Origin of the sequence: Pseudonocardia hierapolitana, assembly GCF_007994075.1 — a bacterium.
Classification (GTDB): Bacteria; Actinomycetota; Actinomycetes; order Mycobacteriales; family Pseudonocardiaceae; genus Pseudonocardia; species Pseudonocardia hierapolitana.
This window is the reverse complement of record NZ_VIWU01000001.1, coordinates 453,021-508,989: the sequence shown is the minus strand read 5'-3', so window position 1 is coordinate 508,989 and position 55,969 is coordinate 453,021. Positions and strand designations below refer to the sequence as shown.

At 73.6% G+C, this 55,969-nt stretch carries 58 protein-coding genes (2 of these 58 only partly in view); 46 read left to right on the top strand and 12 right to left on the bottom strand.

From position 1 onward, the window contains the following. The 3 genes in view from FHX44_RS02465 to FHX44_RS02455 are tightly spaced (at most 58 nt apart) and all read left to right on the top strand, a layout consistent with a single transcriptional unit that may run on beyond the window. Positions 1-1,103, top strand: partial view of an MFS transporter gene (locus tag FHX44_RS02465; protein WP_147253959.1) — the 3' portion only. Its footprint begins 301 nt before the window's first position; the window shows 1,103 of its 1,404 coding nt (coding positions 302-1,404); its start codon lies off the left edge, out of view; it ends in the stop codon at positions 1,101-1,103. A gap of 58 nt (positions 1,104-1,161) precedes the next feature. Then, complete coding sequence (locus tag FHX44_RS02460; protein ID WP_147253958.1) at positions 1,162-1,482, top strand: PadR family transcriptional regulator; 321 nt, start codon at positions 1,162-1,164, stop codon at positions 1,480-1,482. Further along, positions 1,479-2,666, top strand: coding sequence for an HAAS signaling domain-containing protein (locus tag FHX44_RS02455; protein WP_147253957.1), 1,188 nt, complete (start codon positions 1,479-1,481; stop codon positions 2,664-2,666). Before FHX44_RS02460 ends, FHX44_RS02455 begins: the two co-directional genes overlap by 4 nt. Before the next feature lie 66 nt (positions 2,667-2,732). Here FHX44_RS02455 and FHX44_RS02450 read toward each other — a convergent pair whose 3' ends face one another. Then, a complete protein-coding gene (locus FHX44_RS02450; protein WP_147253956.1) occupies positions 2,733-3,383 on the bottom strand; it encodes a CAP domain-containing protein in 651 nt (216 codons plus the stop codon). Between the two features lie 54 nt (positions 3,384-3,437). Here FHX44_RS02450 and FHX44_RS02445 point away from each other — a divergent pair, with 54 nt between their 5' ends. The 7 genes from FHX44_RS02445 to FHX44_RS02415 all read left to right on the top strand — a co-directional run bounded on the left by FHX44_RS02445 (position 3,438) and on the right by FHX44_RS02415 (position 13,850). After that, a complete protein-coding gene (locus tag FHX44_RS02445) occupies positions 3,438-3,728 on the top strand; it encodes an acylphosphatase (protein ID WP_147253955.1) in 291 nt (96 codons plus the stop codon). A 44-nt stretch (positions 3,729-3,772) separates the two neighbouring features. Next, positions 3,773-7,357, top strand: a complete 3,585-nt coding sequence (gene smc, locus FHX44_RS02440; protein WP_147253954.1) for a chromosome segregation protein SMC — start codon at positions 3,773-3,775, stop codon at positions 7,355-7,357. Positions 7,358-7,427: 70 nt separating this feature from the next. Then, a complete protein-coding gene (gene ftsY, locus FHX44_RS02435; protein WP_147253953.1) occupies positions 7,428-8,816 on the top strand; it encodes a signal recognition particle-docking protein FtsY in 1,389 nt (462 codons plus the stop codon). A 141-nt stretch (positions 8,817-8,957) separates the two neighbouring features. Further along, complete coding sequence (locus tag FHX44_RS02430) at positions 8,958-10,340, top strand: ammonium transporter (protein ID WP_147253952.1); 1,383 nt, start codon at positions 8,958-8,960, stop codon at positions 10,338-10,340. A gap of 3 nt (positions 10,341-10,343) precedes the next feature. Further along, positions 10,344-10,682, top strand: coding sequence for a P-II family nitrogen regulator (locus tag FHX44_RS02425; RefSeq protein WP_147253951.1), 339 nt, complete (start codon positions 10,344-10,346; stop codon positions 10,680-10,682). Positions 10,683-10,782: 100 nt separating this feature from the next. Then, positions 10,783-13,134 (top strand): [protein-PII] uridylyltransferase, encoded by a 2,352-nt coding sequence (locus FHX44_RS02420; RefSeq protein WP_246170170.1) that lies wholly within the window; start codon positions 10,783-10,785, stop codon positions 13,132-13,134. A gap of 104 nt (positions 13,135-13,238) precedes the next feature. Next, a complete protein-coding gene (locus FHX44_RS02415) occupies positions 13,239-13,850 on the top strand; it encodes an AAA family ATPase (RefSeq protein ID WP_147253950.1) in 612 nt (203 codons plus the stop codon). On the opposite strand, the gene FHX44_RS02410 is transcribed toward FHX44_RS02415, so the two are convergent. After that, a complete protein-coding gene (locus tag FHX44_RS02410; protein WP_147253949.1) occupies positions 13,807-14,559 on the bottom strand; it encodes an SDR family oxidoreductase in 753 nt (250 codons plus the stop codon). The two genes, FHX44_RS02415 and FHX44_RS02410, sit on opposite strands and share 44 nt — an antisense overlap. Positions 14,560-14,662: 103 nt before the next feature. Between FHX44_RS02410 and FHX44_RS02405 the strand changes: the two genes are divergently transcribed. From FHX44_RS02405 to rimM, 7 genes are all read left to right on the top strand, one after another. Further along, on the top strand, positions 14,663-15,481 hold the full coding sequence (locus tag FHX44_RS02405; RefSeq protein ID WP_147253948.1) for a helix-turn-helix transcriptional regulator: 819 nt from the start codon (positions 14,663-14,665) through the stop codon (positions 15,479-15,481). Positions 15,482-15,491: 10 nt separating this feature from the next. Beyond that, positions 15,492-17,027 carry a signal recognition particle protein gene (gene ffh, locus FHX44_RS02400; RefSeq protein WP_147253947.1) on the top strand — a complete coding sequence of 512 codons (1,536 nt, stop codon included), beginning with the start codon at positions 15,492-15,494 and terminating at the stop codon, positions 17,025-17,027. 76 nt (positions 17,028-17,103) lie between these two features. Next, positions 17,104-18,180 (top strand): amidohydrolase family protein, encoded by a 1,077-nt coding sequence (locus FHX44_RS02395; RefSeq protein ID WP_212612297.1) that lies wholly within the window; start codon positions 17,104-17,106, stop codon positions 18,178-18,180. A gap of 409 nt (positions 18,181-18,589) precedes the next feature. After that, complete coding sequence (locus tag FHX44_RS43045; RefSeq protein WP_246170169.1) at positions 18,590-19,864, top strand: CPBP family intramembrane glutamic endopeptidase; 1,275 nt, start codon at positions 18,590-18,592, stop codon at positions 19,862-19,864. A gap of 162 nt (positions 19,865-20,026) precedes the next feature. Beyond that, positions 20,027-20,467 (top strand): 30S ribosomal protein S16, encoded by a 441-nt coding sequence (gene rpsP, locus FHX44_RS02385; RefSeq protein ID WP_147253946.1) that lies wholly within the window; start codon positions 20,027-20,029, stop codon positions 20,465-20,467. Further along, the gene (locus FHX44_RS02380) at positions 20,464-20,703 is read left to right on the top strand and encodes an RNA-binding protein (protein ID WP_147253945.1); all 240 of its coding nucleotides are present in this window, start codon (positions 20,464-20,466) and stop codon (positions 20,701-20,703) included. Before rpsP ends, FHX44_RS02380 begins: the two co-directional genes overlap by 4 nt. After that, positions 20,681-21,217, top strand: coding sequence for a ribosome maturation factor RimM (gene rimM, locus FHX44_RS02375; protein WP_147253944.1), 537 nt, complete (start codon positions 20,681-20,683; stop codon positions 21,215-21,217). The genes FHX44_RS02380 and rimM overlap by 23 nt, the downstream gene beginning before the upstream one ends. A gap of 215 nt (positions 21,218-21,432) precedes the next feature. Here rimM and FHX44_RS02370 read toward each other — a convergent pair whose 3' ends face one another. Further along, the gene (locus FHX44_RS02370) at positions 21,433-22,917 is read right to left on the bottom strand and encodes an FAD-dependent monooxygenase (RefSeq protein WP_212612296.1); all 1,485 of its coding nucleotides are present in this window, start codon (positions 22,915-22,917) and stop codon (positions 21,433-21,435) included. Between the two features lie 34 nt (positions 22,918-22,951). Here FHX44_RS02370 and FHX44_RS02365 point away from each other — a divergent pair, with 34 nt between their 5' ends. Then, the gene (locus FHX44_RS02365) at positions 22,952-23,653 is read left to right on the top strand and encodes a TetR/AcrR family transcriptional regulator C-terminal domain-containing protein (RefSeq protein ID WP_246170168.1); all 702 of its coding nucleotides are present in this window, start codon (positions 22,952-22,954) and stop codon (positions 23,651-23,653) included. Here the strand turns inward: FHX44_RS02365 and FHX44_RS02360 are convergent. Beyond that, positions 23,637-25,007 (bottom strand): FAD-binding oxidoreductase, encoded by a 1,371-nt coding sequence (locus FHX44_RS02360; RefSeq protein ID WP_147253941.1) that lies wholly within the window; start codon positions 25,005-25,007, stop codon positions 23,637-23,639. The genes FHX44_RS02365 and FHX44_RS02360 overlap by 17 nt on opposite strands. 139 nt (positions 25,008-25,146) lie before the next feature. Here FHX44_RS02360 and FHX44_RS02355 point away from each other — a divergent pair, with 139 nt between their 5' ends. From FHX44_RS02355 to FHX44_RS02300, 12 genes are all read left to right on the top strand, one after another. Continuing rightward, positions 25,147-25,362: a helix-turn-helix domain-containing protein gene (locus FHX44_RS02355; RefSeq protein WP_142098854.1), complete on the top strand. Its 216-nt coding sequence runs from the start codon at positions 25,147-25,149 to the stop codon at positions 25,360-25,362. A 9-nt stretch (positions 25,363-25,371) separates the two neighbouring features. Continuing rightward, on the top strand, positions 25,372-25,944 hold the full coding sequence (locus FHX44_RS44010) for a Clp protease N-terminal domain-containing protein (RefSeq protein WP_147253940.1): 573 nt from the start codon (positions 25,372-25,374) through the stop codon (positions 25,942-25,944). A gap of 34 nt (positions 25,945-25,978) precedes the next feature. Further along, positions 25,979-26,731 (top strand): tRNA (guanosine(37)-N1)-methyltransferase TrmD, encoded by a 753-nt coding sequence (gene trmD / locus FHX44_RS02345; protein WP_147253939.1) that lies wholly within the window; start codon positions 25,979-25,981, stop codon positions 26,729-26,731. 133 nt (positions 26,732-26,864) lie between these two features. Beyond that, positions 26,865-27,224, top strand: coding sequence for a 50S ribosomal protein L19 (rplS, locus tag FHX44_RS02340; protein WP_147253938.1), 360 nt, complete (start codon positions 26,865-26,867; stop codon positions 27,222-27,224). A gap of 324 nt (positions 27,225-27,548) precedes the next feature. Continuing rightward, complete coding sequence (gene lepB / locus FHX44_RS02335; protein ID WP_425469177.1) at positions 27,549-28,538, top strand: signal peptidase I; 990 nt, start codon at positions 27,549-27,551, stop codon at positions 28,536-28,538. A gap of 93 nt (positions 28,539-28,631) precedes the next feature. Beyond that, positions 28,632-29,456: a ribonuclease HII gene (locus FHX44_RS02330; RefSeq protein ID WP_147260873.1), complete on the top strand. Its 825-nt coding sequence runs from the start codon at positions 28,632-28,634 to the stop codon at positions 29,454-29,456. Beyond that, positions 29,453-29,776: a DUF2469 domain-containing protein gene (locus FHX44_RS02325; RefSeq protein WP_147253937.1), complete on the top strand. Its 324-nt coding sequence runs from the start codon at positions 29,453-29,455 to the stop codon at positions 29,774-29,776. Before FHX44_RS02330 ends, FHX44_RS02325 begins: the two co-directional genes overlap by 4 nt. Positions 29,777-29,893: 117 nt before the next feature. Then, entirely contained in the window at positions 29,894-30,250 is a 357-nt protein-coding gene (locus FHX44_RS02320) for a YraN family protein (protein ID WP_147253936.1), read from the top strand. Then, positions 30,250-31,755 carry a YifB family Mg chelatase-like AAA ATPase gene (locus FHX44_RS02315; protein ID WP_147253935.1) on the top strand — a complete coding sequence of 502 codons (1,506 nt, stop codon included), beginning with the start codon at positions 30,250-30,252 and terminating at the stop codon, positions 31,753-31,755. The genes FHX44_RS02320 and FHX44_RS02315 overlap by 1 nt, the downstream gene beginning before the upstream one ends. Further along, positions 31,752-32,894, top strand: coding sequence for a DNA-processing protein DprA (dprA, locus tag FHX44_RS02310; RefSeq protein ID WP_147253934.1), 1,143 nt, complete (start codon positions 31,752-31,754; stop codon positions 32,892-32,894). Before FHX44_RS02315 ends, dprA begins: the two co-directional genes overlap by 4 nt. 287 nt (positions 32,895-33,181) lie before the next feature. After that, positions 33,182-34,096: a tyrosine recombinase XerC gene (locus FHX44_RS02305; protein ID WP_147253933.1), complete on the top strand. Its 915-nt coding sequence runs from the start codon at positions 33,182-33,184 to the stop codon at positions 34,094-34,096. After that, the gene (locus FHX44_RS02300) at positions 34,071-34,916 is read left to right on the top strand and encodes a FliA/WhiG family RNA polymerase sigma factor (protein ID WP_147253932.1); all 846 of its coding nucleotides are present in this window, start codon (positions 34,071-34,073) and stop codon (positions 34,914-34,916) included. The genes FHX44_RS02305 and FHX44_RS02300 overlap by 26 nt, the downstream gene beginning before the upstream one ends. Here the strand turns inward: FHX44_RS02300 and FHX44_RS02295 are convergent. Next, on the bottom strand, positions 34,834-35,850 hold the full coding sequence (locus FHX44_RS02295) for a M23 family metallopeptidase (RefSeq protein ID WP_246170167.1): 1,017 nt from the start codon (positions 35,848-35,850) through the stop codon (positions 34,834-34,836). The genes FHX44_RS02300 and FHX44_RS02295 overlap by 83 nt on opposite strands. A 322-nt stretch (positions 35,851-36,172) precedes the next feature. Here FHX44_RS02295 and rpsB point away from each other — a divergent pair, with 322 nt between their 5' ends. From rpsB to FHX44_RS02265, 6 genes are read left to right on the top strand one after another with little or no spacing between them, the layout of a single operon-like run. After that, positions 36,173-37,075 (top strand): 30S ribosomal protein S2, encoded by a 903-nt coding sequence (rpsB, locus tag FHX44_RS02290; protein WP_147253931.1) that lies wholly within the window; start codon positions 36,173-36,175, stop codon positions 37,073-37,075. Positions 37,076-37,116: 41 nt separating this feature from the next. Continuing rightward, on the top strand, positions 37,117-37,932 hold the full coding sequence (gene tsf, locus FHX44_RS02285) for a translation elongation factor Ts (protein WP_147253930.1): 816 nt from the start codon (positions 37,117-37,119) through the stop codon (positions 37,930-37,932). Positions 37,933-37,961: 29 nt separating this feature from the next. Continuing rightward, the gene (gene pyrH / locus FHX44_RS02280) at positions 37,962-38,750 is read left to right on the top strand and encodes a UMP kinase (RefSeq protein WP_147253929.1); all 789 of its coding nucleotides are present in this window, start codon (positions 37,962-37,964) and stop codon (positions 38,748-38,750) included. Next, entirely contained in the window at positions 38,747-39,304 is a 558-nt protein-coding gene (frr, locus tag FHX44_RS02275; RefSeq protein ID WP_147253928.1) for a ribosome recycling factor, read from the top strand. Before pyrH ends, frr begins: the two co-directional genes overlap by 4 nt. A 32-nt stretch (positions 39,305-39,336) precedes the next feature. Continuing rightward, positions 39,337-40,167, top strand: a complete 831-nt coding sequence (locus FHX44_RS02270) for a phosphatidate cytidylyltransferase (protein WP_147260871.1) — start codon at positions 39,337-39,339, stop codon at positions 40,165-40,167. 50 nt (positions 40,168-40,217) lie between these two features. Further along, the gene (locus tag FHX44_RS02265) at positions 40,218-40,907 is read left to right on the top strand and encodes a class I SAM-dependent methyltransferase (RefSeq protein WP_147260870.1); all 690 of its coding nucleotides are present in this window, start codon (positions 40,218-40,220) and stop codon (positions 40,905-40,907) included. 109 nt (positions 40,908-41,016) lie between these two features. On the opposite strand, the gene FHX44_RS02260 is transcribed toward FHX44_RS02265, so the two are convergent. From FHX44_RS02260 to FHX44_RS02250, 3 genes are all read right to left on the bottom strand, one after another. After that, positions 41,017-41,982 (bottom strand): alpha/beta hydrolase, encoded by a 966-nt coding sequence (locus FHX44_RS02260; protein WP_147253927.1) that lies wholly within the window; start codon positions 41,980-41,982, stop codon positions 41,017-41,019. Positions 41,983-42,052: 70 nt separating this feature from the next. Then, positions 42,053-42,877 (bottom strand): alpha/beta hydrolase, encoded by an 825-nt coding sequence (locus FHX44_RS02255; protein WP_170308740.1) that lies wholly within the window; start codon positions 42,875-42,877, stop codon positions 42,053-42,055. A gap of 37 nt (positions 42,878-42,914) precedes the next feature. After that, entirely contained in the window at positions 42,915-43,448 is a 534-nt protein-coding gene (locus tag FHX44_RS02250; protein WP_147253925.1) for a DUF308 domain-containing protein, read from the bottom strand. 354 nt (positions 43,449-43,802) lie between these two features. On the opposite strand from FHX44_RS02250, the gene FHX44_RS02245 reads away from it, so the two are divergent. The 3 genes from FHX44_RS02245 (at position 43,803) to FHX44_RS43025 (ending at position 47,208) form a co-directional block, all read left to right on the top strand. Beyond that, entirely contained in the window at positions 43,803-44,408 is a 606-nt protein-coding gene (locus FHX44_RS02245) for a VOC family protein (RefSeq protein WP_147253924.1), read from the top strand. Between the two features lie 78 nt (positions 44,409-44,486). Then, positions 44,487-46,658, top strand: coding sequence for an ATP-binding protein (locus tag FHX44_RS02240; RefSeq protein WP_246170166.1), 2,172 nt, complete (start codon positions 44,487-44,489; stop codon positions 46,656-46,658). 172 nt (positions 46,659-46,830) lie between these two features. After that, a complete protein-coding gene (locus tag FHX44_RS43025; protein WP_246170165.1) occupies positions 46,831-47,208 on the top strand; it encodes a helix-turn-helix transcriptional regulator in 378 nt (125 codons plus the stop codon). Between the two features lie 22 nt (positions 47,209-47,230). On the opposite strand, the gene FHX44_RS02235 is transcribed toward FHX44_RS43025, so the two are convergent. After that, a complete protein-coding gene (locus tag FHX44_RS02235; protein ID WP_147253923.1) occupies positions 47,231-48,172 on the bottom strand; it encodes an alpha/beta hydrolase in 942 nt (313 codons plus the stop codon). Positions 48,173-48,307: 135 nt separating this feature from the next. Between FHX44_RS02235 and FHX44_RS02230 the strand changes: the two genes are divergently transcribed. The 5 genes from FHX44_RS02230 to rlmN all read left to right on the top strand — a co-directional run bounded on the left by FHX44_RS02230 (position 48,308) and on the right by rlmN (position 52,718). Beyond that, positions 48,308-49,198: a helix-turn-helix transcriptional regulator gene (locus FHX44_RS02230; protein WP_147253922.1), complete on the top strand. Its 891-nt coding sequence runs from the start codon at positions 48,308-48,310 to the stop codon at positions 49,196-49,198. 194 nt (positions 49,199-49,392) lie between these two features. Next, positions 49,393-49,923, top strand: a complete 531-nt coding sequence (locus FHX44_RS02225) for a hypothetical protein (protein WP_147253921.1) — start codon at positions 49,393-49,395, stop codon at positions 49,921-49,923. A gap of 76 nt (positions 49,924-49,999) precedes the next feature. Beyond that, positions 50,000-51,118, top strand: a complete 1,119-nt coding sequence (locus FHX44_RS02220) for a hypothetical protein (protein WP_147253920.1) — start codon at positions 50,000-50,002, stop codon at positions 51,116-51,118. A 24-nt stretch (positions 51,119-51,142) separates the two neighbouring features. After that, positions 51,143-51,589, top strand: coding sequence for a DUF4440 domain-containing protein (locus FHX44_RS02215; protein ID WP_147253919.1), 447 nt, complete (start codon positions 51,143-51,145; stop codon positions 51,587-51,589). A 22-nt stretch (positions 51,590-51,611) separates the two neighbouring features. Beyond that, positions 51,612-52,718 carry a dual-specificity RNA methyltransferase RlmN gene (gene rlmN / locus FHX44_RS02210; RefSeq protein ID WP_147253918.1) on the top strand — a complete coding sequence of 369 codons (1,107 nt, stop codon included), beginning with the start codon at positions 51,612-51,614 and terminating at the stop codon, positions 52,716-52,718. Between the two features lie 27 nt (positions 52,719-52,745). On the opposite strand, the gene FHX44_RS02205 is transcribed toward rlmN, so the two are convergent. Both FHX44_RS02205 and FHX44_RS02200 read right to left on the bottom strand, forming a co-directional pair. Further along, positions 52,746-53,084 carry a MarR family winged helix-turn-helix transcriptional regulator gene (locus tag FHX44_RS02205; RefSeq protein ID WP_246170164.1) on the bottom strand — a complete coding sequence of 113 codons (339 nt, stop codon included), beginning with the start codon at positions 53,082-53,084 and terminating at the stop codon, positions 52,746-52,748. A 95-nt stretch (positions 53,085-53,179) separates the two neighbouring features. Continuing rightward, entirely contained in the window at positions 53,180-53,461 is a 282-nt protein-coding gene (locus FHX44_RS02200; protein ID WP_246170163.1) for a hypothetical protein, read from the bottom strand. A 249-nt stretch (positions 53,462-53,710) separates the two neighbouring features. Here FHX44_RS02200 and FHX44_RS02195 point away from each other — a divergent pair, with 249 nt between their 5' ends. Then, complete coding sequence (locus tag FHX44_RS02195) at positions 53,711-54,607, top strand: SDR family oxidoreductase (protein WP_147253915.1); 897 nt, start codon at positions 53,711-53,713, stop codon at positions 54,605-54,607. Here FHX44_RS02195 and FHX44_RS02190 read toward each other — a convergent pair. Continuing rightward, positions 54,600-55,667 (bottom strand): ATP-dependent DNA ligase, encoded by a 1,068-nt coding sequence (locus tag FHX44_RS02190; RefSeq protein WP_147253914.1) that lies wholly within the window; start codon positions 55,665-55,667, stop codon positions 54,600-54,602. The two genes, FHX44_RS02195 and FHX44_RS02190, sit on opposite strands and share 8 nt — an antisense overlap. Before the next feature lie 50 nt (positions 55,668-55,717). On the opposite strand from FHX44_RS02190, the gene FHX44_RS02185 reads away from it, so the two are divergent. Continuing rightward, positions 55,718-55,969, top strand: the 5' portion of a protein-coding gene (locus tag FHX44_RS02185) for a MarR family winged helix-turn-helix transcriptional regulator (RefSeq protein ID WP_147253913.1). The gene runs 276 nt beyond the window's last position; only the first 252 of its 528 coding nucleotides appear in the window; it begins with the start codon at positions 55,718-55,720; the stop codon falls past the right edge of the window.

The window sequence follows — 55,969 nt, the reverse complement described above, 5'->3', positions numbered from 1 at the left end:
CGGCCGGGGTCCTCGTCGCCGCCCGGCTCATGCAGGGGCTCGCCGCGGCCGCGGTGCTGCCGCAGGTGCTGTCGATCATCCGGACCGGCTACGGCGGAGGGGAGCGCGACCGCGCGGTCGGCTGGTACGGCGCCACGATCGGTCTCGGCGTCGTCTGTGGCCCGGCGGTCGGCGGCCTCCTCGTCGCCGCGGACGTCGCGGGCATGGGGTGGCGATCGGCGTTCCTGGTGAACCTGCCGCTCGGGGCGCTCGTCGTGGCCTGCGCGGCCCTGACCGTGCAGGAGTCGCGTGCGGAGGGCGTCCGCCACCTGGACCTGCTCGGTGCCCTCCTCGGCGCGGCCGCGCTACTGGCGGTCCTCGTGCCGGTGAGCCAGGGCCGGGAGAACGGCTGGCCGTCGTGGGCCGTCGCGTCCCTCGCCGCAGCGCCGGTCCTGCTCGCCGCGTTCCTCCTGCACGAGCGACGGCACCGCGCGCCCGTTCTCCCGCGGCACCTGTTCGCCGAGCGCCGGTTCTCGGCGGGGATCGTCGTCGTGCTCCTGCTGTACGCGGCCGGGGCCGGGGCGCCGTTGGTCTTCGTCCTGACCCACTACGTGCAGGACGGGCTCGGCCGGTCGCCGCTGGAGGCGGGGCTCGCGTTCGCGCCGCTGGGCATCGGGTTCGCGCTGGCATCCGCCGCTGCCCCACGGCTGTCCCGATGGGGTGCTGCCGTCCCGGCCGCGGGTGCCGCGGTGGTCGCCTGCGCGCTGGGCGTCGTCGTGCTCGTCGCCGTCGCCGCGCCGGTCGAGCGGCAGACGGCGTTCCTCGCCGTTGCCCTGCTGATGGCAGGGATCGGCCAGGGGCTGGCGGTGAACCCGGTGATTGCGCTGGTCCTGGCGGTCGCCCCGGACTCCGCTGCCGGTGCGTCGTCAGGGCTGTTGCTCACCACCACCCAGGTGGGCAACGTGCTGGGCGTGACCGGGGTCGGTGGCGTCTTCCTCGCATTGCTCCCGCCGGACCCGCCCGACGTGGCCGCGTACGGGCCGGCGCTCGCCTGGGCGTCGGTGCTGCTGGCGGTTGCGACGCTCGCCGCGCTGGTCATCGTCGTCGGCCGACTCAAGGCCTGACCCGCTTCACGCTACTGCGCGATGCGTAGTACCGTGCATCGCACAGAAGGGGGCAGGCATGGACGCGAGCCAGTTGCTCAAGGGTGTGCTCGACCTCGCCGTGCTGGCGGTGCTCGACCGCGGCGACGGTTACGGCTACGAGGTGGTCCGCGGCCTGCGCGCCGCCGGTCTGCACGAGGTGGGCGACGCCTCCGTGTACGGCACGCTCCGGCGGCTCTACAACGCCGGGCTGCTCACCTCGTACGTGGTGCCCAGCGAGGAGGGCCCGCATCGCAAGTACTACAGCCTGAACGCGCCGGGGCGCGACCGCCTGCGCGAGATGGCGAAGACGTGGCGGGCGTTCGCCGAGACGATGGAGGGGCTGGTGGCTGCGGCATGACCGACGACGGAACGGTGCGCCTGGCGAGCCCGGCGGCCGAGGAGTACCTGGGCGGTGTCCGGGCCGCACTGGCCGATCTCCCGGCGCCGGAGGTCGGGGAGATCCTCGACGACGTCCGTGCCCACCTCGCCGACCTCACCACCGAGCTCGGCGGCGACGTCGACGTCGCCGCGCTGACCGCGCGGCTCGGCCCGCCGAGCGCCTACGCCGCCGAGCTGCGCGCGGCGGCCGGGTACCCGCCCGCGGAGCCCGGTGGATCCGCGCACCCCCGTCACACCCGCGCCCGGCTCGCGGTCGCGGCGCCCGTGGCGGGTGCGCTGCTGTTCGTGCTCGGGGCCGGGGCGGGCGAGCCGCTCGTCATGTTCGTCGGGATGCTGGTCGGTGTGCTCGGCCTGCCGCTCGTGATCCGGGACGGCCCGCGGGTGCCGAGCGTGGCCGCACTGCCGGAGGTGCGGCGGCTCGTCACGGCGCGCCCCGCGCCCGGCACGGCGGCGCGCCGGGCCGCCGACTTCGTGGCGAGCCTCCAGCCTGCCTGGTGGATCGCGCGGGCGATCGCGGCCGCCGCGCTCGTCGTGGCCGTCTTCGGCGGCGGCGCGCCCGCCGCGCTGCTCCTCGCGCTCGTCGCGGTTCCCGTGTCGGTCTGGGTGGGCCACCTGACCCGGCGGGACCGGCGCTGGCTGTGGGGTGTGGTGCCCCTGAACGCGCTGGCCGCGGTGGTGGTGCTGTGGCTGCTCACCGCGGGTCTGCCGGGCGGCTACGACAGCGGCTCGGCCACGAGCTCCCCCGCGTCGCTGCCGGGCCTGTGGCAGGACTCGGAGCGGGAGATCCGCGACATCCGCCCGGTGGACGCCGGCGGCAACCCCCTCAGCGGCGTGTACCTGTTCGACCAGGACGGGATGCCGATCGACACCTCGGGGGGCGCGAAGTGCGGCCGCTCCGACGGGACCGATCCGGGCAGCAGTGCGGCATACCCGCGGGGGACCTGGGACTTCGATCCCCGGACCGGGCGCTGCCGGCACACCCCGCCCGCGCCGCTGGTGGTCGCGGTGCCCACGACGCCCGCTCCGGGCGGGGCGTCGGTGCCGCCGACCCCGCAGGCCGTTCCGGGGCCGCCGGTCGGATCGGCGCCACCCGCGCCGCCGGCTCCGCCGACCACGCCGCCCGTCACCACGCCAACCCGCTGAGCCCGGGGTCCGTGCCGGCACGTCGGGGGCGCCGGCACGGACCCCTTCCCACCGCTCGCGGCGCTGCTACTTGCCGAACTCCTGCACCCAGTAGTTGCCCGACCGCGCCACGCCGATCGTGGTGAAGGCGCACGTGAGCATCGCCGAGCGGTGCGACGGCGACGCCATCCACTCCCGCACCACCTGGCTCGCGCTGGTCTGGCCCTTGGCGATGTTCTCCGCCCCCGGCCGGGGGTAGCCCGCGGCGCGGACGCGATGCTCGAAGCGGCGCCCGTCCCGGCTGACGTGGTCGAAGTAGCCCTTCTCGTTCATGTCCGAGGCGTGTGCCTGCGCGGCACGGGTGAGGCGGGCGTCGGGGGCGAGATCCCCGCAGCCCGCGTCGCGCCTGCGCTGGTTCGTCAGGGCGATGACCTCGCCCACCGCGCCGGAGACGGCGACGGGTTCCCGCCGTGGCGGGGGCGGCGGCTCCGCGGGCTTCGGTTCGGGAGCCTCCGCCGGGCCACCCGAGGTGGCACCGGGCACCGACGCGAAGGCGTGCACGGTGGAGATCTCCGTGGGTGGCGGCCGGTCGTCCACCTGCGCGGCCCTGGCGACCACGTCGGCGTCGGTCGCCGCCGCGATCGCATCCATGCGCAGCTCGGTGGGCACGACCTCGTCGGGGAAGGCCGCGACAGCGACCCCGGCGACCAGCACGACGCCGGTCGCGAGTGCGAGCATCTGCGCACCGGCATTAGACCGGTTGGGGGGCACGAACGGGTAAGCTAGCAGCTCGTGATCACCCGCAGCGATCAGGCGGTGCGGCTCACGGCATGGGTGCACGGCCACGTGCACGGCGTCGGTTTCCGCTGGTGGACCCGATCACGTGCCCTCGAGCTCGGCCTCGTCGGCAGCGCGCGCAATCTTCCGGACGGGCGTGTTGTCGTCGTCGCCGAGGGTGAACATCACCCGTGTGAGTTACTTCTGGCCGCATTGCGTAGCGGTTCGACTCCGGGGCGTGTCGATCATGTCGTCGAACAGTGGAGCGCGGCGCGCGGCGGCCTGCGGGGGTTCGAGGAGCGCTAGCGGTAGCCTCGATCGACTGTCCCTGCCTTTGGAGATCTCCGCCCGTGCACCTCAAGAGCCTGACGCTGAAGGGCTTCAAGTCCTTCGCCTCGGCCACGACGCTGCGGCTGGAGCCGGGCATCACGTGCGTCGTCGGGCCGAACGGGTCGGGCAAGTCCAACGTCGTCGACGCGATCAGCTGGGTGCTCGGGGAGCAGGGCGCCAAGGCGCTGCGCGGCGGGAAGATGGAGGACGTCATCTTCGCCGGCACCTCGGGGCGGGCGCCGCTGGGCCGCGCCGAGGTCACGCTCACGATCGACAACTCCGACGGAGCCCTCCCGATCGACTACTCCGAGGTGTCGATCACCCGCCGCATGTTCCGCGACGGCGCGGGCGAGTACGAGATCAACGGCAACTCCTGCCGCCTCCTCGACATCCAGGAGCTGCTCTCCGACTCCGGCATCGGCCGGGAGATGCACGTCATCGTGGGGCAGGGGCAGCTCGACTCGGTGCTGCAGAGCAAGCCGGAGGACCGCCGCGCGTACATCGAGGAGGCGGCGGGCGTCCTCAAGCACCGCAAGCGCAAGGAGAAGGCCCTCCGCAAGCTCGACGCGATGCAGGCCAACCTCACCCGGCTCACCGACCTCACCGCGGAGCTGCGCCGCCAGCTCAAGCCGCTGGGCCGGCAGGCGGAGATCGCGCGCCGGGCCCAGTCGGTGCAGTCCGAGCTGCGCGACGCGCGGCTGCGGCTGGCCGCGGACGACATCGTCACGGTGCGCACGCAGCTCGCCCGTGAGGAGGCCGACGAGGCGAGCGCCCGCGCCCGGCGCGCCGAGGTGGAGGAACAGCTGTCGGTGGCGCGCGTCGAGCAGGAGCGGCTCGAGGCCGCCCTCGCGCAGGACGCCCCGCGGCTGGCCGCCGCCCAGGACACGTGGTACCGGCTCTCGGCGCTCGCCGAACGGCTCGCCGGCACCGTCCGGCTGGCGCAGGAGCGCACGCGCCACCTCGCCGACCCGCAGGAGCGCACCCCCGGGCGCGACCCGGACGAGCTCGACGCCGAGGCCGACGCCATCGCGGAGGAGGAGGCCGAGCTGGTGGCGGCCGTCGCCGAGGCCAGGCGCAGGCTGTCGGAGGTCCTCGAGGAGCGCGCCGAGCACGAGAAGACCCTCGCCGCCGCCGAGCGCGCCCACATGGCGGCCGTCCGGGCGCTCGCCGACCGCAAGGCGGGCATCGCCACCCTCGCCGGTCGCGCCGAGGCGCTGCGCAGCGGGGCCGCCGCCACCGCCGACGAGATCGAGCGGCTCTCCGAGGCCCTCGCCGAGGCCCAGGAGCGCACCGCGGCGGCCGAGGCCGAGCTGGAGCAGGCCCGCGACGAGCTCGGTGCCCTCGACGACGGCGACACCGGCCTGGAGGAGCGCAGCGTCGCGGCCGCCGATGCCCACCAGACCGCCCGCGCCCGGGTGGCCGAGCTGGTGGCCCGCGAGCGCGAGCTGGAGCAGCAACGGGCGCACTGGCGGGCGCGGGTCGACGCCCTGTCGGTGAGCCTCGCCCGCCGCGACGGCTCCGGCGAGCTCGTGGGGACCGACGGCGTGCTCGGTCCCCTCTCCGGCCTGCTCGCGGTGGAGCCGGAGGCCCGCGCAGCGGTGGCCGCGGCCCTCGGCGAGCTGGCCGACGCCCTGGCCGTGGAATCGCCCGACGCAGCGGTGACGGCTCTCCAACTCCTGAGGTCCCGCGACGCGGGCCGAGCGAGCCTGGTGGTGGCCCCGGAAGTTCAGGAAAGCCACATTCAGGGCTTTGCAGGCCCGGAAAGTGGCTTTCCTGACCTCCCGGGCGGGCGGTGGGCCCTCGAGTTCGTCACCGCCGAGGCCTCGATCGCCGGCGCCGTTGCCCGCCTCCTCCACGGCGTCCTCGTCGTCGACGACCTCGCCGCCGCCCGGGCCGTCGTCGCCGAGCATCCGGAGCTCACCGCCGTCACCCGCGACGGCGACGTGCTCGGGGCCGCCCGCGCCTCCGGCGGGTCGGGCGCCGCGTCGAGCGCGCTCGACGTGCAGGCGGCGGTCAACGAGGCCATGGAGCGCCGCGAGGGCGTCGAGGAGGAGCTGGCCCGGCTGCGCCCCGCCCTGGAGGGTGCTCGCGCGGAGGAGGCCGCCCGGCTCGCCGACGTCGAGGCGGCCAAGCAGGTGCAGCAGGCGGCGGCGGCGCGCCGCTCCGCCGCTTCCGCGCAGCTGGGGCGGCTGGAGCAGGTCGTCCGCTCCGCCACCGCCGAGGCGCAGCGGCTGCGGGATCGCCGCGACGCCGTGGAGACCCGCCGCTCCGACGCGCTGCTCGCGCTCGAGGCCGCCGAGCAGCAGCTCGCCAGGGCCGAGGACGAGCCGGTGGACGACGAGCCCGACACGGAGATCCGCGACGCCGCCGCCGAGTCGGTGGCGGCCGCTCGCGCCGAGGAGGTGGAGGCCCGGCTCGAGCTGCGCACCGCGGAGGAGCGGGCGCGCGCCATCGCCGGTCGCGCCGAGTCGCTGCGCCGCCAGGCGTCCTCGGAACGCCAGGCCAGGGCGCGGGCGGCGGCCGCACGCGAGGCGCGCGAGCGCGGTGCCCGGATCGCGCGGGCCGTGGTCGGGGCGGGGGAGATCGCGAGCGCGCGGATCGCCGAGTCGCTCGCTGCGGCCGCCGCCGAGCGCGACGCCGCCGCAGCGGCCCGCGACGCCCGCGAGCGCGCGCTCGGCGAGGCGCGTGCCACCACCGGACGGCTCTCGGTGCTCATGGACAAGCTCACCGACGCCGTGCACCGCGACGAGGTGCTGCGCGCCCAGAACCGGCTGCGCCTCGAACAGCTCACCGAGAAGGTGCTCGGCGAGCACGGCCTCGCCGTCGACGACCTCGTGGCCGAGTACGGCCCGGACGTGCCGGTGCCGCCCTCGGCCGCCGAGCTGGCCGAGTACGAGGCGGCGAAGGAACGCGGTGAGGACGTCGTCGAGCCCCCGGCCATGCCCTACGACCGCGGCAGCCAGGAGCGCCGGGCCCAGCGGGCGGAGAAGGACCTCGCCCTCCTCGGCAAGGTCAACCCGCTCGCGCTGGAGGAGTTCGCCGCGCTGGAGGAGCGCTACCGGTTCCTCTCCACCCAGCTGGAGGACCTCAAGAACACCCGCCGTGACCTGCTCACGGTCGTCCGGGAGGTGGACGACAAGATCCTCGAGGTCTTCGCGTCCGCGTACGCCGACGTCGCGCGGGAGTTCGAGATCGTCTTCCGCACCCTGTTCCCGGGCGGCGACGGCAGGCTCGTGCTCACCGACCCCGACGACATGCTCACCACCGGTATCGAGGTCGAGGCCCGCCCGCCCGGCAAGAAGGTGAAACGGCTGTCCCTGCTGTCCGGTGGCGAGCGCTCGCTCACCGCCATGGCGCTGCTCGTGGCGATCTTCCGCGCCCGCCCGTCGCCGTTCTACGTGCTCGACGAGATCGAGGCCGCCCTCGACGACGTCAACCTCCGCCGGCTCATCTCGCTCATGGAGGAGCTGCGTGAGACCAGCCAGCTCATCGTCATCACCCACCAGAAGCCGACGATGGAGGTCGCCGACGCGCTCTACGGCGTGAGCATGCGCGGCGACGGCATCACCACGGTGATCAGCCAGCGTCTCCGCGCCGCCAGCTGACGCGTCGCTCGTCGGAAGCCGATGGGGTGCTCGGCGCGGCGGGCCTCGCCGGGCGTGACAGGGTGGAGCCGTGACCACGCAGACCCTCTGGATCGTCGTCGCCGTCGTGGTGGCGGTCCTGATCATCGCCGTCGCGCTCGGCCTGGTGCTGCGCCGCAGGCGCCAGATCAGCCTGCGCGAGCAGGAACAGGTCGAGCGCGGGACCGACACCGCACCGCCCCGGCGTGGTGGCACCTACCAGGCCGGGAGCGGGATCGCCTTCTCCAGCGGCACGGAGACCGCACCGGCGGAACCGGAGACGCCGCCCGCCCCCGTCGAGCCCCCGCCCGTCCCGGCGCCGACGACCGACGGCACCCCGTTCGTGCCGCCCGCCGCCCCTGCGCCGGACACCGCTGCGCCGCCCGAGACGGCGGAACCGGCGGCCGAGGCCCCGGCCGCGCCTGCTCCGTCCATGAACGGAGCCGCCCCGGCCGCGCCTCCCACGGCGCCTCCCACGGCGCCTCCCACGGCGCCTCCCGCCGCGCCCGCCGACATCGCCCCCGCCGAGGGGCGGCTGGAACGCCTGCGCGGCCGGCTCGCCCGCTCGCGCTCCGGCTTCGGCCAGGGTCTGCTCGGCCTGCTCGGTGCCGGTGAGCTGGACGAGGAGTCGTGGGAGGACGTCGAGGCGACGCTGCTGCAGGCCGACCTCGGCCCGGAGATGACCCTCGAGCTGGTCGACACCCTGCGCACCGAACTCGCCCGCCGGGCCGTGCGCACCCCGGACCAGGCCCGGCAGCTGCTGCGCGAGGTGCTGACGGACGCGCTGGGCACCGACCTGGACCGCGCCGTGCGCGCCCTCCCGCACGACGGGCGCCCGGGTGTGGTGCTGGTCGTCGGGGTCAACGGCACCGGCAAGACCACCACCACCGGCAAGCTGGCCCGCGTGCTCGTGGCGGGCGGGCGGCACGTCGTGCTCGGCGCGGCCGACACCTTCCGCGCCGCCGCCGCCGAGCAGCTCACCACGTGGGGGGAGCGGGCAGGCGCCACGGTCGTGCGCGGGCCCGAGGGGGCCGACCCGGCCAGCGTGGCGTTCGACGCGGTCAAGCAGGGCGCGGAGGAGGGTGCCGACGCGGTCCTGCTGGACACGGCGGGCCGGCTGCACACCAAGACCGGCCTGATGGACGAGCTGGGCAAGGTCAAGCGGGTGGTCGAGCGGCAGGCCGAGGTGGACGAGGTGCTGCTGGTCCTCGACGCCACCACCGGCCAGAACGGGCTCACCCAGGCGCGGGTGTTCGGCGACGTCGTGAAGGTCACCGGCATCGCGCTCACCAAGCTGGACGGCACCGCCAAGGGCGGCATCGTGTTCCGGGTGCAGCGCGAGCTGGGCGTGCCGGTCAAGCTCGTCGGCCTCGGCGAGGGCCCGGACGACCTGGCCCCGTTCGACCCGGCGGCGTTCGTCGACGCGCTGCTCGACAAATGACCCGCGTCACCCGGTTGTAACATCGCGCGCCCGCTCGTTCACCGTTCGGAAACAACGGCGGAGGGTGTCCGAAACACGGCGAACAGATAGTTCCTCCCAGCTTGCCGCCGGCATCGGCGGCCGAGACGGGAGGGAGTTGTAGTGGACACCGGCGATACCGCTTGGATGCTCGCCAGCTCAGCGCTGGTGCTGCTGATGACACCTGGCCTGGCGTTCTTCTACGGCGGAATGGTCCGTAGCAAGAGCGTCCTCAACATGATCATGATGAGCTTCTCGGCCATGGGGCTCATCGGCGTGTTGTGGGTGCTCTACGGATACTCCGTGGCGTTCGGCAACGACGTGGGCGGCGGCCTGCTCGGGAACCCGGGCGAGTTCGCGGGCCTGCAGGGCACGTTCGGCGGCACCTATCTCGCCACCGACGGCGGTCCGCCCGTCGACATCCCGCTCGTCGGCACCATCCCCGCCACGGTCTTCGTGGCGTTCCAGGCGATGTTCGCGATCATCACCGTGGCGCTGATCTCCGGCGCCGTCGCCGACCGCATGAAGTTCGGCGCGTGGCTGCTGTTCGCCGGGCTCTGGGCCACGGTCGTCTACTTTCCCGTCGCGCACTGGGTGTTCTCCTTCGACGGGGTCACCGCGGAGACGGGCGGCTGGATCGCCAACCAGCTCAAGGCCATCGACTTCGCGGGCGGCACGGCGGTGCACATCAACGCCGGTGCGGCGGCCCTCGCGCTCGTCATCGTGCTCGGCAAGCGCAGCGGTTGGCCGAAGGAGCCGATGCGCCCGCACAACCTCACGTTGGTCATGCTGGGCGCGGGCCTGCTGTGGTTCGGGTGGTTCGGGTTCAACGCGGGCTCCGCGGTGGCCTCGAACGGGATCGCAGGCATCACCTTCGTCAACACCCTCGTCGCCACCTCGGCCGCCATGCTCGCCTGGCTGCTCGTCGAGCGCATCCGGGACGGCAAGCCGACCAGCCTCGGCGCCGCCTCCGGTGTCGTCGCCGGTCTGGTCGCGATCACCCCGTCGTGTTCGGCGGTCTCGCCGCTCGGCGCGATCGCGGTCGGTGTGATCGCAGGCGTCCTCTGCGCCCTCGCGGTCGGCCTGAAGTTCCGGTTCGGCTACGACGACTCGCTCGACGTGGTCGGCGTCCACCTGGTCGGTGGTCTCGTCGGCACGCTCCTCGTGGGCTTCTTCGCCACCTCGAGCGCGCCGGCGGCCGTCGACGGTCTCTTCTACGGTGGCGGCTTCGACCAGCTGTGGCGCCAGGCCGTGGGTGCGATCGCGGTGCTGGTCTACTCGTTCGTCATCTCGCTCGTGCTCGGATACATCGTCAAGGCGGTCACCGGCGGTGGCCGGCTCACGGCCGAGGCGGAGGCCACCGGCATCGACGAGGTCGAGCACGCGGAGACCGGTTACGACTTCTCCAGCCACCGTAGCCTCGCCGGCATCGGCTCGTCGCGGCCCGCGGCGAGCGCCCCCGCACCCGCGGAGCAGGTCCCTGCGACCGCAGGCAAGGAGAGCTGACCCATGAAGCTGGTCACGGCGATCGTGAAGCCGTTCGTCCTCGAGGACGTCAAGGGTGCGCTGGAGCAGATCGGTGTGCTCGGCATGACGGTCAGCGAGGTGCAGGGCTACGGCCGGCAGAAGGGCCACACCGAGGTCTACCGGGGTGCGGAGTACTCCGTGGACTTCGTGCCCAAGGTGCGGGTGGAGGTCGTCGCGGACGACACCACCGCCGACAAGGTGGTCGACGCCGTCGTCGAGGCGGCGCGCACCGGCAAGATCGGTGACGGCAAGGTGTGGGTCACCCCGGTGGAGACCGTGGTCCGGGTCCGCACGGGCGAGCGCGGGGCCGACGCCATCTGACGTCCGTTCCACAGCATGGTGGCTTCGCTCCGGCTCCACCGGGGCGAGGCCACCATGCTGCCGTTCTGGGCAACCCCAGTGGCAAGAGGAGATACCGGTAGTGGGTGCCGTGGCCGTGGCGTCGGGGGACGCGGAGGACCTGGCCCGAGCGAAGGCCGTGCTGCTGGAACAGGGCACCGGCAAGCGCAGGCTCGGCCCGGAGGCGCTGCGCACGGCGCTGGTCGACCTGCACGATTTCTGGCTCTCCTCGCGGGCGGCCGCGATCGGGCTCACCGACCGTGCCGCGCTCGTCGCGGTGGGGGCGCTGGGCCGCCGGGAGCTCGCGCCGTGGTCGGACCTCGACCTGGTCCTGCTGCACGACGGCCGCAAGGACATCGAGCGGCTGGCGCGGGACCTGTGGTACCCGCTGTGGGACGCCGGGATCGGGCTGGACCATTCCGTCCGGACCCCCGGTCAGGCCGTGCAGGTGGCCGCCACCGACCTGCGCGCCGCGCTCGGGCTGCTCGAGGCCCGGCACATCGCGGGCGATCCGGCGCTCTCGGAGAAGGTCCGCGCCGCGGTGCGCCAGTCGTGGCGGGCCGGGATCCGCGGACGCTTCGACGAGCTCGCCGACACCGCCCACGAGCGCTGGCGCAAGGTCGGCGACGTGGCGCACCGGGTGGAGCCCGACCTCAAGCACGGCCACGGCGGCCTGCGCGACATCCAGCTGATCGACGCGCTCGCCGCGGCCCAGCTCGTCGACCGGCCTGCGGCCGACGTGCAGGCGGCGCGGATGCTCCTGCTCGACGTCCGCACCGAGCTGCACCGGCTCGCGGGCCGGGCCCGGGACGTCCTGCACGCCCAGGATGCCGACGAGGTGGCGGCCGCGCTGGAGATCTCCGATCGGTTCGAGCTGGCGCGCGCACTGTCCGGGGCGGCCCGGTCGGTGGCGTTCGCGGCCGAGGTCGGGCTGCGCTCGGCCCGCAACGCGCTGCCCAGGCGCGGGCTCGCCGCGCTGCGCCGCCCGCCCGTCCGCCGCCCGCTGGACTCCGGCGTGGTCGAACACATCGGCGAGGTGGCGCTGGCCCGCGACGCATCGGCGGCCCGCGACCCCGCCCTCGTGCTCCGGGTGGCCGCCACGGCCGCCCGCACCGGCCTCCCGATCGCGGCCGGCACACTGCACCGGCTCGCCGACACCGCCCCGGAGCTGCGGGCGCCGTGGCCGCGGCCGGCGCTGGGCGAGCTGCTGTCGCTGCTGGGCACCGGCCGCCCGCTGGTCGACGTCGTGGAGTCGCTGGACCGCACCGGGCTCTGGGGGCGGCTCTTCCCCGAGTGGGGCGCGGTGCGCGACCTGCCGCCCCGGGACCGGGCGCACGTGTGGACCGTCGACCGGCACCTCGTCGAGGCGTGCGCGCAGGCGGCGAGGCTCACCACGCGCGTCGCACGACCGGACCTGCTGCTGGTCGGCGCACTGCTGCACGACATCGGCAAGGGCCGCGGGGGCGACCACTCCGAGGTGGGGGAGTCGCTCGCCGTGCAGGTGGGGCGGCGCCTGGGTTTCCCGGAGGCGGACGTCGCCGTGCTCGGCCGGATGGTGCGCCACCACCTGCTGCTGCCACACACCGCCACCCGCCGCGACCTGGAGGACCCGGCCACCGTCACCCGCGTCGTCGACACCCTCGACGGGGACGGCCTGCTGCTGGAGCTCCTCGAAGCGCTCGCCGAGGCCGACGCGCTGGCCACCGGCCCCGGCGTGTGGAGCCCGTGGAAGCGGGCGCTCATCCACGACCTCGCCAACCGCTGCCGGGCGGTGCTCGCCGGGAAGGCCCTGCCCGGCCCCACGCCCCCGACCGCGGCCGCGGCCGAGCTGGCCGGCACCGTCGAGGCCGACGGGCGTGCGCAGGTGCGTCTCGACGAGGGCGACCCCGCGGGCGTCGTCGTCGCCGTGCCGCACCGCATCGGTTCGCTCGCCGCCGCAGCGGGGGTGCTCGCCCTGCACTCGCTGGAGGTCCACGCCGCGGAGCTCGCCACGCTCGGCGGCGTCGCGGTGTTCACGTTCACCGTCTCGCCGCGGTTCGGCGGCCTTCCCGACCCCGCCCTGCTGCGCTCGGACCTCACCCGCGTGCTCGACGGCGGCCTGCAGCTGCCCGAGGCGCTGGCCCGCAAGGAGCGCGACTACGCCCCGCGCGGCCCCGCCGCGGATCCGCCCGCTCCGGCCCGGGTCCTCTGGTTCGACGACGAGGCCACCGGCGCGGTCGTCCTCGAGCTGCGCGGCACCGACCGGATCGGGCTGCTGTACCGGGTCGCGGCCGCGCTGGAGGAGTGCGGGGCCGACGTGCGCTGGGCGAGGGCGTCGACGCTGGGCGCCTCCGTCGTCGACGCGTTCGGCCTGGCCGGCGCCGGCGGCGAGGGCACGCTCGGGCGCGCGGAGCGCCGGCGGATCGAGAAGGCGGTGCTCACCGCCGCCGGCTGATCGCGCGCGTTCCCGAGGCAGGGGAATGGCAAACATGATCGTGGTCACGGGACCACCCGGTGGGTGAACGGAACGAACCGCCCGAACCGTACGTTGGTCAATGCGTGACCACCGCGACACCGCCGGTGCGGCTCGCCCTGCCGGGACGCACGCTGCTGCTGGTGGCCGGGATGCCGGGGGCGGGCAAGTCCACCCTGCTGGCGAGCCTGCCGGCTGCCGAGGGGCTCACCGTGCTCGACTCCGAGGCGTACCGCGCGGCGCTGCGACCGATCGCACGTGGGGTGCCGTACGCCGTGCAACGACCGGTCGTGCACCTGATGCACCGCACGGCCGTGGTCGGGGCGGCCCTCTCGGCCACCCCCACGGTCGTCGTGCACCTGCCCGCCACGCAGCCGAGCACCCGCGCCGCGATGGCCCGCCTCGCCGCCGCCACGGGGCGGGAGGCGCACCTGTTGTGGCTGCAGGCCGACGCGGCCGAGGCCCGGCGCGCCCAGTACGAGCGCGGCCGGGTCGTGCCGGAGGCCTCGTTCTGCGCCCACGCCCGGCACGCCGAGCACACCGCGGCCGAGCTGGTCGGCAACCCTCCGCCCGGGTGGCGCAGCGTCACCGTGCTCGACCGGGCGGCCGCGCGCGGGGGCCTGCGCCTCGACACCGGCCCCGCGCCCGAGGCGGCTAGCCCTGTGCCGTCGGCAGCACGATCAGCTGCGCGACGTTGAGCCGGGCCGGCGCTGCGGCCGACCACGCGATCGCCTCCGCGACGTCGCTCGCCGGGATCGGTCCGACCTGCTGCCGGATGTCCTCGAGGGTCGCGCGGCCCTCGGCGTCGAGCATCGTCTCGCCGAGCTCGCTCTCGGTGATCCCCGGCTCGACGGCGCGCACGCGCACCCCGCGCGGGCCGAGCTCGAGCCGCAGCCCGCGCGTCAGCGCCGCCACGCCCGCCTTCGTCGCGCTGTAGACGGCGTAGCCGGGGAAGACCTCGTGGCTCGCGATCGAGCCGACGTGCACGAGGTCGGCGGGCCTGCCCTCGGCGGCGGCCGCGAGGAGGTCGTCGACGAAGGCCTTGCCGGTGTGCAGCAACCCGGTGACGTTCGTGTCCACCATCGCCGACCACTCGGCGGGCTCTGCGGTGGCGAACGGGGCACCGTTCATCACGCCGGCGTTGGCGACGACCAGGTCGGGCCGGCCGAGTTCGGCGCGGATCGTGGTTGCGGCGCGGGCGAGGCTCGCCGGGTCGGTGACGTCGGCGGGGACGGCGATGCCGTCGATCTCCTTCGCGAGCGCCTCGATCCGGTCGGTGCGGCGCGCGAGCACCGCGACCTTGGCACCGCCCGCGGCCAGCGCCCGCGCGGTCGCGGCGCCGATCCCGCTGCTGGCTCCGGTGACGACGGCGATGCGTCCGGTGAGGTCGAAGCTGGTCTGTGTCATGGCATCGAGCCTGCGAGCCGGGACGCGGGCCCGGGGAGGCCGTGTGAAGAGGGGTAGTCGCGGGGCCACCCCTCGCTGCGCGGAGCCGCCTACCGTGGGACGCATGCCGAACCTCCTGGGCGAGTTCCTCCGCGCCCGCCGCGAGCTCACGCGCCCCGAGGACCACGGCCTGCCCGTCGGCCGCAGGCGGGTGCCGGGTCTGCGGCGGGAGGAGGTCGCGATGCTCGCCGGCATCAGCGCCGAGTACTACCTGCGTCTGGAACGCGGGCGGGACCGGCACCCGTCGGCGCAGGTCGTGGAGGCGCTGGCCCGCGTGCTCGACCTCGACGACGAGTCGACCGCCTACCTGGCCTCGCTCGCCACACCCGCGCCGCGACCCCCGCGGCGCTCGCGGCGGGACCCGGAACGGGCGGCACCGGAGATCGTCCGGCTGCTCGACGCGATGCCCGGCGTGCCGGCGTTCGTCATGGGCCGGTGCATGGACGTGCTGGCCCACAACCGGATGGCCGAGCTGCTCTGCGGCGGCGCCCCCGGCGACGGCAACATCGTGCGGCACGTGTTCCTCGACCCCGCCTCCCGTGACCTGTACCCGGACTGGCCCGACGTGGCGGCGGAGACGGTCGCCGCGCTGCGGTCGTCGGCCGCGGACGCTCCGGACGATCCACGGCTGGTCACGCTGGTCGGCGAGCTCTCGGTGAAGAGCGGGGAGTTCCGCAGGCTGTGGGCGCGCCACGACGTGCGTGGGAAGGCCGCGGGCTCCAAGCGCATGCTGTCGCCCGCGGTCGGCGAGGTGACGGTGCGTTGGGAGACCTTCGCCGTGGCGAGTGCCCCGGGCCAGCTGATGATCGCCTACTTCGCCGAGCCGGGGTCGCCGTCGGCGCAGGCGCTGGCGGCCCTGCAGGAGCTCGCGGCACGCCAGTAGGGTTGTAGAGGTGTTCGACACCCTCTCCGAGCGCCTCAGCGGCACCCTTGCCAACCTCCGCGGCAAGGGGCGCCTCTCCGACGCCGACATCGACGCCACGGCGCGCGAGATCCGCATCGCGCTGCTGGAGGCCGACGTCGCGCTGCCGGTGGTCCGCAACTTCATCACGCGGGTCAAGGAGCGGGCGAAGGGCGCGGAGGTCTCCGGTGCGCTGAACCCGGCCCAGCAGGTCGTCAAGATCGTCAACGAGGAGCTCGTCGCGATCCTCGGCGGCGAGACGCGCCGCATCCGGCTCGCCAAGGAGCCGCCGAGCGTGATCATGCTCGCCGGCCTGCAGGGTTCCGGCAAGACCACACTCGCGGGCAAGCTCGCGCACTGGCTGAAGAACCAGGGGCACACGCCGCTGCTCGTGGCCTGCGACCTCCAGCGGCCCAACGCGGTCAACCAGCTGCAGATCGTCGGAGAGCGGGCCGGCGCCACCACGTTCGCCCCCGAGCCGGGCAACGGCGTGGGCGACCCGGTGGACGTCGCCCGCCGCGGCATCGCCCACGCCCGCGCCAAGCACTACGACATCGTCATCGTCGACACCGCGGGCCGACTCGGCGTCGACGAGGAGCTGATGCGCCAGGCCGCGGACATCCGCGACGCCGTCTCGCCGGACGAGACCCTGTTCGTCGTCGACGCCATGATCGGCCAGGACGCCGTGGCCACCGCCGAGGCGTTCCGCGACGGCGTCGGCTTCACCGGTGTCGTGCTCACCAAGCTCGACGGCGACGCCCGCGGCGGGGCGGCCCTTTCGGTGCGCGAGGTCACGGGCGAGCCGATCCTCTTCGCGTCCAACGGCGAGAAGCTCGCCGACTTCGACGTCTTCCACCCCGACCGGATGGCGAGCCGCATCCTCGGGATGGGCGACCTGCTCACGCTCATCGAGCAGGCCGAGCAGGCGTTCGACCAGGAGCAGACCGCCAAGGCCGCCGCCAAGATCTCCACCGGCGAGCTCACCCTCGAGGACTTCCTCGAGCAGATGCTCGCGGTCCGCAAGATGGGCCCGATCGGCAACATCCTCGGCATGCTGCCCGGCGCCGGGCAGATGAAGGACGCGCTGGCCCAGGTCGACGACAAGCAGCTCGACCGGCTGCAGGCGATCATCCGCGGCATGACGCCCGCCGAGCGGGCCGACCCGAAGATCATCAATGGCTCGCGCCGGCTGCGCATCGCCAACGGCTCCGGGGTCGCGGTCAGCGAGGTCAACGACGTCGTCAACCGGTTCTTCGAGGCCCGGAAGATGATGAAGCAGATGGCCGGGCAGTTCGGTTTCGGCAGCCGCAGCGCCACGAAGAAGCAGAACAAGGGCCGCAAGGGCAAGAAGGGCAAGGCGAGGGGGCGCGGGCCCACACCCGCGCGCGCTGCCGGGCTGCCGTTCGGGGGCGGCGGGATGCCGGACCTGTCCGGGCTGCCGCCGTCGCTGCGCGAGCTCCCGCCGGGCCTCGACCAGCTGCCGCCCGGGTTCGACCCGAGCAAGTTCAAGTTCCCCAAGGAGAAGTGAGCGAGCTTGCGAGCGAACCATCGGCGCAGCGTCTGCGCGAAGCGCTGACCGAGCGCAGCGAGGGAGGGGCTGAGCGTTGTACCGGCTGCGCGGGGTGCTGCTGCCCGGCGAGGACACCGTCGAGCTGCACGTCGACTCGGCGGGCCGGTTGGTCGAGCCGGTCCCGGGCGCGGAGACCCTCGTCGACGGCGGCTTCATCGTGCCCGGCCTCGTCGACGCCCACTGCCACATCGGGCTCGGCCCCGGCGGCGGCGTCGAACTGGAGGAGGCCGACGCGCAGGCCCGCATCGACCGCGACGCGGGCACCCTGCTGATCCGCGACTGCGGCTCGCCCATCGACACCACGCCCCTGCAGGCCCGCGACGACCTCCCGGAGATCATCCGCGCGGGGCGGCACCTGGCCCGCCCCAAGCGCTACATCCCCAACATGTCGCTGGAGCTGGACGACCCGGCGCTGCTGCCCGACGTCGTGGCCGAGCAGGCCGCCGATGGGGACGGCTGGGTGAAGCTCGTGGGCGACTGGATCGACCGCGGCGTGGGCGACCTCGCGCCGCTCTGGCCCGACGACGTGCTGGTCGCGGCCATCGACGCGGCGCACAAGGCCGGAGCACGGGTCACTGCGCACGTGTTCGGCGCCGCCGCGATCCCCGGCCTGGTCCGCGCCGGGATCGACTGCATCGAGCACGGCACCGGCCTCACCGACGACCTCATCGCCGAGATGGCCGAGCGCGGCACCGCGCTCGTGCCCACGCTGATCAACGTCGAGAACTTCCCGGGGATCGCCGACCAGGCCGCCAAGTACCCCGCCTACGCCGACCACATGCGGCGCCTGCACGCCGGCGCGTACGAGACGGTGCGCCGGGCCGTCGAGGCAGGGGTGCCGGTGTACGCGGGCACCGACGCCGGTGGCGGCATCGACCACGGCCGCCTCGCCGACGAGGTGATCGCCCTGCACCGGGCGGGCCTGTCCGCCACCGACGCGCTCGGCGCCGCCAGCTGGGCCGCCCGGTCCTGGCTCGGCCGTCCAGGGCTGGAGCTGGGTGCCCGCGCCGACCTCGTGGTGTACCGCAGCGACCCCCGCGCCGATCTGTCCGTGCTGCACGAACCCGCCCTCGTGATGCTGCGGGGCCGCCCGGTGCATGCCAGCGCCTAGCGTTCCCGCCGAAGTCGCCACAGATCTCGACGGCCCAGCTGCGCATCGGGCTCGCGGCGGGGACACCAGTGGCGTGTCACGCAGCTGTGTCCGGGCAACTGGTCCAGGGTGCGGATCGGTGCGTCGATGGCGGAGCGGGTCGTGGGTCGGGGCGTGGCGCCGGCAGACGTGGACGGCCACCGTCGTGGCCGGGCGGGCGAGCGGTCGCCGATTGTGATCGTGCACGTCTCGCGCCGATCAGGTCGGACGATCGGGTGTGGGACGGCCCCGGGGTCGTCGCCGCAGCGCTGATGTGCGGCTCGCGCGGAAGTGTGTCGGGGGCTCCGACCGGGTGACGATCCGGCCGGTCGCGTCGCGGTGGGCGGCAGGCGGGCGGCGCCCTCTGCGGCGGGCCGGTAGCGTCGGGGGCGTGGGAGCGGTGCACAGGGACGGTCGACCAGGCTCTGAGGAGCCCGGACCCGGCTCCGGAGGCGAGGACGCGGCCGCGCACGCCGCCGCGGCACAGCACGCGGCCGACCCCGCTGGGGGAGCGCCGGTCGAGCCCGACCCCGGAGCCGACCCGACCCGGGGTGCTCCCACTTCCGAGGACCCGCCGGTCGGTCCCGCGCAGGGTTCAACGTCGGGCGCCGTCCCGGCATCCGGGCCCACGGCGTGGGATCCGCCGGCCGCCGGCGTCGCACCCGCTCTGCCGGCCGAGGAGGAGGCGCCCACCACCGTCGGGGTGGCCGCGAGTCCGGCCCCGCCGCCGGTGGGGTCTGCGCAACAGGCCGGTGCCCCATGGCCGCAGCCGGGCTACGCGGCATGGCCGCCTCCCCCCGCGCCGGGGCCGCCGTACCCGCAGGGCGCCTACCCGCCGGGGCAGGCGTACCCGCAGGGTTCCTACCCGCAGGCGCAGCCGTACCCGCCGGGGCCGTACCCGCCTGCCGCGCCGTATCCCGCACCGTCGATCGGCCGGCAGTCGGGCCCCCGGAGCTCGTGGGGTGCGCCGTCACCCGTCCGCAAGCACCGCTGGGGGCTGGGGGCCTACCTCCTCGCGGAGGCCGTGTTCCTGCTCACGTCCGCGCTGATCGGGATCGTCCTCGTGGGCGATGCCGGGCCCACCGCGACCACGCTCGCCATCGCCCTCTCCGTGCCCACGGTGCTCGCTGCCTCCACGGCCCTGCTGATCACGTGGGTGCGCGGCAACGGGCCGATCGTGGACCTCGGTCTCGTCTGGTCGTGGCGCGACCTCGGCATGGGGCTCGCATTCGGTTTCGGCGGGCTGGCGCTCACCATCCCGGCGTCGATCGTCTACGTCGCGATCGTCGGCGAGGACGCCACGTCCGCGGTGGGCGACGTGTTCGGCGGGATACGGGCCGGCCCGGCACTGGCGGCGTTGGTGCTGGTCATCGTCGTGTTCGTCGCGCCGATGTGCGAGGAGATCCTCTACCGGGGTCTGCTCTGGGGCGGGATCGAGAAGATCGCGGGCCGCTGGGTGGCGTTCGCCGTCAGCACGCTGCTCTTCGCGATCGCGCACTTCGAGTTCACGCGCACGCCGCTGCTGCTCGTCGTCGCGATCCCGATCGCCATCGCGCGCCTGTACACGGGCCGGCTGCTCGCGAGCATCGTCGCCCACCAGATCAACAACCTGTTGCCGGGGATCGCGCTCGTTCTCGGGCTGCTGGGCGTCTTCCCGATGACCTGACGCCCCGGCATGCTCACGCGTCTGGCAGAATGGCCGATCGGTCCCGTGGCAGGCCCTCTACCGTGCCGCGGACACACACGCCGAGGAATGCGCAGCCCGTAACCCCACGCGAGCCGCGCGGACTCACCCGAAACACACGATCCGCGAGGAGCACCGACCAGCGTGGCCGTCAAGATCAAGCTGATGAGGCTGGGCAAGATCCGCCAGCCGTACTACCGCGTCGTCGTTGCCGACGCCCGCACCCGCCGCAGCGGCCGGGCGATCGAGACCATCGGCAAGTACCACCCGAAGAACGACCCGAGCCTGATCGAGATCGACTCGGAGCGTGCGCAGTACTGGCTCGGCGTCGGTGCGCAGCCCACCGAGCCGGTGCAGCACCTGCTCGAGATCACCGGCGACTGGCAGAAGTTCAAGGGCCTGCCCGGCGCCGAGGGCACCCTGAAGCCGCAGCCGGAGAAGGTCGACAAGCTGGCCCGGTTCCAGGCCGCGCTCGCCGCGGCGAACGAGGAGCCCACCACCGAGGCCACCACGCCGAAGAAGAAGAGCGAGCGCCGCGCGAAGGGCGAGGCCGAGGCCTCCTCCGAGGCCTCCGCAGAATCGTGAGTGTCCTCGCGGACGCTCTCGAGCACCTCGTCCGGGGCATCGTCGACCACCCGGACGACGTGCAGGTGGAGCTCGTCACCACCCGCCGCGGACGCACCCTCGAGGTCCGGGTGCATCCCGAAGACCTCGGCAAGGTGATCGGCCGCGGTGGCCGTACCGCCACCGCCCTGCGCACGGTCGTCGGCGGCGTCGGTGGCCGGGGCGTGCGGGTGGATGTCGTCGACACCGACCGGTAGCACCGAGTACCTCGTCGGGATCGCCGTGCGGGCCCATGGCTTGCGCGGCGAGCTCGTCGTGGACGTGCACACCGACTCACCCGACGAGCGGTTCGTGCCCGGGGCCTCGCTCATCGCCCAGCGGCCGGGCGAGCCTGCGGGCACGCTGACCGTCGAGTCGGCCCGCCCGCACTCGGGCCGACTGCTCGTGCGGTTCACCGAGGCCGCCGACCGCGACGCCGCCGAAGCGTTGCGCGGCACGCGGCTCCTCGTCGCGGCCGATGCCATCGCGCCGCCCGAGAACGACGACGAGTTCCACGTCCACCAGCTGGAAGGCCTGCGCGCCGAGCTGGAGGACGGCACCGTCGTCGGATCGGTCCGTGAGGTCGTGCACGGCCCCGGTGGCGACATGCTCGTCCTGGCCCGTCCGGAACGCTCCGACGCGCTGGTGCCGTTCGTACTGGCGATCGTGCCGACCGTCGACCTGGCGGCCGGCCGCGTGGTGCTCACCCCGCCCGAGGGCCTGCTCGACTGACCGGGCGCCCGCGCCCGCTCGCAGAACGCGCCGTGCCCGAACGCCGGACTCACCCCCGAGTCGGGACATTTCGGTACGGCGATTCCGGCGTCTCGGCACGGTGAGTCCGGCATCTCAGTGGGTGAGCCGGGCGCTCCGGCGCGCGGCGGCCGACGGCGCAGCGTGCTGTACGCCGTACACGGCGTGCGCGAACGTCGGACTCGCCGGGCGGGGCGTCAGGCCGCCACCGCTGTGGGGCCCAGCAGGTCACGCAGCACGCGTGGCGGGGCCGTGACGTCCGTCCCGCGCCAGGCCACGACGTCGTCGGGGCGCAGGAGCAGCGCCGTGCCGGCGGGCAGGAAGTCGGCGTCGAGCCGGTGCACCGCCACCCCGCCCGCGTCGCGCTCCCACGGCCGCGGATCGCCTGCCACGAGGAGCGCCCAGCCGGGTCCGGCCAGGTCGAGCGTCGAGCGGGTGCGTGCCTCGTCGAGCCAGCGGTGCGGCACGCGCGTCCCCACCCGGCCTGCGGGCGCGAACTCGTGGACCGGCTCGGGGTCCTGACCGTCCGCGCGGCACAGCGCCCCGTCCGTGTACTGGAACCCGCCCGCCACCAGCAGGAACGGATGCGCGAGATCCGGGTCGGGCGTTCCTGTGCCGCGCAGGTCCAGGGTGCGGCGCGCGGACTGGTCGGCCGCGAACCAGCCGGCCGGGCGCCGCTCGGCGTCGTAGCTGTCGAGGAGCGCGGGCGGCGCGTCGCCGCTGAGCGCGGCGGCGAGCTTCCAGCCGAGCTCATGGGCATCGGAGATCCCGGTGTTGGCCCCCATCGCGGCGAAGGGCGGCATCACGTGGGCCGCGTCGCCCACCAGGTGCACCCGGCCCGCGGAGTACCGGTCCGCGACGAGCATCTCGGGCTGCCATGGGAGCACGCTCAGCACGTCCAGGTCCGGAGCCGGAACACCGAGAGCGGTGCGCAGCAGTGCCGGCCAGTCCCGGTCGGTGCGTTCGCCCGATGTCATGAACACCCAGCGGAAGCGGCCGTCGACCGAGGCGAGCGCGCCGGGAGCGTCCGGGTGCTCGATCTGGCAGAGGTTGAACTCGCGGCCGCGGACGACGTCCTCGAGATCGGCGCGGAAGTACACGTTGACCGCGGGCTCGCCGACCGCGCCGCGACCCGAGCGCCCGATGCCGAGCGCCGTGCGCACACCGCTGCGCGCCCCATCGGCGGCGACGAGGTACGAGGCCCTCAGCCACCGCCCGCCCGGGTCCGCCACGCCGTCCGCGTCCTGTTCGAAGCCGGTCAGCGCCGTGGCGAACCGCACGTCGGCGCCCGCGTCCTGGGCGGCCGCGCGCAGGACCGGTTCGAGCGCGTCCTGCGCGACGAGGCAGGGCAGCTCCGGGCTCACCTCGAGCACGTCCACGTCTCCTGGCTGCCAGAGGGGCAGCTGCTCGGCTTCGGCGAGCGTGTGCCCGACAGCCATCCGGTCGTGGTCTGCGAGGTCGCGGGCGGCCTCGTGCACCGTCGCCGCGAGCCCCAGCTCGCGGAAGACCTCCATGCTGCGGAAGTGGAAGCGCCGGGCCTTGGGCTGCGGCGAGGTCGTCTCGCGCCGCTCCACGAGCGTGACGGACACGCCGTGGTGGCGCAGGACCAGCGCGGCGGTGAGGCCGACGAGCCCGCCGCCGACGACGAGCACCTCGCATTCCCGTGTACGTTGTACATTCACGTGTACGTTGTACATGCGCCACTACGATGGCGCAATGAGCCTCGTGTGGTTCGACGAGCCCGCCGCGCCGCGCGGCGAGCAGCTCAGCCGGGAGCGCATCGTGGCGGCGGCGATCGCGCTTGCCGACGCGGACGTCCGCGGCGAGGTCACGATGCGCGCGGTCGCCGCACGCGTCGGTTCGAGCACGCCGATGTCCCTGTACCGGTACGTGGGCAGCAAGGACGGGTTGACCGACCTCATGGTCGACGAGGTCTACGGCGAGATCGTGGTCCCGGCGGGGGACTGGCGCACCGGCCTGCGCGGGCTCGGACTCTCCGGCTGGGAGGCCGTCCAGCGGCACCCGTGGTTCGCCCGGCTCGCGTTCAGCCGCCCGCCGCTCGGCCCGCACGCGCTCGCTCTCTACGACGCCGCGCTTGCCCCGCTCGAGGCGTTCGACCTCGGTGCGGCCGAGCGGATGGGGGCGGTCAACACGGTGCTGGGGCACGTCTTCGGCTCAGGGCTCGCGCTGCTCGAGGAGCGGGCGATGCGGGAGCGGGCCGGGCTGCCGACCGACGAGGACCTCACCGATGCGGTCCGGCCCTACCTGCAGCGGATCACCGAGGAGGGTCGCTACCCGCACTTCATCCGGTGGGCGAACGACCCGGCCCGCCTCGACCCCGCGCCGCAGTCGTTCGAGCGGATCCTCGAGTGGCTGCTGGACGGGATCGAGGCGACGCTCGTCACCGCGCCGGAGTGATGTTCTGGTTGACGTGGAACAGGTTGTCCGGGTCGTAGGTGGCCTTGACCTGCTGCAGCCTCTCGTAGTTCCGCCCGTAGTTCTGCGGCACGCGGCCCTCGTCCTCCGACAGCATGTTGATGTACCCGCCTTCCGTCCCCGCGTAGGGGTGGACGGCGTCGTAGTAGTCCCGCACCCACCGGATGGCGCCCTCGTCCTCGGCCGGAGTGTCGTAGAACGCGGCCATGACCATCACGTACCGCGCGTCGCGGTGGCCGAACGCCGTCTCCTCCGGACCGACCCGTGACGGGGCGCCGTTGATCGAGTAGAGGTGCATCGTCGACGTGAGGCTCGGCGTCGGCGGTCCGTACTCGGCGTGCTTCGCGATGGCCTCGTCGGGCAGGTCGCGGACGAAGTCGGCCTTCCAGTACTGCCGCATCCCCTTGTAGAAGAGCCCGTCGAACGCCGTGTTGAGCGCGGGGTAGGGCATGGGGCCCACGTGCTCGGCCTTGACCTCGGCGACGTCGCGGAACGGCTTGATCGCCTGCTCGCCCTGTTCCGGCCGGCCGCTCCAGCACGTGACCATGACGCAGAACATGTCGCCGTGGCGGTCCTCGGGGATGAACGGCAGGGGCGGCGCCATCTGCCAGCCGAAGAACGCCCCGAGATGCTCGGGGGCGTCCTGGATGTACTCGTCGTACGCCCGCATGACCGCAGGCGCGTCCGCGACCTCGTAGAGGAGTGGGCCGCCGTAGATGGTGCCGACGTCGTGCAGGCCGAGCTCGAGCGAGGTCACGACGCCGAAGTTCCCGCCGCCACCCCGGAGGGCCCAGAGCAGGTCTTCGTTCTCGTGCTCGCTCGCGACGACGATGCGGCCGTCGGCGGTGACGACCTCGGCGCTCGCGAGGTTGTCGCACGTCAGCCCGCAGCCGCGCACGAGGTAGCCGACCCCGCCGCCGAGCGTCAGGCCGCTCACGCCGGTGGTCGAGATGATGCCGCCGGTCGTGGCGAGCCCGTAGGCGTGGGTGGCGTGGTTGAAGTCGCCCCAGGTGGCGCCGGCACCGGTGCGGGCGGTCTTCGTCAGCCGATCCACGTACACGTTGTTCATCAGGGACAGGTCGAGCACGACGCCGTCGTCGCACGTTCCGAACCCCGGTGCGCTGTGCCCGCCGCCCCGCACCGCGAGGTCGAGGCCGGCCTCGCGGGCGTGGTTCACGACCGCGACGGCGTCGGCCGTCGACGTGGCTCTGACGATGAGTGCCGGTCGTCTGTCGTGGACGCCGTTGTGGACCCGACGGTGCTCGTCGTAGCCGTCGTCCCCCGGCTCGATGACAGGCCCGCGGACCTGTTCGCGCAGCTCGGCGATGGTGGTCATGGTGCCCTCCTCGTGACGGTGGGCTGGCGGGCGTCCAGTGGACTCCTGAACGAACGTGCTGGCAACGGCCGTTCGGCCCAGTGCCCGTCCTGTCAACTCAGGTTGACACGACGGCCCGTGTCAACGTAGGTTGACGGGCATGAGCGATGCCACGAAGGTCGCGGCGGCGGCGTCCAGCAGGGACCCGGCCGTCGGGTTGGCGGCAGTGGCGTCCCTGCGGGGACTGCTGGAGTCGCTGGAGGAGCTGCAGGTCTCGAACGCGCGGGCCCAGGGCTGGTCCTGGCAGCAGATCGCGGACGCCCTGCGGGTGAGCAGGCAGGCCGTGCACAAGAAGTACCGCCGGTACGGATTCTGAGGGGACGAGATGTTCGAACGGTTCACCGGCGAGGCTCGTCAGGTCGTCGTCGGAGCTCAGGAGGAGGCACGGACGCGGAAGGCGGACGAGATCCGCACCGAGCACCTGCTCGCCGCGCTCTACGCCGTGCCGGACAACCTCGCGCTCGCCGTGCTGGAGCGGTTCGGCGTCGACCGGGCCGACGTGCTGCGCGAGGTCGACCGCCTGCGGCCCGGCCCGGCCGCGGCCCTCGACGCGGAGGCGCTGTCCACGATCGGGATCGACCTCGACGAGGTGCGGCGCCAGGTGGAGGAGGCGTTCGGGCCGGGCGCGCTCGACCGCACCCGGGCCGCCCTCGGCGGGCCGGCCGGCCGCCTCTTCGGTCACATCCCGTTCGAGGGCCCCGCCAAGAAGGCGCTCGAGCTCGCCCTGCGCGAGGCGATCCACCTCGGGCACGACCACATCGGCACCGAGCACATCCTGCTCGGGCTGATCCACACCGAGGGCGGAGCCGCCCACCACATCCTGGCCGCTCGAGGGGTGCGGCTGGAGCCGGCCCGGGTGGTCGTCGAGGAACTGGTGCGCGGGCGCAAGGCCGGCTGAGACCCTGCCCGGAGGCGCCTGGCAGCATCCGTCCGTGCGGATCGACGTCATCACGATCTTCCCCGGCTACCTGGCACCGCTGCGCGAGGCGTTGCTCGGGCGGGCGATCGGCGCGGGGCTCGTCGACCTCGCCGTGCACGACCTGCGCAGCTGGACCCGCGACGTCCACCAGGCCGTCGACGACTCCCCGTACGGGGGCGGTCCGGGCATGGTGATGCGTCCCCAGGTGTGGGGGGAGGCGCTCGACGCCGTGCTGGCGCTCGACGAGCGCCCGGCGCGGATCGTCGTGCCCACCCCGGCAGGGCGGCCGTTCACGCAGGCCACGGCGCAGGCGTGGACCGGCGAGGAGCGACTGGTCTTCGCCTGCGGGCGTTACGAGGGCATCGACCAGCGCGTCGTCGACGACGCCCGGCGCCGCGACCTGCCGGTGGACGAGGTGAGCATCGGCGACTACGTGCTGGTCGGCGGCGAGGTCGCGGTGCTGGTGATGGTGGAGGCGGTGGTGCGGTTGCTGCCCGGCGTGCTGGGCAACCCGGCGTCCGCGCAGCAGGACTCGTTCTCCGACGGCCTCCTGGAAGGTCCCGCGTACACGCGGCCGGAGGTCTGGCGCGGGCTCGCCGTGCCGGAGGTGCTGCGCAGCGGCAACCACGCCAAGATCGCCCGCTGGCGGCGCGACCGCGCGCTGGAACGCACCGCGCAGCGGCGCCCCGACCTGCTGGCCGCCCTCCCCGAGGACGCCCTCGACGACGCCGACCGGGCGTTCCTCGCGCGCCTGCGGGACGGGTGATTTCACCCGCCGATCTCGCGTCTGGCACTATGGACTGGTTGCCCGCGCCCGACGGGCCTGCCCGGCGCCTCGAGACTTGACGGTACGTACGGCGCCCCTGCACGACCGCTATCACCGAGGACGGATCTTCGCGATGAACACCCTGGACGCACTGGACGCACAGCTGCTGCGGTCCGACATCCCCGCATTCCGGCCGGGCGACACGCTCAAGGTGCACGTGAAGGTCATCGAGGGCAACCGGTCCCGCATCCAGGTCTTCCAGGGCGTCGTCATCCGGCGCCAGGGCTCCGCGGCCCGGGAGACCTTCACGGTCCGCAAGGTCTCGTTCGGTGTCGGCGTCGAGCGCACCTTCCCGGTGCACTCCCCGAACATCGACAAGATCGAGGTCTTCACCCGCGGCGACGTCCGCCGCGCGAAGCTGTACTACCTCCGTGAGCTGCGCGGCAAGGCCGCGAAGATCAAGGAGAAGCGCGAGACCACGTCCGCGTCCTGACCATTCCGGCGCGGTTGCCGTAGCCTCGTGGGCGTGGCCCTCCCCGAGCTCCCCGACGACCGGCGGGCCGCACACCAGCGGTTCTCGCCGCCGGGGGAGCCGTTCGTGCCGCGGAACCCCGGGCCCGTGCCGCCGGGACAGCGCCCGGACCTCCCGCCGTCCCGGCCGCCGATCCCGAACGGGCGTCCCCAGGGCGGCCCGGCGGGCGGTCTTCCCCCCGACGGGCCGCGTCGGCCGCCGCCCGGCGGCCGGGTCCCGTCGGCCCGGTCGGCACGCCCTGCGCCGCCTCGCCGCCCCGATCCCGCCGACGACGAGCCCACCGTCGTGCACGGCGACCTCCTCGCAGGTGGGCCGCCCACGGGCGAGCCCGCTCAGGGGGAGGTTCCCGGCCGGCACCGCCGCCGTGCGGGCGCGTCGCCCGACGGCAGGCCTGCGGCGGCGTACAAGCAGCAGGTCGAGGCGAGCGGGCGCAAGCTGAAGCCCGGCCGGCGCAGGCGGCCCACGTTCTGGAAAGAGCTGCCGATCCTGATCGTGGTGGCTCTCGTCCTCACGTTCCTGATCCAGACGTTCCTCGCGAAGGTCTACGTCATCCCCTCCGGGTCGATGGAGACCACGCTGCACGGCTGCACCGGCTGCAACAACGACCGGGTGCTCGTCGACAAGATCACCTATCGCTTCACCGAGCCCGCGCCCGGCGACGTCGTGGTGTTCCGGGGGCCGGACAGCTGGAGCAGTGAGGTCGACGTCCAGGAGCCGAGCAGCCCGGTCGTTCGGGGGCTGCAGCTGTTCGGCTCCCTGATCGGGCTCGCCCCGCCCGACGAGAAGGACTTCGTCAAGCGGGTCATCGCCGTCGGCGGGCAGACCGTGCAGTGCTGCGACTCGCGGGGCCAGGTGATGGTCGACGGCAACTCGCTCGACGAGCCGTACATCTTCTACCTGCCCGACGCCGGGCCGCCCAAGCAGGCCTCCTTCGGTCCCGTCACGGTGCCCGAGGGACAGCTGTGGATGATGGGTGACAGCCGCAACAACTCGGCCGACTCGCGGATGCCCGACCACGGCGCCGTGCCCGTCGAGAACGTGATCGGGCAGGCCCGGATGATCGTGCTGCCCTTCGACCGGCTCGGGTGGGTCGCCGCCCAGAACCCGCAGTCCACCGCCGTCGGCATGGCCGCCCAGGACGCGACCGCGGGCGCGCCGCTCGCCCTCGGGATGCTCGGCACGCTGCCGATCGCCCTGCTCCGGCGCCGGCGCCAGCGCCGTGAACTGCTGTTCCCGGAGTTCCTCCCGAGGCGGCGCCCCGGACCACGACCCTGAGCGCACGGTCGTTCACCGCTTGGCGCAGACTGCTCCTCGATGGCCGTACGACCTGTACCCCAGCGGCGGGCGCGGCGCCGCCCGGTGCGCACCATGCTGCCGCCCGAGCTGCGTCCGGCCCGCGCCGTCGTCCGGCGCTCGGCGGGGAGCTGGACGTTGCAGAGCACCCTGCACCGGCACGGCCTCGGGCCGGTCGCGGGCGTCGACGAGGCCGGGCGGGGCGCCTGCGCGGGCCCCCTCGTCGTCGCCGCGTGCGTCCTGCGTCCCGGCGACGCGAAGCGGCTCGACGGCCTCACCGACTCGAAGCTCCTCACGGCCGCGGCGCGGGAGGAGTACTACACACTGATCCGGCGCAGGGCGGAGGACCTCTCCATCGTGGTGATCCCACCGGAGGAGGTCGACCGCCGCGGGGTGCACGTGGCCAACGTCGAGGGCATGCGCCGTGCCGTCGCAGGCCTCACCACCGTGCCCGGATACGTCCTCACCGACGGGTTCGCCGTGCGCGGGTTCGGCACGCCGGCGCTCGCCGTGCCCAAGGGCGACCAGGTCGCCGCGTGCGTGGCGGCGGCGTCGGTGCTGGCCAAGGTCACCCGGGACCGGATCATGGTCGCGCTGGACGCCGAGTTCCCGCAGTACGGCTTCGCCGAGCACAAGGGCTACTGCACCCCGGTGCACGACGAGGCGATGCTCACGCACGGGCCCAGCCGGGTGCACCGGTACTCGTTCGTGAACGTGCGCGCTGCGCGCGACGGGGTGCGACCGGCTCCCGTCGTGCTCGACGAGGACGCGTTCGACGAAGACTTCATGGACGACACGATCGAGGCGGGGCTGGGGGAGGACCTCGAAGAGGGTCTGGTCCACAATGGGGCGCTGGCCGTCGGGACGTCCGAGGGTTCCAGAGGAGGGGTAGCACCGTGAGCGCCGAGGATCTCGAGAAGTACGAGACCGAGATGGAGCTCACGCTCTACAAGGAGTACCGGGACATCGTGGCCCAGTTCTCCTACGTCGTGGAGACGGAGCGGCGCTTCTACCTGGCCAACTCCGTCGACGTAGCCGCGCGCAACGCCGACGGGGAGATCTACTTCGAGGTCCGGATGTCCGACGCGTGGGTCTGGGACATGTACCGGCCGGCCCGGTTCGTCAAGAACGTGCGCGTGCTGACGTTCAAGGACGTCAACGTCGAGGAGCTCGAGAAGCCCGACCTGCGGTTGCCGGAGGGCAACCAGTTCGGCAGCTAGCAACTCGTACCGACAGCCCGTTCCTCCGGACCGGGAGTTGTCCACCTCGCCCCCCGGCTGTCCACAGATCTCCGATCAGCCTGTCCGCCTCCCCCCGGCTCGCCGATCGTTGTCGGTATGGCAGCGAAGGACGTGCTCGGGCGCCGCGGTGAGGACCTCGCGGCCCGTTACCTCGAGCAGCAGGGTCTGGTGATCCTCTCGCGCAACTGGCGGTGCCGCCACGGGGAGATCGACCTGGTGGCCACCGACTCCACCCGGCTCGTGGTGTGCGAGGTCAAGACCCGCTCGGGCACCCGGTACGGCGAGCCGGCCGAGGCCGTCGACGCGCGCAAGGTGGCCCGCATCCGGCTGGTCACCAACGCCTGGCTCCAGGCCCACCAGGTGCGCTGGGTCCCGGTCCGGTTCGACGTGCTCGCCGTCGTCGCCGAGCCCGGCGCGCCGGTCACCGTCCAGCACTACGAGGCGGCGTTCTGATGCCGATCTCACGCACCTACGCGGCGGCCCTCCTCGGCGTCGAGGGACACGTCGTGGAGATCGAGGCCGACCTCGGCAAAGGCCTACCCCGGCTCCACCTGCTCGGCTTGCCCGACGCGTCCCTGCACGAGTCGAAGGACCGCGTGCGCGCGGCCGTCGTCAACTCGGGGTTCCCCTGGCCCAAGGAGAAGATCGTGCTCGCGCTTTCCCCGGCCACGCTGCGCAAGACGGGCAGCGGCTTCGACCTGGCCCTCGCCTGCGCAGTGCTCGGTGCCGGTGACGTGCTGCCGCAGGCCGCGCTCGACGGCACGGTCCTGCTCGGCGAGCTGGCCCTCGACGGGAGGCTGCGGGCCGTGCGCGGGGTGCTGCCGTGCCTTCTCGCGGCGCGGGACGCGGGCATGCGGCGCGCCGTGGTGCCGGAGGCGGTGCTCGCCGAGGCCGCGCTGGTGGAGGGAATCGAGGTGCACGGCGCGGGGCGGCTCGCCGACGTGCTCTCCTTCCTCCAGGGCGCATGCGCGCTGCGCCGGCCGGAGCCGCCCGTCGACGACGTCGCGCCCGACCCACCCGATCTCGCCGACGTCGTGGGGCAGGACGACGCGCGGCACGCCATCGAGATCGCCGCCGCGGGCGGCCATCACGTCCTGCTCGTCGGGCCGCCGGGCACGGGCAAGACGATGCTCGCGCAGCGCTTCGTCGGCCTGCTCCCGCGGCTCACGTCGCAGGAGTCGCTCGCGCTCGCGGCCATCCGGTCGGTGGCCGGGCGATTGCCCGCGGGCGGGGTCCTGAGCACCGTTCCGCCGTTCGTCGCACCGCACCACTCCAGCTCGATGGCCGCGCTCCTCGGTGGCGGCTCCGGGATCGCGCGGCCGGGTGCGGTGTCGCTGGCCCACCTCGGTGTCCTCTTCCTCGACGAGGCCCCGGAGTGGGGAGCGAGCCTGCTCGACTCGCTCCGCACCCCCCTCGAAGAGGGGGAGGTCCGGCTCGCGCGGGCCGACGGCACGGTGCAGTACCCGGCCCGCTTCCAGCTCGTGCTCGCGGCCAACCCGTGCCCCTGCGCACCCGCCCACGACCGCGACTGCGTCTGCCCGTCGCTCGTGCGTCGCCGCTACCTCGGGCGGCTGTCCGGCCCGCTGCTCGACCGCGTCGACCTGCGGGCGCGCATGTTCCCGGTCACCGCGCTCGCGGCCACCGGCCACGCCGAGGACACCGCCACCGTGCGGGCGCGGGTCCTCGCGGCGCGGGGCGCGGCCGCCGAGCGGTGGGGAGCGCTGGGTTTCCGCACCAACGCCGAGGTGCCGGGGCCCGTTCTGCGCACGCGGTTCGCCCTTCCGCGCAGCGCGGTCCGCCCGCTCGACGCCGGCCTGCGGTCGGGCCAGCTCACGGCCCGCGGAGCAGACAGGGCGTTGCGTGTCGCGTGGACGCTCGCAGATCTCGCCGGGCGCGACCGGCCCGACGAGGACCTGGTCGAGACGGCGCTCTTCTTCCGCGACCGGAGGGCGGCATGAACGAGCAGATCCTGCTCGCGCGGGCCTACCTGTCCAGGGTGGGCGAGCCGCCCGCGCCGGCGCTGGCCGAGCTGGTGGCACAGGTCGGGCCGGTCGAGGCGGCGGCGCGGGTGCTCGACGGGCGGGTCGACGAGCCGGTGGCCCGGGAGACGAGCGCCCGCCGGACGGTGCACCGGCCGGGCGCCGACCTCGACGCCGCGGCCGCCGCCGGCGCCCGGCTGGTCGTGCCGGAGCACCCCGAGTGGCCGGCCGAGGCGTTCGCCGCCTTCGACGTGGCCGGTTCGACGCCGCTCGCCCCGCCGCTGGCGCTCTGGGTGCGCGGCCCGGGCCGGCTCGACGAGCTCTGCGGGCACGCCGTCGCCGTGGTCGGGGCCCGTGCGGCCACGAGCTACGGCGCCCACGTCGCCGCCGAGCTCGGGTCCGGGCTCGCCGACCGCGGCTGCACCGTCGTCTCCGGTGCCGCCATCGGCATCGACGGGGCCGCCCACCGCGGTGCCCTCGGCGTGGAGGGCGCCACCGTGGCGGTGCTCGCGTGCGGTGTCGACCGCGTCTACCCGGCTTCCCACGAGCTGCTTCTGGAGCGGATCGCCGCGAGCGGGCTCGTGGTGAGCGAGTACCCGCCGGGCGGCGTGCCGGCGCGGCACCGCTTCCTCGTGCGCAACCGGTTGATCGCCGGGCTGGCGGTGGGCACCGTCGTCGTCGAGGCCGGGCTGCGCAGCGGCGCGCAGCGCACCGCCTCCGACGCGCTGTCGCTGGGCCGGCAGGTGATGGCGGTGCCCGGCCCGGTCACCTCCGCGATGTCGGTGGGCTGCCACCGCCTCGTCCGCGACGGCGCCCTGCTGGTCACCCGCAGCGACGAGGTGCTGGAGGCCGTGGCGCCGATCGGCTCACACCTCGCCGGCCCGCCCGGAGTCGACCACGGCAGGCCGACCGACGGTCTCGACACCCCGGCGGCGCTCGTCCACGACGCCTTGCCCGCCCGCGGCGCCCGCGACACCCGTTGGCTCGCGCTGGAGTCCGGGATGCCGATCGGTTCCGTGCGGGTCGCCCTGGTGGCCCTCGAACGGCGTGGGCTCGTCGAGCACTGCGAGGGCCGCTGGCGCCGCCGGGTGGTGGAGGTGGACGAGGACCTCAGGTGACGACCCCGGGATGTGGCTGCCGGAGCCGGCGGCGCGACGGGGACGCCGCACCGGCCGGCGCGGTGGCGGATGGTGATCGATCCGGGCAGCGCACCAGGACCGCCGGAGCAGCACAGGCGTGCTGCTGAACGCGTTGTGATCGTGCCGAGTCGTACCCCGGCGCTGTCATCACCACGGCGATGCGCGGCTCGGGCCGGCCACGCGCCTCGGCGGCCTCTGCGGGTGGCGGCGCATGACACGCGGAGGCAGCGCTTGACCGGGCGTGCCGGGGCGCGCACGGTCGGCAGGTGTCCTTCCCGCCAGAGCTCGCACCCGGTCCGGCGGCAGCGCTGGAGGCGTTCCTGCAGCACCTCGTCCTGGAGCGGGGGCGCTCGGAACACACGGTGCGGGCGTACCGGGGTGATCTGGCCGGTCTGCTCGAGGGCATGGACGGGCTCGAGGGCCTCGACCTGGCGTGGCTACGCCGATGGCTGGCGGCGGGGCACGAGGCGGGGCTCGGGCGGGCGACGCTCGCGCGGCGCGCCGCCGCGGCGCGCAGCTTCACCGCGTGGGCCCACCGCACCGGGCTCATGGCCGTCGACCCCGGGGTGCGGTTGGCCTCGCCACGGCCCCGGCGGTCCCTGCCCGCGGTGCCGACCGTCGAGCAGACCGGCGCCGTGCTCGACGCCGCCGGCAGCGGGGCGGCGCAGGAGCACCCGGTCGCGCTGCGCGACCTGCTGGTGCTGGAGCTGCTCTACGCCACGGGGGTGCGGGTGGCGGAGCTGTGCGGGCTCGACCTCGACGACGTCGACCCGTCCCGGCGCGCCCTGCGCGTGGTCGGCAAGGGCGACCGCGAACGCACGGTCGTCTACGGGGTGCCGGCCTCGGACGCGCTTCGCCGGTGGCTCGCCGCCGGGCGGCCGGCGTTGGCGCGCCCGGGATCGCCGCCCGCGCTCCTGCTCGGGGCACGGGGCGGCCGGCTCGACACGCGGGTGGCGCGACGCGTCGTCCACCAGGCGCTCGCCGCCGTTCCCGGCGCGCCGGACGTGGGTCCGCACGGCCTTCGGCACGCTGCGGCGACCCACATGTTGCAGGGCGGCGCGGACCTTCGTTACGTACAGGAGTTGCTCGGTCACGCTAAGCTAGCAACGACACAGCTCTACACGCAGGTCACCGTCGAGCGGCTGAAGGTGGTACATGAGCAGGCGCATCCGCGGGCATGACGTCGTTTCGGCCCCGTCTGTGCAGCTCAGAACCACGGCGGGGGCGGTGGTCCACGCGCCGGTGCTGTCCGTCGCGGTCTCGCCGGCTCCCGTGGAGGAGCTGTGGGCGGAGTATCTCGCCGAGCCCACGCGCGCGCTGCGGGACCGGCTCGTCGTGCACTACACGCCGCTGCTGCGCGCCGTGGCGCACCGGCTCGGAAGCGCCCTGCCGTCCTACGTCGAGGTGGCCGACCTGGTGCAGTGCGGCGTGTTCGGGCTCATCGACGCGGTGGAGCGGTTCGATCCCGAGCGCAGCCCGCGGTTCGAGAGCTACGCCGTGCCGCGCATCCGCGGCGCGATCCTCGACGAGCTGCGCGCGCAGGACTGGGTGCCCCGCACCGTGCGCGGGCGTGCGCGTGAGCTGGAGCGCGCCCAGGAGCGGTTGGAGAGCAGGCTCCAGCGCGCCGCCACGCACGCCGAGCTCGCCGACGAGCTGGGTCTCGGGGTGCAGGAGGTACGCGCACTCGGCCGGCAGGTGCAGCTGATCAGCGTCGAGGCGCTGGACGAGAGCAGCGGCGGGGTGTCGGAGGTACTGGCTGACGACGGTGCCCCCGACCCGATGGCCGTGGTGCAGGCCGCCGAGACGCTGCGGCAGCTCGCCTTCGCGGTGGAGCAGCTCGAGGAGCGTGACCGCCACGTCGTGCGCCTCTACTACCTGGAGAACCGCACGCTCGCCGAGATCGGGAGGCTCCTGGGGGTCACCGAGTCGCGGGTGTGCCAGCTGCACACCCGGCTCGTCGGGCGCCTGCGCGGCAGGCTGGAGGAGCTCGAGGCGGGGTGAGCGGCACGCTCTGCGTTCGTCGCGCTCCTCGCACAGTCCGGGCCCGTGCCGCGCGCGTTCCCGGCGCCGCGGCGGGCGGGCCGCGCGCCGTCACGATCCCGGCGGGCCACGGGTCCGGCACCGGCAGCAGCCGCACCTCGAGCGGGCGCAGGAGCACCAGCGGGTCCAGGTACTCGTGCGGCCCGCGGCGCACTCCCCAGTGCAGGCAGGCCGCGGCCGCACAGCCGGGGTGGCCCGGCTCCAGCAGCCCGAGCACGTCGCCGGCCCGGACAACCGAGCCCGGCCGCACGGCAGGCTGCAGCGGTTCGTAGGTGGTGCGCAGGCCGTCGTCGTGGTCGACCGACACGACGCTCCGCGCGCCGATCCGCCCGGCGAACACGACGGTGCCGGCGCGGGCCGCGAGCACGGGCCTGCCGGCCGTGCCCACGAGGTCGACGCCTCGATGGCCCCGCCCGTACGGGTGTGGCGGCGCCCTGAAGCGGGTGGCGATCGTGGGGACCGGCAGGAGCGGCCATGCGTAGCGGGCCCCGGGCGCGGCGACCCCGGCCCCCTCGGGCGGCGGGGGCGCCTGCAGGACACCCGGCCCGGTGCCGGGCGTGGGCGGCACGGGCGGCCCGTCGGGTGGTGCCGGGGCGCCGTCGGACGGCGGCCCCGGTGCACCCGCTCCCGATGCACGTGGATCCTGCGCGGCGAGGCCTGCCGGCCGATCAGGCCGGGCCTCGTCGGGAGCCGCCTGCGTGCTCGCCGGGGGGAGCGGCGCCGCCAGCAGCATCATCGCGCCGAGAGCGCCGACGAGCGCGCGGTGCGCGCACCTCGCGACGAGACCCGCGACGGGCCGGCGATCATCGGCCGGACCGGGTGTCCGCGCCGATCCCGGCGTCCGTGAGCACCCGATACGGCGGATCAGGACCTCCGCCCGGCTCGTTCCGTCCACTGGCTCAGACTGGTGCCGACGAGGACGGCGCGGGGGTCGAGCGCCTGGCCTGTGGACGGTTCGGGAGCGAGGTGGACAACTCCGGGACGCGCCGTCGGGGCGATCCGGCCCGCGGCGTACACTCGATCTGCATCTCGACGGTGTCGAGGTGACTTCGCGCGTGCGCGCACCCGTAACCAACGGGAGCGGTGGACGGGCGGTCCCGGGGCTCCCGGGTCCGACCACCGGCGCCACGCTAGGGCGGTGCCGCCGACCGGCGCTCCGCGAAACCGCGCGCGTGGCCGCACGGCGGTCGCGCCTGAACGAGAGGTGAGCATCGGCCGTGGCCGTCGTCACCATGAAGCAGTTGCTGGATTCCGGTGTGCACTTCGGGCACCAGACCCGCCGCTGGAACCCGAAGATGAAGCGCTACATCCTCACCGAGCGCAACGGCATCTACATCATCGACCTGCAGCAGACCCTGTCGTACATCGACCGGGCCTACGAGTTCGTCCGCGAGACCGTGGCGCACGGCGGCACGATCATGTTCGTCGGCACGAAGAAGCAGGCGCAGGAGGCCATCGCCGACGAGGCGGGCCGCGTCAACATGCCGTACGTCAACCAGCGGTGGCTGGGCGGCATGCTCACGAACTTCCAGACCGTGCACAAGCGCCTCCAGCGCCTCAAGGAGCTGGAGTCGATGGAGCAGACGGGTGGCTTCGAGGGTCGCACCAAGAAGGAGATCCTCATGCTCACCCGGGAGAAGGACAAGCTCGAGAAGACCCTCGGCGGCATCCGCGACATGTCGAAGGTCCCGAGCGCGGTCTGGGTGGTGGACACCAAGAAGGAGCACATCGCCGTCGGTGAGGCCCGCAAGCTGGGCATCCCGGTGGTCTCCATCCTGGACACCAACTGCGACCCCGACGAGGTCGACTTCCCGATCCCGGGCAACGACGACGCCATCCGCTCGGCCGCGCTGCTCACCAAGGTGATCGCCCGTGCCGCGGCCGACGGCCTCATGCAGCGCTCGCAGCGGGCGCGCGGCGCCGACGGCGAGGACAAGCCGGAGGCCGGTGTCGCCACCGACGAGCCGCTGGCGGAGTGGGAGCAGAACCTGCTCTCCGAGGGTGCCGGGTCCGACGGTGCGAGCCTCACCGCCGCGGGCCAGGGCACCGAGGCGCCCAACCCCGCTGCGGAGGCGGCGCCCGCCTCCACCAGCAACGGCACCCAGCAGACCGCGGGCTGACGCCCCACACACCTCCCGAAGAGAACGGACGAAACAGGCAGATGGCGAACTACACCGCCGCCGACGTCAAGAAGCTCCGGGACCTGACCGGTTCCGGGATGATGGACTGCAAGAAGGCGCTCGAGGAGGCCGAGGGCGACTTCGACAAGGCGGTCGAGCTGCTCCGCATCAAGGGCGCCAAGGACGTGGGCAAGCGCGCCGGTCGGGAGACGGCCAACGGGCTCGTCGCGGCCGAGGGCGGCACGATGGTCGAGCTGAACTGCGAGACCGACTTCGTCGCCAAGAGCGACGACTTCCTCGCGCTCGCCGACAAGGTCCTCCGCGTCGCGGTGGAGCAGCGGCCTGCCGACCTGGACGCGCTGAAGAAGGCCCCGCTCGACGGCGGCACCGTCGACGACGCCGTGCAGGCGCTCTCGGCCCGCATCGGCGAGAAGCTCGAGGTCAAGCGCTACATCCACGTCGACGGGCCGGTGGCGCTGTACCTGCACCGCCGCGCGTCGGACCTGCCGCCCGCCATCGGCGCGCTGGTGGCCTACGAGGGTGCGAGCGACGAGGCCGCCAAGAGCGTGGCCATGCACATCGCGGCGGCCCGGCCGCAGTACACCAGTCGTGACGAGGTCCCGAGCGACGTGCTGGAGAACGAGCGGCGCATCGCCGAGGCCACCGCTCGTGAGGAGGGCAAGCCGGAGCAGGTGCTGCCGCGCATCGTCGAGGGCCGGATCAACGGCTTCTTCAAGGACGTCGTGCTGCTGGAGCAGCCGTCGGTCCACGAGCCGAAGAAGACCGTGAAGGCGCTGCTCGACGAGGCAGGTGTCACCGTCCGCGAGTTCGCCCGCTTCGAGGTCGGCCAGGCCTGAGCCGACCCACGGACGAAGGCGACGACGCGATGACCACTCCACGGAACGGCTCCGACGGCCCGAGTGCCGGATATCGCCGCGTGCTGCTCAAGCTCGGCGGCGAGATGTTCGGCGGCGGGTCCGTCGGGGTCGATCCGGGGGTGGTCGAGACCGTCGCGCGCCAGATCGCAGAAGTCGTCACCACGGGCGCCCAGGTGGCGGTGGTGATCGGTGGCGGCAACTTCTTCCGCGGGGAGGAGCTGCAGCAGCGCGGCATGGACCGCGCTCGTGCCGACTACATCGGCATGCTCGGCACCGTCATGAACTGCCTCGCGCTGCAGGACTTCCTCGAGCGCGAGCACGGGATCGAGACCCGCGTCCAGACCGCCATCACGATGGGCCAGGTGGCGGAGGCCTACATCCCGCGCCGCGCGATCCGACACCTCGAGAAGGGCCGCGTCGTGATCTTCGGCGCGGGCGTCGGCATGCCGTACTTCTCCACCGACACCGCGGGTGCACAGCGCGCGCTGGAGATCGGGGCCGAGGTCGTGCTGCTCGCGAAGGGCGTCGACGGGGTCTACACGGCCGATCCGAAGCTCGACCCCGACGCCAAGCTGTACGACGAGATCACCCACCGCGAGGTGCTCGAACAGGGGCTCAAGGTGGCTGATGCCACCGCGTTCAGCCTGTGCATGGACAACCGGATGCCGATCATCGTGTTCAACCTGCTCGTCGAGGGGAACATCGCCCGGGCGGTGCGCGGTGAGAGGATCGGCACCCTGGTCAGCACCCAGGGCTTTCACCACGGATCCGGGCAGGAAGGCAGGGACACGCCGTGATCGACGAGACGCTCTTCGACGCCGAGGAGAAGATGGAGAAGGCCGTCGCCGTCGCGAAGGACGACCTCGCCTCCGTGCGCACCGGCCGGGCGAACGCGAACATGTTCTCGCGGGTGGCCGTCGACTACTACGGTGCCATGACCCCGATCAACCAGCTGGCCTCGATCAACGTTCCCGAGGCCCGCATGGCGGTCATCAAGCCCTATGACGCCAGCCAGCTCAAGGCACTCGAGACCGCGATCCGCAACTCCGACCTCGGGCTCAACCCGAGCAACGACGGGCAGATCATCCGGGTGGTGATCCCCCAGCTGTCCGAGGAGCGCCGTCGCGAGATGGTGAAGGTGGCGCGCGGCAAGGGAGAGGACGCGCGCGTCACGATCCGCAACATCCGCCGCAAGGCGATGGAGGAGCTGCACCGCATCGCGCGCGACGGCGAGGCGGGTGAGGACGAGGTCGGGCGCGCGGAGAAGGAGCTGCAGGCCACCACCGACAAGTACGTCCACCAGGTCGACGACCTGGTGAAGCACAAGGAAGCCGAGCTGCTCGAAGTCTGACGGTGACCGCCTCCTCCCCACACACCACGGCGATGGTGCCTCCGGCCCGCCGGCCGTCCAGGGCCGGGCGCGATCTGGTCGCGGCCATCACCGTCGGTGTCGGCATGGGCGTCGTCATCCTGGCGTCTCTGTTGCTCGAGCGGCACTTCTTCATCGGTGTGCTCGCCCTCTCCACCGCTGTCGCCACCTGGGAGCTGGCTGGTGCGCTGCGCCGTGGCGCCGACATCGCCGTGCCGTTGCCGATCCTGCTCGCGGGCGGGCAGGCGATGGTCTGGCTGTCGTGGCCCTTCCGGCTGCCGGGACTCGCCGTCGCGTTCGCGGTCACCGCGCTCGCGGTCATGCTCTGGCGGATGCGCGCCGGCTCGGCACACTACGTCCGCGACGTCACGGCGGGTCTGTTCACGGCCGCGTACGTACCGCTCTTCTGCTCGTTCGCGGTGCTGATGGTCGTCGCCGACGACGGGCTCGCCCGCGTCCTCACGTTCCTGATCTGCGGCGTCGCATCCGATGTCGGCGGATACGCAGCCGGGGTGCTGCTCGGCCGACACCCCATGGCCCCGACGATCAGCCCGAAGAAGTCGTGGGAGGGCTTCGCCGGGTCGCAGCTCGCCGGCATGGCGGCGGGCGCACTGTGTGTGCACTTCATGCTCGGTGGGGCGTGGTGGGCGGGCGCGCTCACCGGCGCGCTGCTCGTCACGTGCGCCACGCTGGGCGACCTGATCGAGTCGATGGTGAAGCGCGACCTCGGCATCAAGGACATGGGCAACCTGCTTCCGGGCCACGGCGGCCTCCTGGACCGGATGGACTCCCTGCTGCCCACCGCCGTCGTCGCCTGGGCGCTGCTCAGCATCGTCGCCCCGTGAGGGTGATCCGTCACCTCGGCGGCGGCTCACCGGATGCGGCGATCCGCGCCATGATTCCCAGCCCCAACATCTGGAAGTGGCCGGACGTCTACGAGCGGGAGAACCGCGCGCAGGACGCCGACGGCGCGATCTGGGCCGCGCTGCGCGAAGCCGTGCCGTGGGCCGGTGCCGACGTGCTGGACGTGGGGTGCGGCGACGGCTTCCACCTGCCGGTCTTCGCCGCCGAGGCGGCCTCGGTCACGGGCGTGGAGCCGCACTCCGGGCTGGTGGAACGCGCGCGCGAGCGCGTCGGGGCGCAGGTCACCGTGCACCGCGCGGGCGCGGCCGCGCTGCCGGTCCCGGACGGCAGCGTCGATCTGGTGCACGCGCGCACCGCGTACTTCTTCGGGCCCGGCTGCGAGCCCGGGCTGGCCGAGGCCCAGCGGGTGCTGCGGCCCGGTGGCGCGATCGCGATCGTCGACCTCGACGCCACCGTCGCCCCGTACGGCGACTGGATGCGCGCCGACCTGCCCCGATACCGCCCGGACCTGGTCGAGCAGTTCTTCGAACGCCAGGGGTTCTCGATGCGTCGCATCCTCACCACCTGGCGGTTCCCGGACCGCGACACCCTCGAGGCGGTGCTGCGGATCGAGTTCTCCCGGCCGGTGGCGGAACGGGCGGTCGCCGCGACCACCGGCCTCGCGCTGCCCGTCGGTTACCGGCTGCACGTGCGCCGCAAGGCGGCGATCCGGCGGCCCTAGTGCTCCCCGCCCGGAAGCCTTCGCGCAGGCCATGATGGACGCAGTTCGCCTCTGAGCGCAGATCTCCGACCAGGGTGAACACGGCCCGGTTCGGCGGAGTCGGCACGCATCACCCGGCGAACATCCGGCGAAGCCAGTTCGTCCGCGCAGTCCTGGCGTCGCGCGAGAGAGAAGCGCTCGGCACCATCGAGTCGAAGCCGTGGAATCCGCCGGGCCAGATGTGCAGCTCGGCCTGGCCGCCGGCCTGCCACAGCCGCGTCGCGTACTCGACGGCCTCGTCGCGGAACGTCTCGGCCGAGCCCGCGTCGATGAAGGCGGGCGGGAGACCCGCGAGCGATTCGGCGCGGGCGGGCGCGGCGTAGGGGGACACATCCGGGCCACCCGCGTCGTCGCCGAGGAGCGCGGCCCAGCCCGTCGCGTTCGAGGTCCGGTCCCAGATCCCTTCGCCGTCGAGCTCCGTGCTGGATCCCGTGACTGCGCGGTCGTCGATCATCGGGCAGATGAGCAGCTGGGCCGCGAGCGGCGGGCCCCCGCGGTCGCGGGCGAGGAGCGCGAGCCCGGCAGCAAGGCCGCCGCCTGCGCTGCCGCCCGCGACCAGCAGCCGGGCGGGATCGACGCCCAGCTCGGTCGCTTGGTGCGCCAGCCAGCAGAGGGCCGCGTAACAGTCCTCGATGGGCGCTGGGTGGGGGTGCTCGGGGGCGAGGCGGTACTCCACCGACGCGACGATCATCGGTACGGCGTGCATCCACTCGAGAGCCCAATCGAGGCCGACCATCCGGTGCCCGGCGACCATTCCGCCTCCGTGGAGGTGCAGCATCCCCGGGAGCGGGACGGACGGGTCCGATCCGGTGGGGCGCAGGACCAGCACCTGCACGTCGGGGGCGCCGGGAGGACCGGGTACGAGGTGCTCGGCGGTCTCGACGTCCGCGAGGTCCTCGTCGGGGATCCGGTACCCGTCGGCGATCGCCCGCAGCGCGCCGATGCGGTCGGGCGTGATCGTCGGAGGGTTCACCTCGTGGATGACCTCGAGTGCGGCTTCCAGCTCGCGGTCGAACGGGGGGTGGGTTCGGGCCATGACTGAGCTCCTCGTCGAGTGGATGAAGCCGACGGTGGCGGCCGTGTCGAGGCAAGGCGCGCCCCGTCGGTCAGCCCTGGGTGGCGGCGGCTTGGTGGATCACGTCGACCACCGCCTGAGGGTTCGCGGCGGGCACTGCGTGCGGGGACTCGACCTCGGTGATGGCGGCGTGGGCACGCTGTGCCTCGAACCGCTCTGCCTCCGGGGAGATGGCCTTGTCCCGGGTGGCCACGATCGCGTACTTGCGGATGTTCGCCGGCGCGGTGCTCGTGATCTCCTCGTCGAAGGCCGAGGCCAGGATCGGTCGTTGCCCGGCGGCGGAGACCGCCGAGTCGGGCGCCGGGAGGCCGTCGGCGAACAGCTGCGCGAAGCTCTCCGTGTTGACGTACAGCCCGGGGCCGTCCGGGCCGCTCACCGCGTGGGTGGTGTCGGGCCCGATGAGGGAGCCGGGGAACTGCGAGTTCAGCTGCCCGGCCGTCTCGCCGGCCTGTGGGATGAATGCCGCCACGAAGACCAGTGCGGTGACGTCGGGGGTCCTGCTCGCCAGCTCGCTGATCAGCAGGCCGCCATAGGAGTGCGCGACGAGGATCTTCGGCCCCGGGATCGCGTCGATGGCGCCTTCGACCGAGCTGACGTCGGCGGCGACTCCGCGCAGCGGCACCGCAGGGGCGAACACGGGGTAGCTCTCGGCCTGGAGCCGCTTCACCACCTGGTTCCAGGAGGAGGCGTCCTCGAAGGCGCCGTGCAGCAGGACGATGGTCGGTTTCGGCCCGGTGGCGGCCGCTCCAGCTGCAGACACGGGCGCGGGGGTGCTCTGGTCGCCGGGGGTCCCACAGGCGGTCAGCGCAGCGGCCACGGCCGCGGCGGCTGCCATCGAGAGGATCTTGCGCTTCATCGTCATCTCGTTCACATCGATGGGATCAGGGCGTCGATCAGACATTGACCGTCTGCCGGCGCTGCCGCCACGCCAGGGTCAGGGCCTGCAGGACGAAGAAGACACCGCCTGCCGCCGTGTAGACGACCAGCATGTCGAGGCGAGGGGCCTCGCCGAGCGCCGCGGGCAGGTAGCTCGCACCGGCGATCACCGAGAGCGCACCGGCGATCAGCATCGGCCACTGGCGGCCGAGCGCGGTGCGGCGGCGGATGGCAACGGTGAACTGGGCGATACCGGAGACGATCGCCCAGACGCCGAAGGCGAACAGGACGGCCCCGATGCCGCGCAGCGCTGCCACGCCGAGGGCGACGGCCGCCAGGGCGCTGAGCGTGGTGTTGAAGATCTGCAGCGTGCGGGCGGGGCCCGGGTCCTCGCGGGCGTCGAGCAGCGAGGCCACCACGTCGATCAGCGGGTAGATGATCAGCAGGGCGACGGTGACGGCGGTGAGCGAGCCGCTGACCGCCGCGAAGCCGGCGGCCCAGGCGATCGCGACGATGCCGCGGACCAGGTAGATGCGAAGCAGCGTGGGCATTCGCGATTCCAGCTTTCTTCCAAGGGTTCCGGGTACGCCGATCACTCTGGGCGTGATGACCGGTCGATGGCCCCAGGCAGGCACCCTGGCCCGGTCCCTGGTCCGCCCGGACGGACGGAGCACCGCCCCCTGCGGAACTTCGATGTGGTCGTGATCGGGGCCGGACCGGCGGCTGCGGCACGCGGTCCCGGCGTTCCCACGCGCAGCGAGATCTGGCTCCACCTGTTCGACGCGCCGGGCATCTGACGCCCGGGTGCCGGCCAGGGATCCTCCCTGGGGCGACGACCGGGCCCGCCGCCCGATCGTGGTCCTCGGGTGCTCCGACGGCATCCGAGGACAGGGGAGGAGCCGACGATGGTGGAGTTCAAGGTCGAGGTCATCGTGCTGCCGGTCTCGGACGTGGACCGGGCCAAGGAGTTTTACACCAGGATCGGTTTCCGGGAGGACGTCGACTTCGTCGGCGCGGACGGCTTCCGGGTCGTGCACCTCACACCGCCCGGCTCGGCGGCGTCGATCATCGTGGGTGCCGGGGTCACCGACGCCGCGCCGGGCTCGGCGCAGGGGATCCACCTGGTCGTGGACGACATTGTGGCGGCCGGCAAGCAGCTCGTCGCGTGCGGTGTCGAGGCGAGCGAGGTCTTCCACGACGCCGGGGGAGTGTTCCACCACGCCGGTACGAAGGACCGGGTCTCCGGTCCGCACCCGGACCGGCAGTCATACGGCTCGTTCCTGTCCTTCGAGGACCCGGACGGCAACGGCTTCGTGCTGCAGGAGGTCACCACGCGGCGACCGGGGCGCATCAGTCACGTCGTCTACGGCTCCGTGGCCGAGGTGGAGCAGGCGCTGCGCACCGCCGCCGTCGCGCACGGCCGGTACGAGAAGGAGATCGGGCACGAGGACCCGGAGTGGCCTGCCTGGTACGCCCGGCACATGGCCCGGGCGGCCGGGCTCGAGTCCTGACCGGGCACGGTCCGTCTCGCCGGTGAGGCGCGGTGCCCGGAACCCGGCTCCGTATACCCTCCCGCGGGGAGGGACGACGTGCGGAGGAACACCGGGGGCCCGGCGCTGCGCGGCCGACGGCGCGAGCGGGAGGCGCTCGACAGCCTGCTGCGCGATGTCCGCGCCGGGCACAGCCGGGTGCTCGTGCTGCGCGGCGAGGCGGGCGCAGGCAAGAGCGCGCTGCTGGACCACCTGGCCGAGCACGTGCGGACCGGCCGGGTGACCCGGGCGGCCGGCGTGGAGCCGGAGTCCGAGATCGCCTACTCCGCGCTCCAGCACCTCTGCGCGCCGCTGCTGCGCCACCTGGACCGGCTGCCCGGGCCGCAGCGGGACGCACTCGCCACCGCTTTCGGGCTCGGTTCCGGCGACCCGCCCGAGGCGCTCCTCGTCGGCCTCGCGGTGCTCGGGCTGTTCGCCGAGGCCGCGTCGGAACAGCCGCTGGTCTGCATCGTGGACGACGTGCAGTGGGTGGACCGGATGTCGGAGGTGATCCTCACCTTCGTCGCCCGTCGGCTGGACGCCGAGTCGGTCGCATTGGTCTGCGCCGCGCGCACCCCCGAGGGCGAGCACGCCCTCGGCGGCCTGCCGGAGCTGCGCGTAGACGGGCTGCCCGCCGCAGAGGCGCGGGCCCTGCTCGACTCGGTGCTGCCCGGACCGGTCGACGACCGGGTCCGCGACCGCATCGTCGCCGAGACGCGGGGCAACCCGCTCGCCCTGCTCGAGCTGCCGCGTGGCCTCTCGCCCGAGGAGCTGGCATTCGGGTTCGGCCCGCAGCGCGCGGCACCGCTGGTGAACCGGGTGGAGGAGGGTTTCCAGCGGCGCATCGCCGCACTTCCGGCGGACACCCGCATGCTGCTGCTCACCGCCGCCGTCGAACCGGTCGGTGACGTGCCGCTGTTGTGGCGCGCGCTCGAGCGGCTGGGCATCGGACCGGACGCCGCCGGGCCGGCACAGGCCGCGGGGTTGATCGAGATCGCGGCCCGGGTCCGGCTGCGCCACCCGTTGGTGCGCTCGGCCTGCCGGCGGTCCGCCGAGGCCGCCGAGCTGCGGAAGGTGCACCGCGCGCTCGCCGAGGTCACCGATCCGGAGCAGGATCCCGACCGCCGTGCCTGGCACCGGGCGCACGCGGCGGTCGGGCCCGACGAGGACGTCGCCGGTGAGCTGGAGCGCTCGGCCGACCGTGCGCTCGCCCGCGGCGGCCGGTCCGCGGCCGCGTCCTTCCTCGAGCGCGCCGCCGAACTGACCCTGGACCCGAAGACGCGCGCCGCTCGCGCCCTGGCCGCCGCGCGCGCCCGGTTCGCCGCCGGTGCCCTCACCCAGGTGCCCGAGTTGCTGGCGGCCGCCGAGCTCGGTCCGCTCGACCCGCTGCAGCGCGCCGTGGTGGAACGGCTGCGTGCCCAGGTCACGTTCGCGCTCGACCGCGGACGGGCCGCCGGTCCGCCCCTGCGCGCGGCCGCGCGCCGCCTGGAGGAGCTGGATCCGGCCGCGGCGCGGGAGGCCTACCTCGCGGCGATCGGTGCCGCCGTGCACGCGGGCCGGCTCGGTGACGGCGACCTGCGCCGGGCGGCCGATGCCGCCCGGGCCATGCCCGCCGGCGAGGAGGTGGCCGGCCTGTTCCTGACCGGCCTCACGGTGTGGAGCCTGGACGGGTACGCGCCCGCGGTCCCGCACCTGCGGCGGGCGCTGGAGGGGCTGACCAGCGACGAGGACCTGGGACTGCTCTGGCTGGCCGGGCCGGTCGCGCACGAGATGTGGGACCACACGACCTGGTACCGGCTCGCCGAGCAGGCGCTCGGGTACGCCCGGGCCACCGGCGCGCGTTCGTTGCTCCCCACGGCGCTCGTCTTCCGCGCGAGCACCCTGGTACTCGCGGGCCGGTTCGCCGACGCGTCGGACCTGCTCCACGACGCCGCCGTCCTCGGGCAGGCCACCGGGCTGACCGTGCCTCCGACCGCCGCGCTCGTCCTGGCCGCTCACCGCGGCCGGGAGCAGCCGGCCACGGAGCTGATCGACGCCACCGTCCGGGACGCCGAGGCACGAGGCGAAGGCCGGCTGGTCGGGGTGGCCGGCTACGCCACGGCAGTGCTGTCCAACGGACTCGGCCACTATCCGGCCGCCCTGGCGGCGGCGCGCCGGACGGTCGCGTACGACGACCTCGGGGTGTCCGGCTGGGCGCTCGGCGAGCTGGTCGAGGCGGCCACGCGCGGGTGAGCCCGGGGTCGCCGCCGAGGCGCGCGAGCGCCTCGCGGAGCGGACCGCCGCCGCAGGCACGGACTGGGCACTGGGCGTCCAGGCCCTCGCCGACGCGCTCGCAGGACCCGCGGGGAAGGCCGAGGGGCGGTACCGCGAGGCGGTCGAGCGGCTCGCCGCAGGCCGGCTGGCAGTGCCGTCGGCGCGGGCCCACCTGCTCTACGGTGAGTGGCTGCGCCGGGAGAACCGGCGCGCGGAGGCCCGCGCCCAGCTGCGCACCGCGCACGAGTCGTTCGCCACGATGGGCGCCGAGGCCTTCGCCGAGCGGGCCGGCCGGGAGCTCGCCGCCACCGGCGAGACCGTCCGCAGGCGGGCCGTCGGCGTGTCCGACGAGCTCACCCCGCAGGAGGCGCAGATCGCGCGCCTCGCCGTGGCGGGGCAGACCAACCCGGAGATCGGTGCGGCGCTGTACCTCAGCCCGCGCACCGTCGAATGGCACCTGCGCAAGGTCTTCACCAAACTGGCCATCGGATCCCGTCGAGAGCTGGCGGCAGCGCTGCGCGACCGGTGAACCCACCTGCGGTTCGCACACCTCAAGAACCGGGCAGTCTCTCGACGTCCGCGAGGTTCTTCCCGTAGAACTCGGTGAGCTTCTCGACGGCGGGGCCCACGTACTCGGGCTTGTCGTAGAGGTCGACGTGACTGGCGCCCTCGATCCAGTGGATCTCCTTCGGGCCGATCGCCCTCTGGAACGCCTCGACGCTCATCCACGAGGTCACGGCCCGATCGCCGACGACCATGAGCAGCGGGCGCTGTCCGATCAGGGGCACCGCGACGAAGGCGTCGAAGATCGCGATGCGGTCGATGCTGGCCCAGGTGAAGAACTGCGCCGAGCCCGGGTGCTGGGCACGAGGCGTGCGGTAGTACTCGAATCCGTCGACGCCGTGCTGACCGCCGAGGGCGCGGGCCTGCTCGACGGTCTCCGGGAACAGGGTCAGGTTCTGCGGGTCCTCTCCGCGCGCCTGCGCGGTTCGGGCCGCGGCGGCCGCGTCGAGCATCCCATCGAACACGGCCGGGTCCTGGGTCCCGTCGGCGCCGAGGCGGAACTGGCGGGCGATGTCCACGGCGCTGACGGTGCCCACCGCCTTGATGCGGTGGTCGCTGCCGGCGGCGGCGAGGACGTAGCCGCCGGAGGCGCAGATGCCGAGCGCGCCGATCCGGTCCGGGTCCGCCTCGCTGCGGGTGGTCAGGAAGGACACGGCGGCCTTGAGGTCCTCGACGCGGTGGGCCGGGTCCTCCAGACCGCGCGGTTCGCCACCGCTCTCGCCCTGGTACGCGGCGTCGATGGCGAGGGTCACGAAGCCCTGCTCGGCGAGCTTGCCGGCGTAGAGTCCGGCGGCCTGCTCCTTCACCCCGGTGCCGGGGTGGCCGACGACGATCGCCGGCCGCGGCCCGTCGGCCGGGGTGTCGGGGAGATGGAGGTGACCGGCGAGGGTGATGCCGGCGCTGTCGAAGGTGACGTCGATCTTCGCCACAGGGGTTCTCCGTTCTCGTCCTCTCGGGTGCTCCCTCAACGCTCACTCGGCTCGCACGTGCTCACAAGCGGCGGGTTCCTGCCGGGGAAGGATCCTTCCCTCCCACCGGCCGCAGCGGCTGCACAGAATGGTCGTGTGACCACGTCCCCTGATCCGGGCGAGCTCGGCGCCTTCCTCAAGGCCCGTCGAGCCCAGCTGACCCCGCCCTCGGTGGGCCTGCCCGACACGGACCGCCACCGCAAGGTCACGGGGCTGCGCCGGGAGGAGGTGGCGCAGCTGGCGGCGATCAGCGTCGACTACTACACCCGCCTCGAACAGGGCCGGGTCCGGGCATCCGCGTCGGCGCTGGCCACGCTGGCCCGCGCGCTGCGACTGGACGAGGACCAGCAGACCTACCTCTACGAGATCGCAGGCAGGACGGACGCCCGACCGCGCCGCCGCCGCGCCGTCCAGAAGGTCCGGCCGGCCATGCGCCGGCTGCTCGACCAGCTCACCGGGACCCCCGCAGTCGTCCTCGGCAAGCGGATGGACGTGCTCGCCTGGAACCGCGCGGCGGCGGCGCTCTACACCGACTTCGCGGCAATCCCCGCAGGTCGGCGCAACTACGTGCGTCTGCTCTTCACCGACCCCGCCGTGCGCGGGATGCACCTCGAATGGCAGCACGACGCCCGTGACGCCGTCGCAGCGCTGCGCATGCAGGCCGCGGCCGACCCCGACGACCCCGAGCTCGCCCAACTCGTCGGCGAGCTCTCGGTGCAGGATCCCGACTTCCGGACCTGGTGGGCCGAGCACCACGTCAACAGTGCCGGCTACGGCACCAAGCACTACCGTCACCCGCTCGTCGGCGACCTCACCCTCGACTGCGACGTGTGGAGCAGCCCCGACGGCAGCGGCCAACGGCTGATGGTCGTCACCGCCGAGCCCGGAACAGCTGCCCACGACGCCCTGCAGATCTTGACGTCCTGGACCGACGATGATCGGGACCCACGCATCGCCACCACGGCCGAAGACGACCGAGGCCGGTGACCGCGTGGTCGCCCGAGGACGGAGATCGGCGCGGCCGGACGTGGTCACCAGGGCCGTGGACAAAGGGGTGGACGGACGCGCGTCGTCGGATTCCCGACGCGGCTACCTGGACGCCCTCGCTACGGCCAGAGCCCGTCAGTCCGCTTCCTGGCCCGCCCCCGCACCGCCCGGACCGTTCTCGCTACCGTGGCGGCATGCGTGGGACTCGGGTGCCCTACCTGGAGCCGATCGTCGGCGCGGCGTGGTGGACGGTCGGTGCGGCGGCGCTCGACGCCGGGGTCGGCACGGTCGTGCTGGCCGCCGGGATCGGCCTCACGGGTGTGCTGGTGATGGCCCTGCGGAGCCGGCACGGGGCGGGTGAGCCGCTGCCGCGCGGCGGGCGGGGCCGGTTCCTGCGGCTGCTCGGCATCACCGTGGCGCTGGTGGCTGTCGCCGCCACGGTGCTCGGAAACCTGTCGTGGGGTGAGCTCGCCGTGCCGGTCGCCGCGGCCGTCGTCGGCGTCGCGGCCCTGATGCTGTCCTCGCAGTTGGACGAGAGGTCGCTGCTCGCTCTGGGGGGCGCGCTGATGGTGCTCGGCGCGGCCGGGGCGCTGCTCGCGCTCAGCTCGGCGGGTGCGCTGTACCCGCAGGGCGTGGTCGGGCTCGTCGCGGGCGGGCTGTTCTGGCTGACGAGTGCGCACCGCACGGGTCTGCTGTCCGAGGCCCGCTACCGCGCCCGCCGTTAGTGGTCCCTCCGGCGGGGGAGCAGGTTCCCCCCGCGCCGGGAGGGGACGGGCGGGTGATCGGCGGATCGTTCCGGGCATGGACATCGCCTCCGCGGCCGCCGGGCCGCGCACCCGCACGTCGAACATGCCGATCGTCGCGGCGACGTGGTCGGCCGTCACGGTCGTGCTCGGGCTGTGGTGGTGGTTGCGGCCCGCGCACTACCCGTTCACGCCCGATCCCGACGACCCGGCCGGGACGCTGCTCGACGTCGTGCCCCCGGCGGCGGTGCCGCCGGCGCTGGTGGTGGCCGGCGGCGTCGGGTTCGTGGTGGCCCTGCTCGCCCGTACGGGCCGCGCTTCGGGGTTCGTGCTGCCCACCGCGGTCGGGTGGGTGCTCGTGTTCGGGTTCGCGGTGCCGGGCTTCCGCCCGCTGACCCTCGCCGGCTACCTGATGGCGATGTTCGGGCCGATCGTGCTGTTCGCCACGGTGCTCGCGGGCGCGTGGCGCTGGCGCGGCGGCCCGGTGGCGGTCGCGGTGTTCGTGCTGGTGGGAGCCCTGGCATGGGTTACCGGCATCGCCGACGGCGATGTGTTCCGGCGCTACGCCACCGTCATGGCCACGGCGCTCCCGCTCGCCGTCCCGCTGCTGATCATGACGTTCTTCCTGGCCGGCGGGCTGGTGTGGGGCGTGCTCGGCGCCCGCACGGCGCTGCGTGGCCGGACCGCCGGGTCGCCGCCCGCCTGGATGCGCCCGGAGGCGGCGGCGCGGTGGGGGAAGGCGGCGGTGATCGTCGCGGTGGTGTGCGCGCTGCCGTACGGCCTGCTGCGGCTGACCTGGCTCACCCCGTGGCCCTACGGCATGGACCCCGCCACGTTCGTGGCCATGCCGGAGCTTCGGCTGCACGGCCTGCTCCTCGGCCTCGCCGCGCTGGCGGGCGCGGTGCTCACCACCGGGCTGGTGGCGCGGTGGGGTGAGGTCTGGCCGCGCTGGATGCCGGTGGTGCGCGGGCGGCCCGTGCCCCTGGCCGCGGCCGTCGTGCCCGGGGGTGTGGTGGCCGCGCTGTTCACGGTGGCGGCCGCGCCGATGACGATCATGGCCGTCGCATCGGGCGATCTATGGGGCCTCGTCGTCTTCCCGTTCATCGTGTGGGGACCGGCACTCGGGATCGCGGTGCTCGGGTACGCGCTGCGCAGGCGGGGTAGTATTCAAAGTTGAATCCACCGAACGTCGGAGGCCCCCTTGTCCCAGTCGCCCATCGCCGACGCCGGCTTCGATCCCACCGAGCAGGACACCGCGGACCTGCTCGCGTGGTTCGCCGAGTACGACGCCCTCGCTGTCGCCAAGGACGTCGAGGCGATGGCCGACACCGCGCACTTCCCGATCACCGTCGTCACGAACGACTCGGCCGGAGACGGGGTGACCCAGGTCTGGGACCGGCAGGCGTTCGTGCGGGCGATGGGCGCCGCCATGCAGGGGGACATGGGTGACCTCAGGATGGAGAACCACCGGCGACCGACCTTCCTGAACCGGGACCTCGCGGTGGTGGTCACCGACTCCACGGTGAGGGTCGGCGAGCAGGTCCGGCACCTGCGCTATGCCGACGTGATGGTGAAGTCGGCGGGTGCGTGGCGGTTCACCAGCATGATCCAGGGCGGCTGGGGCGACATGCTGAAGGAGTTCTCGTAGACGCTGGCACAATCGAGGGGTCATGACTGCCCTCCCCCTCGTCTTCGAGGCGCCCCGGCGCGCCCAGCCCCCGCGGCACCTCGCCGACCTCGACCCGGCCGATCGCCGGGCCGCGGTCGGCGACCTCGGTCTGCCGGGGTTCCGCGCCGACCAGCTCGCCCGCCACTACTTCGGCCGGTTCACCGCGGACGTCGACGCGATGAGCGACCTGCCCGCTGCCGCCCGCGACGCGTTGCGCGGGCTGCTGCCGCCGCTGGTCACGCCGGTGCTCGAGCAGGCCTGCGACGACGGGGCCACCCGCAAGACGCTCTGGAAAGGCCACGACGGCACCCGCGCCGAGTCGGTGCTCATGGGCTACCCGGATCGCGCCACCGTGTGTGTCTCCAGCCAGGCTGGCTGCGGGATGGCGTGCCCCTTCTGCGCCACGGGCCAGGGCGGGCTGCAGCGCAACCTCTCCACGGGCGAGATCGTCGAGCAGGTGCGGCAGGCCGCCGCCGCGGCCCGCGACGGCGCTCTGGGCACGCCGACACGGCTGTCCAACGTCGTGTTCATGGGGATGGGCGAGCCGCTCGCCAACTACAAGCGTGTGGTCGCGGCCGTCCGCCGCATCACGGCCCCGTCGCCGGACGGGCTCGGGATCTCCGCGCGCGGCGTCACCGTGTCCACGGTGGGCCTGGTGCCGGCGATCGACAAGCTCGCCGGCGAGGGGATCCCCGTCACGCTCGCCGTGTCGCTGCACACCCCCGACGACGAGCTGCGCGACACGCTCGTGCCCGTCAACAACCGCTGGAAGGTGGCGGAGGTGCTCGATGCGGCCCGCCGCTACGCGCAGACCACCGGACGTCGGGTGTCGATCGAGTACGCGCTGATCCGGGATGTCAACGATCACCCGTGGCGCGCCGACCTGCTCGGGAAGCTGCTGCGCCAGCGGGTCGGGCAGTCGCGCGTCCACGTCAACCTCATCCCGCTCAACCCCACGCCGGGCAGCAAGTGGGACGCCTCGCCGCGGCGGGTGCAGGACGAGTTCGTGGCGCGCGTACAGGCCGCAGGCATCGCGTGCACCGTGCGCGACACCCGTGGCCGGGAGATCGCCGCCGCATGCGGGCAGCTGGCGGCCTCCGAGGCCTAGACGTATGAGGGCGGCGCGGGGGGTGGCTCATGCCTCCATCGCGTAGGACCGGTCCATGAGATCGGTCATCGCCTGCTGGAAGTCGCGGCGCTTCTTCTCGCTCCACCCCGTGGTCAGTTGGTCGAAGATCTCCTCCTGCCAGCGATGCGCCTGGTCCAGCATGGTCCGGCCTGCGAGGGTGAGCGATGCTTCGCGCAGTCGGCCGTCGGCCGCGGATGCGGCCATGACCACGTAGCCGGCCGCTGTGGCGCTCTTGATCAACCGTGAGGCTCCGCTCTGGTCGATCCCGATCTCGTGCGCGATCGCGTTGACCGTTGCAGGGACTCCGCGCTGGCCGAGGGCGTAGACAGCCTCGCTGACCAGCACGAGTCGCCCCTGTTCACCGCGGGAGTCCCCCGTCGCGGGGCGCCGTGACCAGTGCCGTACGAAGCGGAACAGGACCTGGCCCGGGCCTTGGCCGGTCACTCGGATGCCGCCATCTCGCGGCAGATGTAGGCCAGCTCGAGAGCGGACTCGAGGTCCGGCAGCCGCAGGGCAGCGGTCACCTTCCCGCCAGAGGCACGGAAGACCGTCGCCACCCGCGTGTAGCCGTCTTTGCTCCCGGGCCAGGTGGCATCCTCCTCGACCACCATCAGTCGTTCACTGATCGGGTGCCACGACCGGGGGACCAGCTTGATCCCCGAACGCTCCACCCACTCCGAGAACTGGGCAGGCGTGATAGGGCCGGCGCCCTTCGGTCCCATGACAACGATCGGATCACCGACGGCTCTCGCAGACCGCTGCAGGTCTCCGTCGTTGACGCTCGCGTGCCACTCGTTGATCGCTGCTTCAAGGCTCGACTCCACGCAGGCAACTGTATGCGATTCGCATAGATCGGTACCCCTGCGCAGGGCTGTCGACAACCTTCCGCCCCGCAACACGTAGCAGCCGGTTAGGCCGCTCGCGCCGGGGGAACGCCGAGGTGCCATTCCAAGCCAGAACGGAGATGATCGGTGGGTCAGGACCAGTTCACCCAGCAGGACCCGGGCGAGCAGCACGCCGCGCCGGGCAGCGGCGAGCAGACTGTGCCGTACCCGGGTCGCACCGACGAGCTGGACGTGCGACCCGACCACGGCGAGGAGACCTACCGCGGCACGGCGCGCCTGCAGGACAAGAAGACGGTCATCACCGGCGGCGACTCCGGCATCGGTCGCGCCGTGGCCCTTGCGTTCGCGCGCGAGGGAGCGGACGTGCTGATCTCCTACCTGGAGTCGGAGGAGAAGGACGCGCAGGAGACGGTGCGGCTCGTGGAGGAGGCAGGGCGCACCGCGGTGACGGTGCCCGGCGACATCCGCGAGGAGGCGCAGTGCCATGCCGTCATCGAGCGCGCCGCGCAGGAGTTCGGCCGGATCGACGTGCTGGTGAGCAACGCGGCGTACCAGATGTCGCAGGACGAGGGCATCGAGGCGATCACCACCGAGCAGTTCGACCGGGTGATGAAGACGAACCTCTACGCGATGTTCTGGCTGTGCAAGGCCGCGATCCCGCACATGCCCGAGGGCTCCAGCATCATCACGACCTCCTCCGTGCAGGCCTTCAACCCGTCGCCGCACCTGCTGGACTACGCCACGTCCAAGGCCGGCATCGTCAACTTCACGAAGGCGCTCGGCAACAACCTCACGGAGAAGGGCATCCGGGCCAACTCCGTGGCGCCCGGGCCGGTCTGGACGCCGCTGATCCCGGCCACGATGTCCGAGGAGAAGGTGGGGTCGTTCGGGAAGCAGTCGCCGCTGGGCCGGGCGGCTCAGCCCGCCGAGCTCGCGCCGATCTACGTCTTCCTCGCCTCGCAGGAGTCGAGCTACATCACGTCCGAGGTCGTCGGGGTGACGGGCGGATCACCGATCACCTGATGTCGAGCACGTCGGCCAGGTCGAACTTGACCGGCCGCTCCAACTGCTCGTAGGTGCACGACTCCGGCTCGCGGTCCGGGCGCCAGCGCACGAACTGCGCGGTGTGGCGGAACCGGTCGCCCTCCATGTAGTCGTAGCGGACCTCGACCACGCGCTCCGGGCGCAGCGGCACGAAGGACAGGTCCTTGCCCGCGTTCCAGCGGCTGGTCTCGTTCTTGCGCGGCGTGCGCTCGCCCTGCTCGTGGGCCGCCCAGTTCCACGGGTGGTCCTCGAACGTGGTGACGAGCGGCTGCAGCTCGGTGAACAGCGCGCGGCGGGTGGCCATCGGGAACGCCCCGACCACGCCGATCGAGTTGAGCACGCCGCGGTCGTCGTAGAGGCCCAGCAGGAGCGAGCCGAGCGCGTCCGGGCCGGACTTGTGCACCCGGTACCCGGCTACCACGCAGTCGGCCGTGCGCTCGTGCTTGATCTTGCTCATCACGCGCTTGTCGGGCTGGTAGGGCAGATCCAGCTTCTTCGCGATGAGCCCGTCGAGCCCGGCGCCCTCGAACTGCTCGAACCACTTCCGCGCGACGTCCAGGTCCCGCGTGACGGGTGTGAGGTGGATCGGTGGGCCCGCGTTGGCGAACGCCTGCTCCAACAGTGCGCGGCGCTCGGCGAACGGTCGCTCGGTGAGGTCGTCGTCGCCGAGGGCGAGCAGGTCGAACGCGATGAAGCTCGCCGGGGTCTGCTCGGCGAGGAGGTTGACGCGGCTCGCGGCGGGGTGGATGCGCTGCTGGAGGGCGTCGAAGTCGAGGGTGTTGCGGGAGGTGTCGGCCACCACGATCTCGCCGTCGACCACGGCCCGCTCGGGGAAGTTCGCCTTGATGGCCGCGACGACCTCGGGGAAGTAGCGGGTCATCGGCCGCTCGTTGCGGCTGCCGATCTCCACCTCGTCGCCGTCGCGGAAGATGATCGAGCGGAACCCGTCCCACTTCGGCTCGTACATCTGACCGGCGGGGATGTCGCCGATCGGCTTGGCCAGCATCGGCGCGACGGGCGGCATGACCGGGAGCTTCACGGACGTCAGTCTGCCGCATAACCTGTTGGCGTAAAGGGTATGCATGAGTCATGCATGACACGAGGAGGACAGCGAACCTGCTCGGCGCCACCGCGCTGGCCGTCACGGATCTCACGCTCGGCGGGGCCACCGCGGCCGCAGGCGTCAGTGGCAGTGGAGCGGCGGCCCTCGTCGTCCTGAACGCCGATCCCGGGATCAGCGTCACGGAGCTCGGCAGGCGGGTCGGCCTGACGCAGTCGGCGGCCGCGCGGATGGTCGACGCGCTCGAGGCGCGGGGGCTCGTCGAGCGGCGCCCGACACTG

Excerpts from the sequence above, each read along its gene's own strand:
- FHX44_RS02460 (WP_147253958.1), top strand. The coding sequence starts at position 1,162 with ATGGACGCGAGCCAGTTGCTCAAGGGTGTGCTCGACCTCGCCGTGCTG.
- FHX44_RS02455 (WP_147253957.1), top strand. The coding sequence starts at position 1,479 with ATGACCGACGACGGAACGGTGCGCCTGGCGAGCCCGGCGGCCGAGGAG.
- FHX44_RS02450 (WP_147253956.1), bottom strand. The coding sequence starts at position 3,383 with ATGCTCGCACTCGCGACCGGCGTCGTGCTGGTCGCCGGGGTCGCTGTC.
- FHX44_RS02425 (WP_147253951.1), top strand. The coding sequence starts at position 10,344 with ATGAAGCTGGTCACGGCGATCGTGAAGCCGTTCGTCCTCGAGGACGTC.
- FHX44_RS02410 (WP_147253949.1), bottom strand. The coding sequence starts at position 14,559 with ATGACACAGACCAGCTTCGACCTCACCGGACGCATCGCCGTCGTCACC.
- FHX44_RS02405 (WP_147253948.1), top strand. The coding sequence starts at position 14,663 with ATGCCGAACCTCCTGGGCGAGTTCCTCCGCGCCCGCCGCGAGCTCACG.
- rimM (WP_147253944.1), top strand. The coding sequence starts at position 20,681 with ATGTCGTCGACACCGACCGGTAGCACCGAGTACCTCGTCGGGATCGCC.
- FHX44_RS02365 (WP_246170168.1), top strand. The coding sequence starts at position 22,952 with ATGAGCCTCGTGTGGTTCGACGAGCCCGCCGCGCCGCGCGGCGAGCAG.
- FHX44_RS02360 (WP_147253941.1), bottom strand. The coding sequence starts at position 25,007 with ATGACCACCATCGCCGAGCTGCGCGAACAGGTCCGCGGGCCTGTCATC.
- FHX44_RS02355 (WP_142098854.1), top strand. The coding sequence starts at position 25,147 with ATGAGCGATGCCACGAAGGTCGCGGCGGCGGCGTCCAGCAGGGACCCG.
- FHX44_RS44010 (WP_147253940.1), top strand. The coding sequence starts at position 25,372 with ATGTTCGAACGGTTCACCGGCGAGGCTCGTCAGGTCGTCGTCGGAGCT.
- rplS (WP_147253938.1), top strand. The coding sequence starts at position 26,865 with ATGAACACCCTGGACGCACTGGACGCACAGCTGCTGCGGTCCGACATC.
- FHX44_RS02330 (WP_147260873.1), top strand. The coding sequence starts at position 28,632 with ATGCTGCCGCCCGAGCTGCGTCCGGCCCGCGCCGTCGTCCGGCGCTCG.
- FHX44_RS02320 (WP_147253936.1), top strand. The coding sequence starts at position 29,894 with ATGGCAGCGAAGGACGTGCTCGGGCGCCGCGGTGAGGACCTCGCGGCC.
- FHX44_RS02315 (WP_147253935.1), top strand. The coding sequence starts at position 30,250 with ATGCCGATCTCACGCACCTACGCGGCGGCCCTCCTCGGCGTCGAGGGA.
- dprA (WP_147253934.1), top strand. The coding sequence starts at position 31,752 with ATGAACGAGCAGATCCTGCTCGCGCGGGCCTACCTGTCCAGGGTGGGC.
- FHX44_RS02300 (WP_147253932.1), top strand. The coding sequence starts at position 34,071 with ATGAGCAGGCGCATCCGCGGGCATGACGTCGTTTCGGCCCCGTCTGTG.
- tsf (WP_147253930.1), top strand. The coding sequence starts at position 37,117 with ATGGCGAACTACACCGCCGCCGACGTCAAGAAGCTCCGGGACCTGACC.
- pyrH (WP_147253929.1), top strand. The coding sequence starts at position 37,962 with ATGACCACTCCACGGAACGGCTCCGACGGCCCGAGTGCCGGATATCGC.
- FHX44_RS02270 (WP_147260871.1), top strand. The coding sequence starts at position 39,337 with ATGGTGCCTCCGGCCCGCCGGCCGTCCAGGGCCGGGCGCGATCTGGTC.
- FHX44_RS02265 (WP_147260870.1), top strand. The coding sequence starts at position 40,218 with ATGATTCCCAGCCCCAACATCTGGAAGTGGCCGGACGTCTACGAGCGG.
- FHX44_RS02260 (WP_147253927.1), bottom strand. The coding sequence starts at position 41,982 with ATGGCCCGAACCCACCCCCCGTTCGACCGCGAGCTGGAAGCCGCACTC.
- FHX44_RS02255 (WP_170308740.1), bottom strand. The coding sequence starts at position 42,877 with ATGAAGCGCAAGATCCTCTCGATGGCAGCCGCCGCGGCCGTGGCCGCT.
- FHX44_RS02250 (WP_147253925.1), bottom strand. The coding sequence starts at position 43,448 with ATGCCCACGCTGCTTCGCATCTACCTGGTCCGCGGCATCGTCGCGATC.
- FHX44_RS02245 (WP_147253924.1), top strand. The coding sequence starts at position 43,803 with ATGGTGGAGTTCAAGGTCGAGGTCATCGTGCTGCCGGTCTCGGACGTG.
- FHX44_RS02225 (WP_147253921.1), top strand. The coding sequence starts at position 49,393 with ATGCGTGGGACTCGGGTGCCCTACCTGGAGCCGATCGTCGGCGCGGCG.
- FHX44_RS02220 (WP_147253920.1), top strand. The coding sequence starts at position 50,000 with ATGGACATCGCCTCCGCGGCCGCCGGGCCGCGCACCCGCACGTCGAAC.
- rlmN (WP_147253918.1), top strand. The coding sequence starts at position 51,612 with ATGACTGCCCTCCCCCTCGTCTTCGAGGCGCCCCGGCGCGCCCAGCCC.
- FHX44_RS02200 (WP_246170163.1), bottom strand. The coding sequence starts at position 53,461 with ATGGGACCGAAGGGCGCCGGCCCTATCACGCCTGCCCAGTTCTCGGAG.